The sequence below is a fragment of the Kitasatospora aureofaciens genome (assembly GCF_001188955.3).
Lineage (GTDB): Bacteria > Actinomycetota > Actinomycetes > Streptomycetales > Streptomycetaceae > Kitasatospora > Kitasatospora aureofaciens.
Genome location: NZ_JPRF03000002.1, coordinates 1 through 57,671, shown reverse-complemented (window position 1 = coordinate 57,671; position 57,671 = coordinate 1). Strand labels below are relative to the sequence as shown.

General features: G+C 70.6%; 48 protein-coding genes, 1 pseudogene and 1 CRISPR repeat array (1 of these 50 running past the window's edge). Of the genes and pseudogenes, 29 read left to right on the top strand and 20 right to left on the bottom strand.

Annotated features, from left to right (window positions below):
- A CRISPR array of direct repeats spans positions 1 to 1,661; the repeat unit is 29 nt; unit sequence GTCCTCCCCGCGCGAGCGGGGGTCAGCCG; it reaches 1,176 nt to the left of the window's first position.
- Between the two features lie 563 nt (positions 1,662 to 2,224).
- Both HS99_RS04010 and HS99_RS04005 read left to right on the top strand, forming a co-directional pair.
- Positions 2,225 to 2,590: a hypothetical protein gene (locus HS99_RS04010; RefSeq protein ID WP_141763652.1), complete on the top strand. Its 366-nt coding sequence runs from the start codon at positions 2,225 to 2,227 to the stop codon at positions 2,588 to 2,590.
- A 117-nt stretch (positions 2,591 to 2,707) separates the two neighbouring features.
- Positions 2,708 to 3,571 (top strand): hypothetical protein, encoded by an 864-nt coding sequence (locus HS99_RS04005; RefSeq protein ID WP_050366221.1) that lies wholly within the window; start codon positions 2,708 to 2,710, stop codon positions 3,569 to 3,571.
- A 380-nt stretch (positions 3,572 to 3,951) separates the two neighbouring features.
- Here HS99_RS04005 and HS99_RS44575 read toward each other — a convergent pair whose 3' ends face one another.
- From HS99_RS44575 to HS99_RS03980, 5 genes are all read right to left on the bottom strand, one after another.
- Positions 3,952 to 4,305, bottom strand: coding sequence for a hypothetical protein (locus tag HS99_RS44575; RefSeq protein ID WP_030557328.1), 354 nt, complete (start codon positions 4,303 to 4,305; stop codon positions 3,952 to 3,954).
- Between the two features lie 44 nt (positions 4,306 to 4,349).
- A complete protein-coding gene (locus HS99_RS03995; RefSeq protein ID WP_030557327.1) occupies positions 4,350 to 4,628 on the bottom strand; it encodes a hypothetical protein in 279 nt (92 codons plus the stop codon).
- Positions 4,629 to 5,086: 458 nt separating this feature from the next.
- Complete coding sequence (locus tag HS99_RS03990; protein WP_046385786.1) at positions 5,087 to 5,344, bottom strand: hypothetical protein; 258 nt, start codon at positions 5,342 to 5,344, stop codon at positions 5,087 to 5,089.
- 5 nt (positions 5,345 to 5,349) lie between these two features.
- Entirely contained in the window at positions 5,350 to 5,733 is a 384-nt protein-coding gene (locus HS99_RS03985) for a hypothetical protein (protein WP_030557325.1), read from the bottom strand.
- A 103-nt stretch (positions 5,734 to 5,836) separates the two neighbouring features.
- Positions 5,837 to 6,349, bottom strand: a complete 513-nt coding sequence (locus HS99_RS03980; RefSeq protein ID WP_030557324.1) for a hypothetical protein — start codon at positions 6,347 to 6,349, stop codon at positions 5,837 to 5,839.
- Positions 6,350 to 6,990: 641 nt separating this feature from the next.
- On the opposite strand from HS99_RS03980, the gene HS99_RS03975 reads away from it, so the two are divergent.
- Complete coding sequence (locus HS99_RS03975) at positions 6,991 to 8,187, top strand: hypothetical protein (protein WP_141763651.1); 1,197 nt, start codon at positions 6,991 to 6,993, stop codon at positions 8,185 to 8,187.
- Between the two features lie 115 nt (positions 8,188 to 8,302).
- Here the strand turns inward: HS99_RS03975 and HS99_RS03970 are convergent, their stop codons facing one another.
- Positions 8,303 to 8,731 (bottom strand): hypothetical protein, encoded by a 429-nt coding sequence (locus HS99_RS03970; RefSeq protein ID WP_050366111.1) that lies wholly within the window; start codon positions 8,729 to 8,731, stop codon positions 8,303 to 8,305.
- A 530-nt stretch (positions 8,732 to 9,261) separates the two neighbouring features.
- Here HS99_RS03970 and HS99_RS45740 point away from each other — a divergent pair.
- From HS99_RS45740 to HS99_RS03950, 4 genes are all read left to right on the top strand, one after another.
- Positions 9,262 to 10,488 (top strand): hypothetical protein, encoded by a 1,227-nt coding sequence (locus tag HS99_RS45740; protein WP_050366110.1) that lies wholly within the window; start codon positions 9,262 to 9,264, stop codon positions 10,486 to 10,488.
- A gap of 371 nt (positions 10,489 to 10,859) precedes the next feature.
- On the top strand, positions 10,860 to 11,066 hold the full coding sequence (locus tag HS99_RS43915) for a hypothetical protein (protein ID WP_141763650.1): 207 nt from the start codon (positions 10,860 to 10,862) through the stop codon (positions 11,064 to 11,066).
- Positions 11,063 to 11,740, top strand: a complete 678-nt coding sequence (locus HS99_RS03955) for a ribonuclease FAU-1 family protein (RefSeq protein ID WP_050366109.1) — start codon at positions 11,063 to 11,065, stop codon at positions 11,738 to 11,740. Before HS99_RS43915 ends, HS99_RS03955 begins: the two co-directional genes overlap by 4 nt.
- Positions 11,741 to 11,801: 61 nt before the next feature.
- Positions 11,802 to 13,178, top strand: a complete 1,377-nt coding sequence (locus HS99_RS03950; protein WP_050366113.1) for an AbiJ-related protein — start codon at positions 11,802 to 11,804, stop codon at positions 13,176 to 13,178.
- 297 nt (positions 13,179 to 13,475) lie between these two features.
- Here the strand turns inward: HS99_RS03950 and HS99_RS03945 are convergent, their stop codons facing one another.
- Both HS99_RS03945 and HS99_RS03940 read right to left on the bottom strand, forming a co-directional pair.
- Entirely contained in the window at positions 13,476 to 14,339 is an 864-nt protein-coding gene (locus HS99_RS03945; RefSeq protein WP_030557314.1) for a replication-relaxation family protein, read from the bottom strand.
- A 1,407-nt stretch (positions 14,340 to 15,746) separates the two neighbouring features.
- Positions 15,747 to 16,751, bottom strand: coding sequence for a DUF5937 family protein (locus HS99_RS03940; protein ID WP_050366108.1), 1,005 nt, complete (start codon positions 16,749 to 16,751; stop codon positions 15,747 to 15,749).
- A gap of 121 nt (positions 16,752 to 16,872) precedes the next feature.
- Between HS99_RS03940 and HS99_RS03935 the strand changes: the two genes are divergently transcribed.
- From HS99_RS03935 to HS99_RS03900, 8 genes are all read left to right on the top strand, one after another.
- On the top strand, positions 16,873 to 18,090 hold the full coding sequence (locus HS99_RS03935) for an MFS transporter (RefSeq protein ID WP_030557311.1): 1,218 nt from the start codon (positions 16,873 to 16,875) through the stop codon (positions 18,088 to 18,090).
- On the top strand, positions 18,087 to 18,371 hold the full coding sequence (locus HS99_RS43910; protein WP_030557309.1) for a hypothetical protein: 285 nt from the start codon (positions 18,087 to 18,089) through the stop codon (positions 18,369 to 18,371). Before HS99_RS03935 ends, HS99_RS43910 begins: the two co-directional genes overlap by 4 nt.
- 550 nt (positions 18,372 to 18,921) lie before the next feature.
- Positions 18,922 to 20,262, top strand: coding sequence for a hypothetical protein (locus HS99_RS03930; protein WP_211295893.1), 1,341 nt, complete (start codon positions 18,922 to 18,924; stop codon positions 20,260 to 20,262).
- 86 nt (positions 20,263 to 20,348) lie between these two features.
- Positions 20,349 to 21,635, top strand: coding sequence for a NucA/NucB deoxyribonuclease domain-containing protein (locus tag HS99_RS03925; protein ID WP_030557306.1), 1,287 nt, complete (start codon positions 20,349 to 20,351; stop codon positions 21,633 to 21,635).
- A gap of 30 nt (positions 21,636 to 21,665) precedes the next feature.
- Positions 21,666 to 22,205 carry a hypothetical protein gene (locus tag HS99_RS03920; protein WP_050366105.1) on the top strand — a complete coding sequence of 180 codons (540 nt, stop codon included), beginning with the start codon at positions 21,666 to 21,668 and terminating at the stop codon, positions 22,203 to 22,205.
- 335 nt (positions 22,206 to 22,540) lie between these two features.
- Positions 22,541 to 23,368 (top strand): helicase associated domain-containing protein, encoded by an 828-nt coding sequence (locus HS99_RS03910; RefSeq protein WP_030557303.1) that lies wholly within the window; start codon positions 22,541 to 22,543, stop codon positions 23,366 to 23,368.
- 150 nt (positions 23,369 to 23,518) lie between these two features.
- Complete coding sequence (locus HS99_RS46220) at positions 23,519 to 25,114, top strand: restriction endonuclease fold toxin-2 domain-containing protein (protein WP_232543259.1); 1,596 nt, start codon at positions 23,519 to 23,521, stop codon at positions 25,112 to 25,114.
- 20 nt (positions 25,115 to 25,134) lie between these two features.
- On the top strand, positions 25,135 to 25,593 hold the full coding sequence (locus tag HS99_RS03900) for a hypothetical protein (RefSeq protein WP_030557300.1): 459 nt from the start codon (positions 25,135 to 25,137) through the stop codon (positions 25,591 to 25,593).
- A gap of 512 nt (positions 25,594 to 26,105) precedes the next feature.
- Here HS99_RS03900 and HS99_RS03895 read toward each other — a convergent pair.
- Complete coding sequence (locus HS99_RS03895) at positions 26,106 to 27,017, bottom strand: IS3 family transposase (protein WP_240520922.1); 912 nt, start codon at positions 27,015 to 27,017, stop codon at positions 26,106 to 26,108.
- A 5-nt stretch (positions 27,018 to 27,022) separates the two neighbouring features.
- Entirely contained in the window at positions 27,023 to 27,334 is a 312-nt protein-coding gene (locus HS99_RS03890) for a transposase (protein ID WP_030558521.1), read from the bottom strand.
- A gap of 419 nt (positions 27,335 to 27,753) precedes the next feature.
- Between HS99_RS03890 and HS99_RS42215 the strand changes: the two genes are divergently transcribed.
- The 8 genes and pseudogenes from HS99_RS42215 (at position 27,754) to HS99_RS03855 (ending at position 37,723) form a co-directional block, all read left to right on the top strand.
- The gene (locus HS99_RS42215; RefSeq protein WP_141763649.1) at positions 27,754 to 29,625 is read left to right on the top strand and encodes a hypothetical protein; all 1,872 of its coding nucleotides are present in this window, start codon (positions 27,754 to 27,756) and stop codon (positions 29,623 to 29,625) included.
- 1,004 nt (positions 29,626 to 30,629) lie between these two features.
- Complete coding sequence (locus tag HS99_RS03880; protein ID WP_046386644.1) at positions 30,630 to 30,851, top strand: hypothetical protein; 222 nt, start codon at positions 30,630 to 30,632, stop codon at positions 30,849 to 30,851.
- Positions 30,852 to 30,857: 6 nt separating this feature from the next.
- A pseudogene (locus HS99_RS48335) lies at positions 30,858 to 31,082 on the top strand (helix-turn-helix domain-containing protein); the annotation flags it as partial.
- A 102-nt stretch (positions 31,083 to 31,184) separates the two neighbouring features.
- Positions 31,185 to 33,851: a tetratricopeptide repeat protein gene (locus HS99_RS03875; protein ID WP_232543335.1), complete on the top strand. Its 2,667-nt coding sequence runs from the start codon at positions 31,185 to 31,187 to the stop codon at positions 33,849 to 33,851.
- Positions 33,852 to 34,358: 507 nt separating this feature from the next.
- On the top strand, positions 34,359 to 34,919 hold the full coding sequence (locus tag HS99_RS03870) for a Uma2 family endonuclease (protein ID WP_030558240.1): 561 nt from the start codon (positions 34,359 to 34,361) through the stop codon (positions 34,917 to 34,919).
- 1,197 nt (positions 34,920 to 36,116) lie between these two features.
- The gene (locus HS99_RS03865) at positions 36,117 to 36,719 is read left to right on the top strand and encodes a replication/maintenance protein RepL (RefSeq protein WP_030558242.1); all 603 of its coding nucleotides are present in this window, start codon (positions 36,117 to 36,119) and stop codon (positions 36,717 to 36,719) included.
- Entirely contained in the window at positions 36,713 to 37,093 is a 381-nt protein-coding gene (locus tag HS99_RS03860) for a MarR family transcriptional regulator (protein ID WP_050366277.1), read from the top strand. The genes HS99_RS03865 and HS99_RS03860 overlap by 7 nt, the downstream gene beginning before the upstream one ends.
- A 414-nt stretch (positions 37,094 to 37,507) precedes the next feature.
- Positions 37,508 to 37,723 (top strand): hypothetical protein, encoded by a 216-nt coding sequence (locus tag HS99_RS03855; RefSeq protein WP_030558244.1) that lies wholly within the window; start codon positions 37,508 to 37,510, stop codon positions 37,721 to 37,723.
- Positions 37,724 to 37,975: 252 nt separating this feature from the next.
- Here HS99_RS03855 and HS99_RS44570 read toward each other — a convergent pair whose 3' ends face one another.
- Positions 37,976 to 38,392, bottom strand: a complete 417-nt coding sequence (locus tag HS99_RS44570; RefSeq protein ID WP_157881863.1) for a hypothetical protein — start codon at positions 38,390 to 38,392, stop codon at positions 37,976 to 37,978.
- Here HS99_RS44570 and HS99_RS03845 point away from each other — a divergent pair.
- A complete protein-coding gene (locus HS99_RS03845) occupies positions 38,383 to 38,937 on the top strand; it encodes a tetratricopeptide repeat protein (RefSeq protein WP_030558247.1) in 555 nt (184 codons plus the stop codon). The genes HS99_RS44570 and HS99_RS03845 overlap by 10 nt on opposite strands.
- A gap of 195 nt (positions 38,938 to 39,132) precedes the next feature.
- Here the strand turns inward: HS99_RS03845 and HS99_RS03840 are convergent, their stop codons facing one another.
- The 3 genes from HS99_RS03840 to HS99_RS03835 all read right to left on the bottom strand — a co-directional run bounded on the left by HS99_RS03840 (position 39,133) and on the right by HS99_RS03835 (position 40,351).
- A complete protein-coding gene (locus HS99_RS03840) occupies positions 39,133 to 39,390 on the bottom strand; it encodes a hypothetical protein (protein WP_030558248.1) in 258 nt (85 codons plus the stop codon).
- Between the two features lie 34 nt (positions 39,391 to 39,424).
- Entirely contained in the window at positions 39,425 to 39,574 is a 150-nt protein-coding gene (locus tag HS99_RS44565; protein WP_157881862.1) for a hypothetical protein, read from the bottom strand.
- Positions 39,575 to 39,826: 252 nt separating this feature from the next.
- Complete coding sequence (locus tag HS99_RS03835; protein ID WP_030558250.1) at positions 39,827 to 40,351, bottom strand: hypothetical protein; 525 nt, start codon at positions 40,349 to 40,351, stop codon at positions 39,827 to 39,829.
- A gap of 377 nt (positions 40,352 to 40,728) precedes the next feature.
- Here HS99_RS03835 and HS99_RS03830 point away from each other — a divergent pair, with 377 nt between their 5' ends.
- The 3 genes from HS99_RS03830 (at position 40,729) to HS99_RS44560 (ending at position 43,513) form a co-directional block, all read left to right on the top strand.
- On the top strand, positions 40,729 to 41,124 hold the full coding sequence (locus HS99_RS03830; protein ID WP_141763647.1) for a hypothetical protein: 396 nt from the start codon (positions 40,729 to 40,731) through the stop codon (positions 41,122 to 41,124).
- A 749-nt stretch (positions 41,125 to 41,873) separates the two neighbouring features.
- Complete coding sequence (locus tag HS99_RS03825) at positions 41,874 to 43,313, top strand: hypothetical protein (RefSeq protein WP_141763646.1); 1,440 nt, start codon at positions 41,874 to 41,876, stop codon at positions 43,311 to 43,313.
- Positions 43,314 to 43,339: 26 nt separating this feature from the next.
- Positions 43,340 to 43,513, top strand: coding sequence for a hypothetical protein (locus HS99_RS44560; RefSeq protein WP_157881861.1), 174 nt, complete (start codon positions 43,340 to 43,342; stop codon positions 43,511 to 43,513).
- A gap of 45 nt (positions 43,514 to 43,558) precedes the next feature.
- Here the strand turns inward: HS99_RS44560 and HS99_RS03820 are convergent, their stop codons facing one another.
- The 3 genes from HS99_RS03820 to HS99_RS44555 all read right to left on the bottom strand — a co-directional run bounded on the left by HS99_RS03820 (position 43,559) and on the right by HS99_RS44555 (position 48,188).
- Positions 43,559 to 45,409, bottom strand: coding sequence for a hypothetical protein (locus HS99_RS03820; protein ID WP_030558254.1), 1,851 nt, complete (start codon positions 45,407 to 45,409; stop codon positions 43,559 to 43,561).
- 425 nt (positions 45,410 to 45,834) lie between these two features.
- Positions 45,835 to 47,961 carry a P-loop NTPase fold protein gene (locus tag HS99_RS03815; RefSeq protein ID WP_046386643.1) on the bottom strand — a complete coding sequence of 709 codons (2,127 nt, stop codon included), beginning with the start codon at positions 47,959 to 47,961 and terminating at the stop codon, positions 45,835 to 45,837.
- 56 nt (positions 47,962 to 48,017) lie between these two features.
- The gene (locus HS99_RS44555; RefSeq protein WP_157881860.1) at positions 48,018 to 48,188 is read right to left on the bottom strand and encodes a hypothetical protein; all 171 of its coding nucleotides are present in this window, start codon (positions 48,186 to 48,188) and stop codon (positions 48,018 to 48,020) included.
- A gap of 2,654 nt (positions 48,189 to 50,842) precedes the next feature.
- On the opposite strand from HS99_RS44555, the gene HS99_RS03810 reads away from it, so the two are divergent.
- Positions 50,843 to 52,402 carry a hypothetical protein gene (locus tag HS99_RS03810; RefSeq protein WP_030558258.1) on the top strand — a complete coding sequence of 520 codons (1,560 nt, stop codon included), beginning with the start codon at positions 50,843 to 50,845 and terminating at the stop codon, positions 52,400 to 52,402.
- A 392-nt stretch (positions 52,403 to 52,794) separates the two neighbouring features.
- Here the strand turns inward: HS99_RS03810 and HS99_RS03805 are convergent, their stop codons facing one another.
- Positions 52,795 to 53,085, bottom strand: a complete 291-nt coding sequence (locus HS99_RS03805) for a hypothetical protein (protein WP_030558260.1) — start codon at positions 53,083 to 53,085, stop codon at positions 52,795 to 52,797.
- A 529-nt stretch (positions 53,086 to 53,614) separates the two neighbouring features.
- Here HS99_RS03805 and HS99_RS03800 point away from each other — a divergent pair.
- Positions 53,615 to 54,415 (top strand): IS5 family transposase, encoded by an 801-nt coding sequence (locus tag HS99_RS03800; protein WP_232543336.1) that lies wholly within the window; start codon positions 53,615 to 53,617, stop codon positions 54,413 to 54,415.
- 22 nt (positions 54,416 to 54,437) lie between these two features.
- Here the strand turns inward: HS99_RS03800 and HS99_RS03795 are convergent, their stop codons facing one another.
- Positions 54,438 to 54,842, bottom strand: a complete 405-nt coding sequence (locus HS99_RS03795; RefSeq protein WP_030558261.1) for a hypothetical protein — start codon at positions 54,840 to 54,842, stop codon at positions 54,438 to 54,440.
- A 564-nt stretch (positions 54,843 to 55,406) separates the two neighbouring features.
- Positions 55,407 to 56,291 (bottom strand): aminoglycoside phosphotransferase family protein, encoded by an 885-nt coding sequence (locus HS99_RS03790; RefSeq protein WP_094777527.1) that lies wholly within the window; start codon positions 56,289 to 56,291, stop codon positions 55,407 to 55,409.
- Positions 56,292 to 57,671 lie beyond the last annotated feature (1,380 nt).

Genomic DNA, 57,671 nt, shown 5'->3' with positions numbered 1-57,671 from the left:
AGCGGGGGTCAGCCGGTGATAACACCACTAGTGCTGGGCATAAAGAGGTCCTCCCCGCGCGAGCGGGGGTCAGCCGTCTCGAACTTCACGAACTGGGTGGACAAGAAGGTCCTCCCCGCGCGAGCGGGGGTCAGCCGCCCGGTACAGCGCAGCAGATTGCCGGCGGCGCGTCCTCCCCGCGCGAGCGGGGGTCAGCCGCGGCTTTACGCCACCTTCCCGCTCTCCAAATCGTCCTCCCCGCGCGAGCGGGGGTCAGCCGTCGGCTTTGGCGGGCGACTCCACCGACGCCCGGTCCTCCCCGCGCGAGCGGGGGTCAGCCGGTAGGCCATAAATGACTCATGCGCTACCCCCTGTCCTCCCCGCGCGAGCGGGGGTCAGCCGGCGACGGCAGCGCCCTGACCGAGCAGGAACTTGTCCTCCCCGCGCGAGCGGGGGTCAGCCGAACGCGTTCGCCGGTGACTCCTCGGATGCCCGGTCCTCCCCGCGCGAGCGGGGGTCAGCCGTCGGCGGAGGCGGTGCCCATGAGGACGGTGCCGTCCTCCCCGCGCGAGCGGGGGTCAGCCGTGGGCCACCAGCGTCCAGACCCGAGACCGCGCGTCCTCCCCGCGCGAGCGGGGGTCAGCCGCGATCTTGCGGAGGTGACATATGGCCATGTCGGTCCTCCCCGCGCGAGCGGGGGTCAGCCGTCGCAATCCGGTGCACCATGCACCCACTTTTCGTCCTCCCCGCGCGAGCGGGGGTCAGCCGCCCGGCGCCTTGGGGGACGGGTCGCGAGGATGTCCTCCCCGCGCGAGCGGGGGTCAGCCGGTGGAGTAGACGACGCCCTCGTCTTCCCAGCGGTCCTCCCCGCGCGAGCGGGGGTCAGCCGCCCCCCGGACTGATCCCCAGGAGTTCCCGCTCGTCCTCCCCGCGCGAGCGGGGGTCAGCCGGCTGGGACACCTGCCCGCGCCTGCACGTGTTCGTCCTCCCCGCGCGAGCGGGGGTCAGCCGGCCGCGTGGGCGGCCTCCGGGTCCGAGGGGGCGTCCTCCCCGCGCGAGTGGGGGTCAGCCGGATCAGCATGGACCGCGAGTTGAACATCATCTGTCCTCCCCGCGCGAGCGGGGGTCAGCCGCTGATGACGTCGAGCAGGAGTTCGCGAATGGGGTCCTCCCCGCGCGAGCGGGGGTCAGCCGCCGGAGAGCCTGGCCCGGGAGATGCGCAAGCAGTCCTCCCCGCGCGAGCGGGGGTCAGCCGCCAGATATCCGAATCCGAGGCACGTCCCGGTGGTCCTCCCCGCGCGAGCGGGGGTCAGCCGCCGAGCAGGAGGCCGGTGTCGCCGGAGGCCGGGTCCTCCCCGCGCGAGCGGGGGTCAGCCGGCCTGACGTGCTGCGGCCCCGCCCTTAAAGAAGTCCTCCCCGCGCGAGCGGGGGTCAGCCGTTCGACGAGTACACCCCCGACGCCTGGCACGAGTCCTCCCCGCGCGAGCGGGGGTCAGCCGCCTTCCCCGCTCAGCAGCATCTGCACCACGCGGTCCTCCCCGCGCGAGCGGGGGTCAGCCGATCATCGGGTCGCTGGTCGACGCCATCAAGTCGTCCTCCCCGCGCGAGCGGGGGTCAGCCGGCCAGGGTCAATAGTTCGTTGACCGCCGCCAGGTCCTCCCCGCGCGAGCTGGGGTCAGCCGCTCCGAGTCCGCGCAGAAAACGCGCGGAGGGAGTCCTCCCCGCGCGAGGGGGCCTGCCTGCTCCACAAGGCCAGGATGCGGGTGCGCGACGACCTGACCACGATGCTCTGCAAGCGGGTGGCCAGCAAGGTGCGCCGGGCCCGCGACGAGCTGGAGGAGATCCGCCGCCAACAGCAGGGAATCGTCGAGGTGCTGGTCGGCAACTACCGCACCCTGCTGCGGCAGGTGGACACCGACGGGCCCGCGCAGACGGCGAGGGCGAAGGCTGGCGCGCTGACGAAGGAGACCCTGGACGCCCTGGAGGGGCTGGACGAGGAAGCGCTGCCCGGCGAGGTGTCGCGCCGGCTGAACCGGAAGGTGTCGGCGGCGTTCCTGAAGCTCTCCGAGGGCCTGATGATGCAGTCCAACGGCGCCGGTCGAGCAGGGCGCCGACTTCCGCCAGCCGCCCGGCGGGACCGTTGCCGTCCCCGTCCCGGCCCGCCGCCGCCTCTCGCCCGGTGGCCTGACCTTCTCCGACCCGGACCGCCAGATCTGACCGGTGCGGCCCGGCCCGCCGGATGGGGATGGCGTCGGCGACCGTCTATCTGGCGGATGTGCAGGAGGATGAGCTGGTGCCGCTGCCCCGCCCGGGCGGGGGTGATGGCGGTGGCGGTGGGGCGCTGGCGATCGAGGGCACGGTGGCCGGGTGGGCGTACCGGACGATGTCGCTGCGACTGTCGCGCCGCCGGCCGCTGTCGGCGTGGCTGCCGCTGGTCGACGGCATCGCGCGGATCGGCGTGCTGCAGGTTGTCGCCGAGCAGGTCACGCCTGCGGTGCTGGACGGCGCCGTGCGGCTGGCGGCGGTGACCGCGTTGACTGTCGTGTCCAAGAGCGGGTTCAGCGACCTGTGCAGCCGAACCGCCCGTCGGCGTCCGATGACCACCGCTTGACCAGCACAAACGCCATGTGTGTCACAGATCACACCACCTAGGGCGAGATTTGTTGCCGGAAGAGGCCCGTGCCGCTCCCAAGAGGTAGAAACCCTTTCTCCACTGGGAGGTCTCACGTTGTATGACCACCGCGTCCACGCTGGCATTACGGACGTACAGCTGTCGGAGTCGATGGAGTACGGCTCGGATGGCAAGCCGTTCGTCCGCTTGGCGATGACCTACGAGGTGGCCGTCTGCAGCGCCGATGAGACGCCGCCCTATGGCCTTGAAGCTCTCGCTGAAGCTCGGCTCGCTCCTTCCGAAGTCCTCGACGCGCTTGGGCGAGCCCCGGAATGGGCCGGGAGTACGGAGGCCACCGTTCTCGCCGCGCTGCTGGCCCGCCAAGTGTTCCTGGAAGGCGACGACACTCTTGCGCCTGCACTTGGCGCACAGTTTCTCGGGCTCGGGGAGGACGAGCAGTGGCGGGAGGCGGTGTCTACCGCGTTGCTCGGCGAGTGGACCGGATCTCTGATCCACAACGAAGGTGTCAGCGCTCCGGCGGCCGTACACCTGCTGCGGTCGGAAGCCCGGGTCGTTCACTCCCAGCTGGCCCCGCTCTGGCGGCGGACCCATCGTGGCCGTCGGATTGCATTGCTGGAGACCCCGGTCTACGAGGGCGCGACCCTGCGGGACCTGCTGGCAGACCGCACCCTGCCGGACGACCGGGTACTCGACCAGATCCCTGGTGACCGCCGCCTTGTCGGTCTCCTGGACCGTCTCGCGCCGACTGAGCAGGCCGTCGTCCTCGCCCTGGGCCAGCCCGGCGTGGCCAGTTGGACCGAGGCCGCAGAGTTGACCGGCAGCACTCACCCGGATAAGGACGGAGAGAAGGTCCGCCGCAAGGTCCGCCGCGCAGTCCAGGAACTGCGACGACAAGACGGCCAGCGCGCGGATGGACCGACCGGCTTGTGGACCCCGGCCCTGAACGGTGCTGCCCAGTGACAGAGTTCCTGCTGTCGGCCGGCTCCGAGTGCGCCGGATCCCTGGCCGCCACCGCGCTGGTCGCCCTAAGCATCCAGGCAGTCAAAGCCTTTCGACGGAAAGCGGCGTCAGGGATGAACACCCCGGGCACCGATCCCATCGGGCCCCCTGCCCACCCCGAACACTCATGTAGCTCAGACAAAGATCACGCTGAGTGAATGAGGAGAGAGGAAGGCAGGCCCGCGCCGATCGTGGTGCGGGCCTGCGGGCAGCCGAGAGGAGTGATGGTGGCGGCCTCAGAGCGGACAAACGGACAGGATGAACGACCTCCATAACATGACAGACCGCCGCAGGCTCTCCCTGCGCTTCTCCGAGTCCGCCGTCGACGCCCCCGTGCCCGCTCAGTCCAGCGGGCGCCGGCTGCTGCCGGTCGAGCAGGGCGCCGACTTCCGCCAGCCGCTCAGCGAGAGCGCGGCCGCGCCCGCACCGGCCCGGCGTCCGCTTGCGGCCGGCGGCCTGACCTTCTCCGACCCGGACCGGCAGATCTGACCGGCCCGGACGTCCCCGGACATCGCGTAGCGGCGGCAGGCAAGGATCTCCTCGGTGGTGATGCCGATGTCGTTCGCGAGGCGGGCGAGACCACTGTCCTCGGCCTGGCGGTCGGAGAGGTAGGCCGGTACGACCTCGAGGGCGAGCGCACCAATACCGGGCTGGGCGGCGCGCTGCTGGGTGATCGCGTCGCGGCCGACGCTCACGTGGCGGCGCCACGCGGTCGGCCTGGGGAACGCGTCGGCCGGGGCTACAGGAACGGCCGGGCGAGGATGCGCAGCTGCTGCTCGGCGATCGCGCCCATGGGACCGGCGGTGCCGAGGTGGGCCACGATGGTGGTCTCGAACAGCTCCAGCATCGACTGGGCCTCGTGCACGGACTGAAGGGTGATGTCGGCGTGTTTGCGGCGGTCGCCGTCGAAGGCGGGGATGCGGCCGGTGATCACCGCGTTGTGGATGCTTTCGCGGGTCTCGATGTGGTGGCGGTAGTTGTCGCGCAGGAAGTCGACGATCGCCTGGGTGTCGTCCATCGCGTCATCGTGGCGCACCGGCCGCCGGAGCACACCCCCTTTGACGTACTCGGTGCACTGGTGGAGCCATGCTCTGCGGATGGCATGTTCGCGGCCGAAAAATCCCAGGTCAGAACACTTCTCACCCCGGCGTCCGAGGCCTAACATTCCCGGCACGGCGGCCCCGCCACAGCATCACCGGGCGCCGAGCAGAGCAGCTGCGCCCCGGCCCCCCGGCGCTGCTGACCTCCCACCGGCCGGTCCCGGGGAACACCCCCCTGCTTCCCCGGGACCGGCCGGGCTGCACCTCGCACCGCACGACTCCGGGAATGGGACAGGCTGCCCCAACCCTTTTCTCCCGTGTCTCAGGGTTTCCGTTTCGGGCGTTTTGCTGGGACGGATCTGGGACTGTCCCACCCTGTTCTGCCTGGTGGGAGCGCTGGGCGAAGGCGCTGGGACAGGGCTGGGACCGTGGCCGGCTACCGGCCGGGTTCGGCGTCCTCGATGGCGGCGAGCAGGCGGGCGTGGACGGCGACTGCGGCTTCGCGGGTGGCAGGGTCCGGGTCTTCCAGCTGCGCGGCGATCAGCGCGGCGGCCGCGGCGAGGACCGGCACTGGGACGGTCGCCGATCGCAGGTGGAGGAGCTGGGCGGCCGCGAGTTCGCCGGGTGTCGCCTGGGCGTGGGCGTTCGGGATCAGGGCGCTGATGCCGCGGGGCAGGGGCTGGGTGCTGGTCACCCGGCTCATTCTCCCGCGCGGCGGGCACCGGTGATCACCACGGCCGGTCGTCCGGCGGGAAGGGTGCCGTGGTGGTGGCGGGCGATGGCCTCCAGTAGCGCCTGGCGGGCCCGGCGCCAGCGGACGTCCTCGGTGCGGCCGGCGTCGGCGGCCCACTCGGGCAGCGGCCTCTCCTGCGCGGCCGCGGTGAGCGCGCGCCCGACCTCGCCGATGGCCTGCTGCCAGTGGTCGAGCTGACCGAGCAGGGCGCGCACCAGCTCATCGACGGCGGCGGCCGGGTCGGCACCGAAGGAGCGCGCCTCGGCGGCGGTCTCGGCGAGGACATCTTCGTCCAGGTCCTCGAAGGCCTCCCGCCACGGCTCGGCGGTCTGCTCGAACTCCTCCAGCACGGTGTGCAGGGCGGTGTCGACGGCGGCGGAGTGCGGGGTGCCCGGACGGTGTCGGTCAGCACCCGGGCGGCGCCGGGCCCGAGCGCCCGGCGCCTGGTCGTGCTCACCCGGCGGAACCGGTGGCCGTGGTGGCGGCGCGGCCGGCGGTGGTGGCGGCGTCCAGTTCGTCGGCGAGCAGGGTGAGCTCGCGCGGCAGGTCGCCGAGCACGCAGGACGGCATGGCGGCCGCGAGCGCGCACACGGCGACCAGCGGGATCCGCTCGCCCGGCGCGAGGTCGGGCAGAGTGGCGGTGTGGGTGGCGCCGAGCAGCACGTCTGCGGCGAGCGAGTAACGCAGCTCCTCGGTCAGCTCGCCGTCGCCGCCGGGGATCACTTCCTGGTGGCTGGCCCGTTCGATCGCCTCGGCCGCACGCTCCAGGACCAGGGCGTGGGGCTCGTTTGCCTGGCGGCTGGCGAGAGAGCGCACCCATGCGGCCGCTGCCTCCCCGGTGTCGCGTGCCCGGTGGAGCGCGGCCAGCTGGTCGGCATCGAGCGCCTGGTCGTCGTGCTCGGCAGCCTGGTGCTCGGCCTCGGCCGGGAAGGGGCTCGGCAGCCGGGACAGCGGAGAGGTCGTCATGCCCGTGCAACCGCCCCGCTGCACTGTCGGTCACGGGCAGCACCGGGTGCAGCAGCCAGCCGCCTCCACCGCCGCTGCACGGAGCAGCAGCGAGGTAGCAAGGCAGCCCTTGCTACCTCGCTGCTCGGCCCGCGGCATGGGGCAGCAGGGTGCAGCAAGGTCACCCTTGCTGCACGCCGGGGCTGTGACTGCGACGGCCCGCGCGGGTGAACGGAGTGCGACTGCGACCGGCCGCTGGCTGCGCAAGCGACCGGCCTGCGACGGTGCGACCGGCGTCGCAGCCGCCCGGCCCCGGGCGCGCAAGGACCGGTGAGTTCGCCGCCCATTGGGTGCGACGCAAACTCCCCACCGCAGGTCACCACAGGTGCGAACGGGATCGCACCCGCCCCGTCGCAGGCCTCGGGCATGGCCCGGCGGCCCTGCCGCCGACGCCGCCGGCAGGGCCGGTTGTTGCAACAACGATCGGGCCCGCTGCGCATGCGCAACGGCCGGTTGCAGCATCGGATGCGCTTGCGAAAGGACGGTTGCGCAGCGCTGCGCAACCGGTGATGCGCTGCTGCGACGGGCTGCTGCTGCCCGCCGGGGCGTGGCGTTTCACCCCGGGGCGAAAGGCGGCGCAGCGCCGGACTAGCATCCCGATCATGAGTTTCTCCCCGGGGCAGAAGTCGATGGCCGAGTCGATGCTGTTCGGCGCGCCGACCTGCACGGTGTGCGGCAAGGAGATGGAGCCGAGCGCCACGGGCCGCCCGAGGAAGTACTGCTCGAAGGCGTGCTCGTCGAAGGCGGACCGCGCCCGGGAGAAGGAGAAGCGGGAGCAGGTGCTCACCGCGGCCCCCGAAAACCCCCGGGGCGAAACTCCGCCCCTCGCCGACCTGCCCGCCGACGGCCCGGCCGCCGAGCTGCTGGAACTCGGCGAGGAGCTGCGCCGCCACGGCGAGCGCTTCCTCCTCCAGCTGGAGCGCGCGGAGCGCGAGGGTGACGGAGCCCTTGCCCGCCAAGCCCTGGAGGAGGTCCTCCGTGCCGCCGACGGCCTGACCGCGCGGCACCGCGAGCTCGCCGAGCGGATTCTGAGCGCCCACCCCACCCAGACCTCCACCTCCGGCGAGAGCGGACCGGAGCCCATCGTTTCACCTCGGGGCGAAACCGCGGCCTTGTCCGACACCCCCGCGAGCACGGGCGTACCGGCGTCGGCGAGGCCTGCGGCCACCCCCAGACCGGCGCCGGCGACCGGCGGCCCCGGCCCTGCGGACCGGCCCGCGCCGGTCGCGCCCCGGGGCGAAACTCCCTCGCCCACCGACCCCGTCCCGGCCCGGCCGCAGGCCTCCTCGGCGCCGGTTCCTCCTCGGGGGGAAACACGGCCGGTCGCGCAGCCGGCCACCGCGGCGCCCGTTGCTCCCCGGGGCGAAACCCTGCCCGACGGCGAGCGGCTGCGCGGGCTCGTCGACCAGCGCCTCGCCCAGCAGCAGACCGCACCCCGGCCCACACCCGCTCAGCCCACCCCGGCCACGCCGCAGCAGCCCACCGAGGTCCCCGTCCCGGCCGACCCGATGCACCGCCGCCTGCCCCCAAGCGACGTGCGCGTCGCCCTCGATGCGGGGCGGTTCGGCGACTGGTGGGCGCTGGCTGGCTGGACGGTCAATCCGGATGTCTACCTCGTGACGGGCGAGGGCCACCAGATCGGCTGGGTGGAGCGCGGCCTGACCGGCATCGGCGACCGCTGGGTGGCGGTGTACGAGGGCTACTTCATCGGCGACGTCCACACCCAGGAAGCGATGCTCCACGACACCCCCGAGCAGGCCGCGTTCACCGTCCACACCGCGTACCTGCAGAACCTCTGACCCGCGCCGCCCTACCGGCGCCTCACCCCGACCCCCGGCGACGGCGGCGACCAGCCCGCCGACAACCTGCCGGCACGGCGTGGACCGCGCGCCGCACCGCGCTGGCCGAGCGCTCCTATCGGCCGTCGGCAATCGCCCGGAGTTCGTCGTAGGCGTCGAGAAGCTCTTCATCCTGCGGTCGCCACAGCCGCGCGCGCGGCTCGGGATCGCCGAACTGCTGGTGCCAACTGGGGTCGCGGGTGACCCACACGGCCTGCCTCGGCGCGTCGTCGAACTGGTCGGCAGTGATGTCCAGGATCAAGCCATCCTGCTCCAGCCAGGCGTGGCTCTGCGGTAGCGCCGGTCTGAAGGGGCGCTCCCCCGCCACGCACTCCCACGTCCCCAGACCGCAGTCCTCCAGGTACTCGGCAAGCAGCAGCGAGGCGTCCAGGCAGGCACCGTGCGGGAACTCACGCAGCCCGATCAGCCGGGTCTCCTCGCTCGACGTCTCCAGGGCTCTTCGGAACCGGGTCGCCGCTTCAGCGGCATGCCGCTCAATCGTCATGACGTCAGGATCGCAGCGGGCTCGCGACCTATCGCCTTACGGTGATCCGGATCACGGACATTCCGGGAGGACAAGGGGCCTGACCGGGGCGAATCGGGCAGGACAACGTGCTGGTCAAGGGGTCGGACAAGAGGTGCGGTCAGACCGCGGTCAAGGGGGCGGTGTGCAGTGTCGGCGGCACCCGGGCGGCCAGCCCGGGTGCCGGGCCAGCCACCGCGCCGGTTCCGGCTTCCTGCTGACGGAAGGCCAACCCGATGACCACCACCTCGCTCGCTGCGCCCGATCCGGACGACGCCGACCCGGCCGCCGGCCACCTGCCGGGTGAACCGGCGAAGGCCTCGACCGGCCGGGCCAAGGGCCCGCACGGCACCTCCACCGGCACCTCCACCGCCCCGTCGAACGGGGGGCCCGTTTCGGCAGGCCAGCAGCTGCGGACAAGGGGTCGCCGGCGTGGCGACAACCCTTCTACCGCTGCTCCTGGAAGCCGCAGGCGCAGGCAGCGTGCGACGGTTGCGGCCAGGAGGAACGTCATGGTGGCGCTCGTCCTGTTCCAGCGCGCCACCGGCCGTGAGCTCCGAAATTTGGCGCTGCCCGGCCAGGCCTGCGACAAGGCGACGCGCGACGCGCTGCTCGACCTTCAGGACGCGGGCAAGGCGCGCCCGGACGGCTGGGCCCGCGGCCGTAAGCTCTGGTGCCTTACCAAGGCCGGCCACAAGGAAGCCGCCGGATTCCTGCCCCGCGGGACGAAGCTGTCCACCGTCCGCGAGCAGGAGAGGGCCGGCTACGACGAGCACGCCCTGGACGTCGTCGCCACCGCCGGGCACCTGGCCCGGGCCGGCCATGGATCGCCGCTGACCCTCACCACCGAGGTCCGCCACGCGGTGCCCGGCCGCCCGGCCCGCTATGCCGACCTCGTGCTGCGCGACCCCGGCGCGAAGGTGCCGGTGCTCCTGGTCGAGGTCGACCGGGACAACGAGACGGTCGGCCAACTGGTGGAGAAGCTCGCCTCCTACACCGCCTGGTGCGAGCTGCTCGCCAAGGGCGCCGACAAGGCGCGAGCGAAGGCCGCCCGGCACGATGGGGCCGCCGTCCACGCCCACCGGCACTGGCGCACCGTCTACCCGCCCACCCGTCACGAGGGCTACCCGCCCGTCGCCCTGGTCCTCACCCCCGGCCGCAAACGCGACCGCCCCGGCACCAAGCCCCTCACCCCCGAGCAGAAGGCCGCCAAGGCCGAACGCGACCACCAGCGGCTGCTGCGCCGCCTCGACGCGGTGGAGGCCGGCTCCGCCGCCTACTGGAGCCCGCGCCCGTACCCGTTCGCGGGGGTGTCGGCCGGCAACTACCACCAGGCGCTGCCGGTGGTCGCCACCACGCTGCAGCTGCTCGACGCCCACGGCGCCGACGCGCTGGTGTGGCGGCGCTTCGGCCGGGCCGGCTGGCACACCCTCACCGCCGCGCTGGACAACCCGGACGGCGACCGGCTCCTCGCCATCGAGCGCCAGGCCGCGGCCGCCGCCCGCCGCGCCCGCGACCAGGCCGAGCGGGAGGCGAGCCGACCGGCCTGCACCCGCTGCGAGGCGAAGCTCACCGACGCGGAGTGGGACCGGGCACGCTGGGGCGAGACGGTGTGCGCGTCCTGCCAGCGGGAGGAGTCCGACCGGAAACGGGCCCAGCTCGCCGCCGAAGCGGCTGCAGTCGCGGCCGCCCAAGCGGCCAGGGCGAAGAACACCGGCTCCTGGTGGCGCCGCTCCTGACCCCCCGGCAGTTCGGCCAGCACTGCAACGCGAGGGTGCAACACGACTGCAACGCGCCGGATCGCCCGGCCGCCGTGTTGCACCCCTGACCTGCGAAAACACCCGCTGTGCTGATCCGGGCCCATGGGCAGCGCGTGTTGCACTTCGCGCGCGTTGCACCCGGCCTGGCAGCTGTGACCTGCACTGGGGAGTTTCGCCCCGGGCTGGTGAGTTTCGCCCCGGGGCCGCCGGTGAGTTTGCCCGCCCTGGGCCCGGGCATCCCGGGACGGAAACGTCCATCGCAGGTCAGGGGCGGTGAGTTTCGCCCTGGCGTGGTCCGTTCGGGTGGCGGCCGGGTTCGGCGCGGCGGCGCGCTGGGCAGAGCCTTCGGCATGACGACTCCCACCCGGCCCCGCCGCCGTCGCCGCCGTCCGGCCGTGCCCGCTGCTGCTCCGGTCTGTGCCGCGCGGCCGCCAGCCCCGCCCCGGACCGGCGGCGGGTGCTGCCAGACCTGGTCCACCGAGCACATCTCCCCGGGCGGCATGGTCGTGCGCACCACCTGGCACGAGCCCGCCTGCACGACCTGGGGCCAGCCGTGACCCCCGCCGCCCGGGGCACCGACGTACCGTTCGTCCCCGGTGTGACGGTGGTGCGCCGCGACATCCACCTCGGCAGGGTGTGGTCCGCCCAGCCCCACCGGGCGATCTCCGACACCGGCACCCTGCTTGAGATCGGCTACTGGCCCGGGATCAGCGCCCTCGCCCCGACCACCTGGACCACGGCGCTGCGCACCGGCGACGACACCTCCCGCAAGGACGGCCTGGCCAACCTCGCGGCCGGCACCTGGGAGCTGGAGCCGTGGGCCTGGCGGCACACCGTCCTGCGCTCCCGCTTCGACACGACCGGCGAGTGGTTCTCCCTGCACCACTTCCAGACCCCGGCCGGCGAGCCGCTGCGCCTGTACGTGAACTTCGAGAAGCCGGCGGTCCGGACGCGGATCGGGATCGACACCCTCGATCTGCTCGTCGACCTGGTGGTGGAGCCCGATCTGTCCTCGGCGACGTGGAAGGACGAGGACGAGTACGCGCACGGCCGCCGCCTGGGCTTCATCACCGACGCCGACCACCGAGCGGTCGAGCAGGCCCGCGAGCGTGCCCTCGGCCTCCTCCAGGACCGGGCCGGCCCGTTCGCCGAGCCATGGCCCGTCTGGAAGCCGGACCCTGCGTGGCCGCTGCCCGTCCTGCCAAACGGAGCTGGCCAGTTTGTCCGGTAGACGGCGCCGGATGCTGGCCTTCTCCGGCTTGGGTGTCGGTGGTGTCTGTCAGACTCACGCTGTGACGGTGGATCTGGTGGGGCTGCGTCAGCTTGTGGAGAAAGTTGTCCAGGGACTCGGTTCCCACACTCACCGGGAGCTTGACGAGTTGTGCCCGCAGCTCGGACTACCGCCGCTGCCCGCAGAGGGGTCGAAGAGCAAGCGGTTGGACGCGTGCCTGGCAGACCTCCAGGAAGAGAGTCTCGCCGGGGTTACGCAGCGACTCCTCGGCTCAGATCGTGTGTTCCTCGGCCGGGCGGACCGGGTCGCTCTCGAAGACGCGCTGTGGGCGGCAAGGCCGGTGGTGGAGATACCCGGGCGGGTACGTCGTGACCTTGCTCGCTCGGTCGACATCCTCACGTTGGTCTATCGGCCGGACCGCTTCATGCGGCTGCTGGAGCAGTGGTGGGTTCTGGAGGAGCCGTTCGAGGCGTTCATGGGGCCGTCGCCGAACGGCCTGCGAGCCCTGATCGACCAACATGTCTTCCGCAACCCCGGCGACTGGTCCACCGAGGAACTGTTTGAGCAGCTGGGCGCGTTCGAGGCCGGGCACGCGCGGTTCGGCCGCTTCCTCGAGGGCCTGGTCGCCCCGGCCACCGTCCCGGATGTGCCGACGCAGGACCGAATCGTTGAGGCGATCAACGCTCTGCTGGGACAGGCTGGCGCCCGCCTGGTGCAGACCGATCTTAGGGATGGTTACCCGTACTTCCAGCTCGTCCACACGGGCTCGGGACTCGGACGCAGCCCGAAGAACCTGATCTTCGCCTCGTCCACCAAGCCCGACATCCGCTTCCGCAGCGCCGTCGACAACGACATCGAGGTCCTCCAGGGTCTTGACCAGGTCCTCTACTACGACCGGCCGATCGGCCCGGAGGGCGTCCGCTGGTGCGACCTGCAGCAGTGGTGGCAGGACGCCACCGGCACCACCGATGTAGAGGCCGCCAAGATGGCCCTCTACAACCGCCTGCTGGCGTGCCTGCCGGACGAGAAGGACTCCCCGCAGGTCCACCTCTTCCGCCTCTACCACCACATCCACGGCCCCCACGTCCGGCACCTGCCCGCCCTGCTCCCGGAAGTCTGGCTGCACTGGGACCACAAGACCGTCAAGAAGCGCGGTGTCGAGGCGCTACTGCGCCACCGGATGGACTTCCTCATGCTCCTGCCGGGCGGCCGGCGCCTGGTTCTCGAGGTGGACGGCCGCCACCACTACGCGGACGGCAAAGCGTACGCGGACACCGTGAGCGGAGACCGCGATTTGAAACTCAGGGGCTATGAAGTCTTCCGCTTCGGCTCCACCGAGCTGAGCGATCCCGACCGGGCCCGCCCGCTCCTGCAGGGCTTCTTCGCGGACCTCTTCGACCGCTACGACGTGGACATCCCATCCGCCCCGCAAACCTGACCACTGCGCCCGACCCGCCTGGTGCAGCCCGCCTGGGCTGCCTGCTTGGACCTTGATGACTGTTCCAGCGTGGCGGGGCGATCCCTTGATGGCCTCCCCATGGCTCGGCCGCCCACCTTGATGGTCCTCCCGGGGTGCGGATCCATACCTTGATGGGCCACCAAGGTATGGATTGGATACCTTGGCGGCCTGGTCACGGCTGGATAACGTCCCAGGTCAAAGCATTGGTGATGGTGGGTCGAATACCTTGATGCCCCACCGGAGCGTTCGCGGGGGCATCAAGGTATCCGACGCTGATCAGGGCTGCAGCTGGGTCCAGCCGCACGGGCGCTGGCCTTCGGTGCCGAGCGGGTGCCACACCGGGGCGGCGGGTCCGTGCTGGACCAGGTCCTCGAGGCGGGCCGCGCCGGTGGGGACGGCGGCGAGCAGCTCGGCGACGGCCGGCCGTTCCTCGGCCGCCAGGCGCAGGTCCGCCACCGCCGCATCGATGGCGGCGGCCGGGGTGCCGGCCAGGACCACCAGCACGCTCGGGAACGCCCTCCACCGCCGCTCCCACGCCCGGCCCGAACCTCCGGCGCCCGGCTGCTCCCACAGCGAGGCGCAGGCCGCCAGCTGCTCCACGGTGTGCTCGGTGCCCCCGCCGGGGCGGTGGAGCTCGACGAACGCCCGTAGCCGCCGCCGGCCGCCGGTGGTGGTCGCGGTGTAGGCGATCTCGGCGGCGGGCCGGTACACCTCTCCGGTCGGACCGGCGGGGTGCTCGGGGGCGGGGATGAGGTCGAGCGGTCCGCAGCCCTCGCCGCGGGCGCGGGCGTCGGCGACGAACGCGGTGTGCACCCGGCCGAGGTCGAGCAGGTGGCCGCGCCCGTAGCGCAGGGCGGCCTGCTCGGCGGGCGCAGCCTGGTGGCCCGGGCGGCGGGCCTCGGGGAAGGTCGCGGCGGTGGCCGCCCCTTGGCCGGTGAGGTGCCAGGCCTTCGCGCGGCCGGCCTGCGGCAGGGTGACGAACTCGGCCAGGCCCTCCTCGTGCAGGCGGGCCATGCGCTTCTGGGTCTGCTTGAGGCCGGCCTGCCCGCCGTGCAGCTGGTGGAGCTGCTCGGCGGTGGCCAGCGTGAAGCGGGCGAGCGTCACCAGGACGTCGTGGTCGGTCTCCAGATCCCCGTTCACGAAAGTGCTCCTCGCGGGTTTTGTGCACGGGGCCGTCCCGTGCTCGGGGAATGAAACACCGCGTTTCTCACCGGATTTCTTGGCGAAAGAGCAACTTTTTATAACGATTGCATAACTCCCGCTACCAAGGTATCCCGCGTTCTAACCGGTCTTCTCACCGGTCCGGTAACGGGTCCGTTATCCGGTCCTTTCCAACCTTGGTGGCCAGCCTTGGAGGCGCGCCCCTGACCTGCGGTGATGACCATCAAGGTGCCGGTGAGTTTCCTTGATGGACCATCAAGGAAACTCACCGATACCTTGGTGAGCCCGGTGAGTTTGACCGGCGCGCTTCCGTAGCCCCTGCCGTTTCCCCCTCCGAACCCCCTACCGGCCCTTGCGCGCCGGAATCGGGAAAACCGGCAGCTCAGGGCCCGGATCAGCCCCCGGACGGGATTCCGACAACCCTCTTCTCCCGTCATTCTGCTTTCCCTGTTGTTGCTGTTGTAGTTGTCGGTTGGTCGGTTCGGGTTTTGCGCCTGCGGCGGGCTTTCTCTTTCTCGTATCCGGCTGGTGCCGGCCGCTCGCGGATAGGGCGGATCGGCGACGGCGCGCGGGCCCGGGAGGGCCTGGTGGTGGGTGAGGAGGAAACGGGGCTGACGGCTGTCAGGGGAGCGGGATATCCCGAAGAGGCAACCAGTGACCACCACCCTTGGGAGAAGCCTGTGAACACCCCTCAGCGCCCCGCCGAGCCGCACGACAACAACGACGGCCAGGGCGACGCTGTCGAACCGGCCCCGCCGTCCCGGCCGGGCCGCACCGCGTACCGGCGCGGCGCCGCCAATCCCAACGGCTCGACCACCGCGCTGCGCGCCGACGTCCTCGCTGCGCTCGGCGTCCTCAAGGTCGCCACCGCCGACCAGCTCCAGCGACTGCTGCGCCCCGGGGAGGCGTCGAACACCGTGATCCGGCAGGCGTTGCGCGATCTCGCGCTGCACGGCCTGGTCGCCTCCGACGGCAACACCCGGGACCGGGACGTGGCGGCTGGAGGGCGCGGCCGGGCTGGACGCGGCCGCGGCCGTGCTCGGGATGGTCCGCTCGGAGACGGGCGGCACCGCCCGGGGCGCCGGCTGCTCCCGTGCCCGGCACGCGATGGCGGTCAACGAGACGATCGCCGCGTTCGTCCTGGGCGGCAGCGCGCCCGGGGCGGCGGGCGAGGTCGGCACGGTGCGGTCCTGGTCGACCGAGACCGAGTTCGGTCTGCCGGGCGGCAGGCGCAAGGTGCGCCCGGACGGGGTGTGGCAGGCCCCTCAGATCGGGGTGCCGGTGCTGATGGTCGAGGTCGACCGCTCCACCATGGCCCCGGCCGACGTCGCCGCGAATCGACGCACGCATATCTTCGGCGTATCGGCGGCCAATCCCTTGGCTATCTCAGCCCGTGGAGGGCCCCGCGATCAACGCGTCGCCCAGCCCGGTGCGCCGGTAGACGACGGCGCGGCCCGTCCGGGTGCCCTCGACCAGACCGGACTTCCGGAGCACGGACAGGTGGTCGCCGACTGCGCCGAGGCTCATGCGCAGGGCGCGGGTGAGCTGCGTGGTGGTGACCGGCCCGTCCATGGTGGCGAGGATCAGAGCCCTGGACCGGCCGATCAGCGGGACCAGGTGATCAGCGGCCGGATGGTGCGAGGCGGCCACCGGCCACAGGGCGGCGGCCCCACCAGCCGGGTAGACCACGGCGTTGCGCCAGGGTTCGTCCAGACATACCCACAGGGCGTCGAAAAGGTTGGGCAGGTACAGGACGCCGCCCCGGCGCAGGACCCGTTCCTCGTCCGGCATGCCGGAGACCTCGATGACGGCACCGGAGGCATGGGTGCGCCACCGGACCGTGGGGGCCAGCTCGCCGAGCACGCCGTCCCAGCCCTCGGCGATCAGCCGGTCGGCGCGGTGGGCGAGGTCACGCTGCAAGATGGCGCGCATCCGGTCCCAGTCCGGGGCCACGAACTCCTCCCAGGCCAGGCCGAGGACACGCGTGAAGCGGCCCACGGGGTCGGGCGAGTCGAAGATGCGGGCCACCCCGTCGGGCAGCTCGCGCCCTTCGAAGACCCGCATCACCTCCTGATGGGCCCGCGCGGCCGGCGTCTCCCGTACCGCGGCCAGGTCCTGAATGAACGTCGAGGCGCTGCCCCGGGGAGGCGGTGCGATGAAGTCCGGGTTGTAGCCGCGGACACGCAGGACGGACACCAAGGCCCCCAGGTCCGGCTCGGCATCACACATCGCCCGCAGACGCCCCCGGTTGCGCTCCACCCACGGACGCGCCGTCCACGAGGAGATCCGGCCGGACAGGACCAGCAGGGCCGCCACGACCTGGGTGATCGGGGATATCGCGAAACGACTGGCCCCGAGGTCCCCGGCCCCCACCTCGATGCGCAGCGTCACGACACGACCTTTCGCCTGTGGACGAAACCCTAGTGGGCGCCGTCCGCGCCTGGCCATCGTGCTGTCTCCCGGCCGTCGGAGAACCGCCGCCGAGCCGTCCCCCCGCCCCAGGAGAAACACCATGCTCGTCAGCGACGACACCCGGCCCCCGGGATACCGGGAGGTGTTCCGGGAACGGGACTTCCGCGTGCTGTGGGCGGCCCACGCGCTGCTCAACCTGGGCGAGGTCATGAAGGCCCTCGCCCTGTCCGCGCTCGTCTACAACCGCAGCGGCTCCCCCCTGCTGTCCGGCATCGCCTACGTGGCGGGACTGCTGCCGCAGGTGTTCGGCAGCGCCGCCCTGCTCTCCTTGGCAGACCGGCTCCCGCCCCGGCTGACCATGGCCGCCTGGGACGCGGCCCGAGCAGCCGGAGCGGCCGTGCTGGCCCTCGACGTGCTGCCGGTGCCCGGAGTCCTGGCCCTGAGCACGCTGTACGGCCTGTTCGACCCCGTGCCCGCCGCCATGAAGACAGCCCTGCTCCCGGAACTCATGGGCGAGCGCCGGTTCGTGCTGGCCCAGTCCCTGATGAACGTCACGGTCGGCGCCGCGCAGATCTGCGGCTTCGCCGTGGGCGGCGCCCTGCTCGCACTGCTCGGGCCGGTCGTCACACTCTGGGTGGTCTGCGGCGGCGCCCTGCTGTCCGCCGCGGTGCTCCGCCTGGGCCTGCGGACCCGCCCGCCGCGAGGGGCGGGCGGATCCGCCATCACCCCGGCACGGGCCCTCTCCACGACCTGGACGGTCAACCGGGCGCTGTGGGCGGACGTCCGGGTGCGCCGCCTGCTGCTGGCACTGTGCCTGCCCGCGTGCTGGATCGTCGGCGCGGAAGCGACCATGATCTCGTACGCGGACGAGATCGGCAGCCCCCGGGCCGTCGGCGCGCTGCTCACCGCCGCGGCGCTGGGCATGCTGATCGGTGACACCCTCGTCGGCCGTTTCGCCACCCGGCGCCGGCGCAACCGCTGGGCACTGCCGCTGTCCGTGCTGCTGGGCGCCCCGTACCTGCTCTTCGCCGCCCAGCCGGGCATCGCCGCGGCCGCCGGGCTGGCGGCGCTGGCCAGTATCGGCTTCGGCTACAGCCTGTGCCTCCAGGAATCGTTCGTCGACGTCGTCCCCGTCGAGTCACGCGGTCAGGCTTTCGGGCTGGCGGCCTCCGGCCTGATGTCCTGCCAGGGCATCGCCGCTGGCCTGACCGGCGCCGTCGCCGAGCTGGCCCGGCCGTCGGCGGGTATTGCTGTGGCGGCGGCGGCCTCCCTGCTCTGCACGGCGCTGCTGGTGCGGGTACTCAGACCGACGCCGTGACAAGGGCGTCCGCGCGGTCCACCTCCTCCTGGTCGCCTCGGACGGCAACACCCGGGACCGGGACGTGGCGGCTGGAGGGCGGGGCCGGGCTGGACGCGGCCGCCGCCGTGCTCGGGATGGTCCGCTCGGAGATGGGCTCCACGGCGCGGGGTGCAGGCCGCTCCGGTGCGCAGCACGCGATGGCCGTCAACGAGACCGCGCTCGCCTTTATCCTCGGCGGCAGCGCGCCCGGCTGGGTGCTCCCCGCACTGCAGGATGATCCGGCTTCGGCGGGGAGCTGATTGATGAACTCGGCCTCCTCTAGGACTGCTCCGGCCAGTTCGCCACCACCCCGTGGTCCGCCTGGGCGCCAGACCCGGCCTCGACCAAGCCGTCCAGCCCGGTCCTGCCGTAGGTGCCCCGGTGCCGCTCCCGGCGATTGCCGCGCGCGCGAGGCCGCCCACCAGGCCCGCCGGACCCCCGAGGCTGTCCGGCCGCGTAAGACATGGCCCATGTTGTGTGCGTTGCAATCAGGCCAGTTCGGACCAGCGTGGAATCGATGAGGACTGTGGTGACAGCCGGCCGACGGCGCCGGAAGCCTCGGCGGCTTCTGCTAATGGACCGGTTGCTTGGGGGCGCATGCGATACGTCCAGACTGCGGATTCACGGAGTGTATGTGCTTGCCGTGCTGCTGCGTGGGGGTGTCCAGCAGTGATGTGCCTCGTCTCCGGACTCTGGCCGGAAATCCGTCATCGCGACTGATATACGCAAAGTTGACCGTGACATGACTGTTAGTGTCCGTTCCACTGTCCGAGGACTTGGAGGGGACCCGTGACACGAACCAGGCGTGCCTTGACGGCAGCCGGAGTATGGACCAGCGCCGTCGCGGCGGTGCTGTCAGCAGCACCCGCCGCATCAGCGAAGGCGCCGACGCAGGACTGCACCGGGATGTACAGCGCGAGGATCACCCAGTGGGCGATGCTCTGCGCCAACGCAGGCCAGCCGATCAAAGGCGCGTTCGCTACCTGGCGGAACCTGCCGATCACCTTCGATTCCAGCAACGACCCCAACATCATGGTCGCGGCGGCCAACTATCTGACCGTCACTCCGGACATCTCGTCGTTCGCCACAGTGCGAATAGGCCTCTACGCGCAGAAGACCGGCTCCCAGAGCGCCAGTTACGCACCACACTGGGAGGAAGTGCCAAGCCAGGGCGGCGGTCGGGAGACGGCCATCAATATTGGTGTCGGCCCGGACCAGGCGGATGGCAGGAACCACAGCTACCTCCTCCAGCGCCAGGACAACGGCGACCAGTGGGATGTGTTCTACGACTTCAACTCGGTCGGCACGACAACCGGGCAAAAACCCGTGCCCCGAGCCTCAGAGGGAAACCGGATCGATGTCGGCTTGGAGGTCAACCACCCCGAGCACGTCGACGTGCCGGTCTTCGAGGACCGAGCACTGTGGATGGACGAGAACAAGGTCTGGGGCCGGTTCGCTCCCGCCAACACCGCCACCCAGCTCGGCCTTGGTAAGTGTGGCGACCCCAGCCCCAGCGGCACCCCTCACACCGCGCCGTACTGCTTCACCGCCCAGCAAGAGCCCAATACACAGCCGTTGCCGTCCCCGCCCGGGACGGTCTCCTGGAATGTCGGCAAACCACTGGCCGCACCTGCTCCCATCGCGCCGATCACGTCACGCATCCTGATGGCTCCCGCAATCGAACAGCCGACCATGCTCAACGGCGTTGACCAGAAAAAGCTCCACGCCTGCCTGAAGAACAACCCCGACGCCTGCCTGACCACGGTGCCCGGTCTCGCCGACTGCCTGCGCAACGCCAAACAGTGCAACGCCGACCAGCCCCCCACACCACCGCGGCGCAAGGGCGACCACATGTCCACCATCCAGACCGCCGACGTGAACGTCGACGACCTCAAGCTGCGCACCGCTGCCGAGTTCGGTGTCCCACTGGACTCGCTGCGAGTGAGTGCGGGGACCGTCGGCGACGACGACAGTGGGCGCCGTAAGGCCGCACGCTGGGACGCCGACACTCCCGTGTGGGTGATCACATCCGATGCGCCGAACCACGGCCGCCAGCAGACCGGCCCCCGAGTTGCAGGCCTCGCCGCGACCTACACCCAGGGGACGGGCGACATCGTCGACGCCTGCTGGGGCTCGGCATGCTCGCGGTGACGGCCAAGCGCCCTATGCCAAGACACCTTGCGACACCTACGGTCTCGACCGATCACCCATCACACCCCTCGCCAAGGAGTTCCACCGTGAACGCCCGAGCCATTCACCGGCTCCTGCGAGCCGCGAGCGCCACTGCCTGCGCCGCCCTGCTCGCCGCCGGCACCCTCACCGCCAGTCCGGCCGTCGCCGCACAGGGACCCAATGCCTCAGGCTTCGTGCCTACTTCATCCGTGCCGGCGGACCAACTGGCACGATTCAGCTCGATTGCCCGCTCCCCCGAGAACGGCGCTGAGACGCGGGCCGGAACAGCCCACGCCGCGCCCACACCGGCAGTCGCTGACGCGCTGGCCGACGACCCGGGGCTCGAAGAGGAGTGCGCAAAGCACCCAGAGGCGGACTCGCCCACGGGCTGGATCAAGAACCGCTTCGAAATGTGTGTGCATCGCCACTACGACCTGGTGCTGGCGACCCCGGACCGGTCCGTGACGCTCGGAAGGCTGAGGTTCGACGCCTGGGTCCTCGGCTTCGCCTACGACGGGCAGCGCAAGGTGGACTACGTCGTCAGCGTCAAGGACATCATCGACGAACCTGTCCCGGGCGAGGACTCCTCGAAGTGGTCCATCAGCCAGGACGTGAACTTCAGCGGCCAGGGTTCCGGCAGCGTGACCAAGCCCGACAAGCAGAGCCGCGTCGAGCTCATCGGTTCCTGGAAGCAGCAGCCTCTGTGGACCCTCACCTACACGGCCCCGGACAAGGGCCCACTGTACGACCAGGGCGACCAGCAGATCGTCAAGGCTGACCTGACGCTCTCGATGCGCGTCACATCGCCCAATACACGGACCAGTCCCTGGTCGGAATTTGGCGCTGCCAAGTCCAACGTCCGCTTCGACTACGCCGGCCCCGTCGCGGGCAAGTACAAGGGAACCGTCTTCACCGACGGCCGGGCCGAACTCGTCATGAAGCTCTCCGACCCGGCCGTGCGGGAGAGCGCGCTGCACATCAAGGACGCGCAGAACAACCCCGAACGGACCTTCCCGTCCTTCAACGGCAAGAGCATCCCCGGAGCAAAGCAGCCCCTGCACCGCCTCATCGACCGTGCCAAGCAGGACGAGAACCGCAGGGTCGCGATAGCCACCTGCAACGAGGTCTGGGGCGACTACTCCGGCTCCGGACTGCAATGCGACGAGTACCCGTTCTCGTCCACGTACGAAGGCGCGAACCAGAAAGACAGCGCAGGCAACCTTGTAAACCGATACTCCGCCCGCCTGATAGACGGCAAGGACAACGGAGACGGAGGCAACATGATCAAGGACGTCTTCACCATCAACCGGATCTTGGACAACGACCCTTTCTACGTCACGATCGTCCCGTAAGCCGTACTCGCCAAGGCCGGAGGACAACCAGTGCCGATCCTGTTCGAGTTCCGCACCGAAGCCAGGCCCGACAACGGCCTCATCGAGGTGTACGACTCCGACGCCTACCTCACCAACTCCGAGGCCGTCAGGCAGAGCTGGGACACGGTGGTAGCGGGCACCGGTACCCAGATCTATCTCCGCAGCCTCCAGAGCATCGCACCTGCCGAGATCCTGGTACGGGTGTGGGACGGCCCTGCGCCGGCCGACAGCACCTGGATCGCCGAGGGCGAGCGCTCGACAGTGCTCGACAGCCCCACCGGCGAAGTGGTCATCCGCGCCTTTGCCCCGGACATCGCTGGTCACTTCCAACTGCCCCGCTCGGGCGTCTACGAAGGCCGCGTGTCCTGGAAGGGGCGACATGAGGCCGCCGCGCAGGAGGCGGGCCTCCACGCCGAACTCAGCACGGCGGAACAGCAGTCACCGGCTGACACCGATACGATCTGGGCAGCCCACCGGGAGGTCCTGGAGACCTACCGGATCGACCTGTGGTGGACCTCCGAGTCCGAGGACGACGAAGACGAAGAGTAGGACCAGGAACCACGGGTGTGGCACCGACCTGACGGCGGTGCCACACCCCGTTGGAACAGAACAACTTCCGCTCGCCAGGCGGCGTTCGCTCAGTTCAAGGCCCACGCTGGCCGGCGCCGCGCCAGTCCTACCGCCAGGGCAGGGTCTTCCTGGGTGATCATCCCCGTCTACCTGCCGACGCCGTTGATCGGGGACGAGACGGCAGTCGCCGACCCGGTCGAGATCCACGACGCCGGGGCCGCGGTCAAGGCCGAGGCCGAACCCAGATCGAGGCCTCCAGCTTCCGCACGATCTGGCGCGTCCTGCGCGCCCTGGCCGCCCACGACGCCCCGGTCGTGGACCGCATCACCGAGCTGCGCGCCCACCGCGCCCAGCCCCAGCACGCCACCGCGGCCACCGAGGGCGAGGCCGCCGAGGCCGCCGGGGTGGGAGCGGGCGAGCAGCAGCCGGCCGCGGTGGAGTCGCCGATCGACTGGCTGCGGATCGACGCGAAGCGGCACGCGGCGCGGATCCTCCAGACGGTGAAGCTGCGCGCGTTCAACCCGCGCGCGACCGAGTGGCAGCGCATGCACGCCGTCGCCGCCGTGTTCCACCTCGAGCACGGCCACCTCGACCCCACCGACAAGACCCGCCACGGGGAGCTGATCTCCTGGCTCGACCGGCAGCGCTACCTGAACGGCCGAGGCCTGCTCGATGCCGCGCGCGTCTCGGAGCTGGACGCGCTCGGCATGATCTGGTCCAAGCACGCCAACGCCTGGGAACGCGGCTACGCCTACGCCCGTGCCTGGGCCGCCCACCACGGCCACCTCGCCGTCCCGGCCACCGAGAAGCTGGACGGCTACGCGGTCGGCGCGTGGATGCGCCGCCAGCGCAAGGCCGACAACCTCACCCCCGACCAGGCCGCCAAGCTCGACGCCTTGGACGAGCTGTGGCGCCTGGAACCGGACTGGAACCGCTCCTACCCCCGCCTGCTCACCTACCTGGCCGCCGACGGCACCCTGGACGGCCCTGCCAACCGCACCGGCCTGGGTGACGACCCGGCGTTTAGGCCCGGCGCCTGGCTGCGCAAGCAGGCGACGGCTCGCACCGACGGGAAACTGACCGAGCAGCAGACGGCGCTCCTGGACGCCCTGCACCGGCACGCCGAGACCGTCACCGGCTGACCCGCGGCCGCCTCGGCCACGCCGCCCCGGACTGCCCCGTCGTGGCGGCCACTGCCTGGAGGAGACGAGTGAGCGCACCCGAGCTTGTCCTGGGCTGTCGGTGCGGCTCTCGTACCATGGGTGGCCTTGCTTGGAGTGTGGGGGTGGGGGTTGGACGGCGGCTACAAGGTCGACGTGAAGGCGCTGGTCGAGGGGTCGTGGCAGCTGCATCAGGTCTCGGAGGATCTGCTCCAGACCGTGACGTTGCTCGCCGGTGAGCTGTCGGAGACGGGCGGCATGATCGGAGACGATGAGGCGGGGGAGATCTTCGCGAAGGTCTACAAACCGACGGCGAAGACAGCGCTCAACCAGATGGCCAACGCCTGCCACTTCATGGGCAAGGGCGCGGAGACCCTGCTCATGAATGCCAACGCCTATCTGGCTGCCGAGGATGCGACGGCGAAGCACCTGTTGGAGGCGAGCACGGACTCCAGCGTGGACCTGTCTCAGCCGTGGGCGGCGCCGGAGAAGTGCGCGCCCGACCCGCGCGGTGTCGGCGAGAGCCTGCCCGAGGCGGTTGGCCAGACAAGCGGTGTCGACAAGTGGGTGTGGGGCGACAAGTACCGTGGGGACGCGGGCAAGCTGAGGAAGGCGGCGCAGACCTGGCAGGCCGCGCACCGGCTCACCGCCCAGGTCCTCTCCGACGCGCAGGACGCGTGGAGTGCCGTCGCCGAGATCCATGAGGGCGAGACGGCGAAGGCGATCGCCCTGTTCTTCGGCGCCTTCGTCGGCCGGCAGGGGTATCCGGCGAAGCCGGAGGACGACCACACCCTGTTGGCGAACCTGTCCTCGGCCTGTAAGCAGCTCGGCGACGCCTGCGAGAACTACGCCAAGCACATCGACGACGCCGCAAGCATTTTCAACGGCTGGTTCGACGCGCCCTGGGACAACCCGATCTTCGGAGGCAACGGCGACGACGGCGGCCTGAAGTCGAAGGTCCTCGGCGATACCCAGATCCTGTCGCTCGCGGACACGCCGCATGTCCTCGACGACACCCAGAAGCGCATACCCGTCCCCCAGGGACAACCCGCCCCGCCGAAGCCGTCCAGCCCGTTCCCCTGGATCCTGCCTTTCCCCGCGCCGCTCCCTGTGCCCGGGCCCTTGCCGCTGGTCCCCGCCGTCTACACCCCGGTCAACCCGTCCGTGCAGCTCAGGAACCCGGTCCCTCCCCCTGTTCCGCCGATGCCGGGCTACCCTCCGCTGACGCCGACCGAGCTCGCCGCGTTCAGGCAGTGGAAGTCGGGACTGGTCACCGGCGGCTTCTCCGGAGGCAACGAAGCCGACAAGCGCTACCAGTGGGACGTCGCCGGCTACCCCGAATACCGCCTGCCCATCGTGCCACTGAAGCCTAACCAGGAGCCGGCCATGATGGCCGACGGCCTGCGGGAGACCGACGGCATGATCATCGAGGCCAAGTACGTCCGGGACCCGGCCAAGTGCTTCCGCACTCTCGCGGAATACGAGAAGTCCAAGAACGGGGAGAAGGGCGCCAAGCCCAAGTTCCTGTTCAAGGACGACGAAGAAGAGATGCAGAAGTACGCAGCCGCCATGAACGACCCTCGCAACGCTCAGATCCGCGGCATGGAGATCGTCACCAACGACCCCAACACCGTGCCCTACTGGCGCACCATGATGGCGCTCAACGGAGCCAAGGGCTACGCCCGCTACGTCCCGCCGGGCCCCCTCACCGCACCCACCATCTCCTAGAGACGAAGGCGGACAACTCGATGACCTCCGACGCGCCGTTCCCCTTCGGGGAAACCAGCACCCTCTTCATCTTCACCCCCACGCACGGCACGACCTGGAACCTGACCCTCGACGGCTTCACCCAGGCCCTGCGCCGAAAGGAAGGCGACAAGGCGTTCGTTCACACGAAGGCAGACGGCGGAGCCTACGGACCGAGCAGCGAGCACGACTGGTGGTTCGACATCACCGCCGCCGGCACCTCCTACGAGGGCATCGGATCCAGTGCATCCGGTGACGAGGGACTCTGCCTGCGGAACGCGACCGCCGGCGCCGCCGCGGAGTTCGCGGCCTGGATGCTCCAGGAGATCGTGCCGCCAGGCGCCGGCGTGGAGTTCAACACGCGGATCGGCATGGAATCCGGGCTGGACGACGAAGTTCTGGCCGTACGTACGGTAACCGAGCTCGAGGCTGTGTTCCGCGAGCATCTGGAAGACCTGTAGTCCTCGGACAGCTGATCGCAATGCCGTTGCGCTCGGTGCCGGGGACGGACGGACAGCAGGCACGGACGGGGCGCGGGACCACGGGAGAACGCCGGAAGGCTGCCACCGCACGGGTGGCAGCCTTCCGACGCTTTCTTCAGGCCGCAGCCGATCACGGGCCCTGTCGGTGTTGAGTGGTCAGTTGTGGTGGAACAGCGGTGTGGTCCAGCTCCACAGGCGGCGCCACCAGGGGCGACGCTTGGGGTGGGTAGCGGACGTTGTCGGCCCGGTGGATGCGGTGGTGGTCGGCTGGATCACGGTGCCGGGAACGACCGTGACGACCGCCTGGGCGGGCTGAGGGTCCGTGTCGAAGGGCAGGACGAGCTGGCTGGGGCGCTGGTCGGTGGTGATGACGAGCGGATTCCGGTGTCGCGGGGTCAGGACCGGGCTGCTCGGGCCAACGTGTGGCTGGCGGGCAGGGCTGCGGCGCTGGGTCCTGGCGTGAGCTTCCCCCGCTGCACGGGAGGCGTTGATTACCTGGTCAGGACGGGTGTGGGTGGTTCGACGGTCACCGGTTCGGCCGTCGCCTGGTCGGCGTAGAACTTCGCCTCGTACTCGTCGGGGCTGAGCCAGCCCAGGCGCTTCTGGATGCGGCGGGTGTTGTACCAGCCGTCGATGTAGGCGAACAGGGCCAGGTCGGCGTCAGTGCGGGTCTCGAAGGTCGTGCGACGCACGCACTCGGTCTTCAGCACGCTCCAGAAGTTCTCGGCGAGGGCGTTGTCGAACGAGTCCCCCACGCTTCCCATGCTCGGCTCGATTCCCGCCTTCAGCAGTCGAGTTGTGAGCTTGATGGACGTGTATTGACACCCATGGTCGCTGTGATGGACCAGTTGGCCGGGTTCGACGGGGCGGCCGTGCAGGGCGTACTCCAGCGCGGTGAGCACGAGGTCGGCGTCCGCCCGCTCGGAGGTGTGCCAGCCCACGATCCGGCGGGAGAAGGCGTCGCGGATCGTGGCCAGCCACCACGGTCCCTCGCCGGTGGGGATCAGCGAGATGTCGGCGACCCACAGCCGGTTCGGCGCGACGGCGGTGAAGTCGCGCTGGACCAGGTCCGGGGCGAGATCCGCCGCCGGGTCGCGGCGGGTGAAGGAGCGGGGCCGGCGCGGGCTGACGCCCTGGATGCCGGCCTGGCGCATGAGGCGTTCGACCCGCTTTCGGCCGACCCGGGTGCCCTCGCGCCGCAGGACGGCGTGGACGCGCGGGGAGCCGTACGTCTCGTCGGAGTCGGCGTGGATGCGGCGGATGTGCTCGGTGAGCTCGGCGTCGTGGCGCTTGCGCTCGCACGGCTCCGCCACGTCGCGGCGCCAGCGGTAGTAGGTGGAGGCGGGGATGTGCAGTTCCCGGAGGACGGGCTCGGCCCCGAAGCGGTCCTGGTGCTCGTCGATGAGCTTCAGTACCGTCGCCGGGTCGGGTCGAGCTCCTGGGCGAAAAAAGCCGAGGCGGCCTTGAGGATCTCGCAGGACCGGCGGAGCTCGGCGTTCTCCTTCCGCAGAGCGGCCAGCTCCTCCTTCTCCGCGGTGGTCAGCCGGTCGTCCCGCTCGCCCCGGTCCGCCTCGTCCTGGCGGATCCAGTTGCGCAGCGCTTCGTGGTGCACGCCCAGGTCGCGGGCCATCTTGCGGATCACGGGCTTCGGGTCGGCGGTGCGGTACATCTCCACCGCACGCCGTCGCAACTCGGGCGGGTACTTCATCGGTGCGGCCATGGCAGAGGCTCCCTTCTCATGGCCAATCAGGCCATCTCCGGCAACCTTCCGCACGTCGGGGGAACCTCAGCTCGCGGGGGTTGCTCCTCGGCGGGACGCTGGCCGTCGCTGCTCGCGTCGTCGGCCCCGCGCTCGCGGGGATTGCTCCGTGGCCTGATACCAGCGGAGGGTGCCGTGATTGTTGGCCCCGGCGCTCGCGGGGTTGCTCCGAGCACGCACTTCCGGGCGCGCTGCCCGTTGGAGGAGGGCCCGGCGCGCGGCTGTAAAGCCGTCCACCAGCGGAGCGACGGCACCGCCAGATCACTCCGGTGTCAGCCTGACGTCGACTCCGTCCCCGGCGCGGCCGGCCCGCGCATCGATTTGTGCTGTTTTCCAGCGGCCACCTGGTCCCGGTGGCACTATGAGCTGACCTGGGTCGGATGAAGTTGGGGGTTCCATTGCCAGGTGATCGGCGGCGCATCCAGACGGCAGTGCTGGGGAGCGCGGATTCGGACGATCCGCTAGTCCTGCCGATTGAGGCGATCGAGCTGGATGCCTTCCGCCGCCGTCACGCTGAGGACACGTTCTGGTGTGGGCTTCTGCTCGGCGGTTGCGGTGCCCAGCTCACGACCAAGCTTTACCGGGATCGTGCCTGCCACTTTGCCCATCATCCCGACCCGGACGGGTCGGCGCCGGTTTGTCGGCGGTCGGCCCGGGGAGTGGAGTCGGCTGATCATCTGTACCTGAAGAGGGATTTGTCAGGGTGGCTGGGTGGGCAGGGGATGCCGGTGGTGGCGTCGTTCCCCCACGAGCACGGGGTGGATCCCGGTTCAGTGGTGGAGCTCGCGCTTGGAACCGGTGGCAGGCTGAGGGCTTACCTGAAGGGTGTGTCACCGGACTGGACGGAGCCGGGTCATATTCTGCTTGGGCCGGAGGTAGAGGCGGACTTCGTGGCGGTGGCGCCGTGCAGGTACGTCAACCGGTTCAAGTACGTGAGCGAGGGCGTGGATCGCCGCATCGCGGTTGGAACGCAAACCATGGCCAACGGCACCCAGTGGTTCGGTCTCGACGAATGCCGGATGACCCCAGACGGACTATTGACCCCGCTGGTGGACCAGCTACTGGCCGAACGGACCGTGCTACTTCGACAAGCCGCAGCAATCACCGTCACACGGCCTGTGGCAGCTGAAGTCTCTGGCACAGCCAGGGCAGGGCTGCGAGACACGAGGGAAGGCGAGGAGTTCACGCGAAGGCTCGCCGCCGGGATGCGGGCGGGAGAGATACGCCTCGTGCAGGCGCTGGTCGAGAAGGCACCAAGACTGCTGGAACGTCTTGCCGAGGAACAGGGCTTACGTGTACGGGAGAGCCTTGCGGAGGCGGCGACATGGCTGAAGACCCGCCGTTCGCAGCGCAGCACAGCATTCGCCGAGCTCAGCTCCGTGCTGAACACAGGTGATTTCACACTGCTGGCGTCGGCGTTGCGGAAGGCTTCGGCCTACGCCGTGGTAGAGCTCGGACCAGCGGAGACTCGGTTGCTGGCACGTGCGAGGGCGGTGCGCGCGCAGTTGGCCTCGCAGCCGCATCGTGAGGGGCCGGGTAGGCCTCGTCACCAGCAGCGCAGCAGGGCGGCCCGGCAGCGTGCGGCAGCGGAGGAAGTGCATCAGATCCTGCGTCGGCTTGCTGCGGACGGCTCTCGCATGCGACCGGTGAGGCTGAGGGCTGCGGTCACGCGCTTGGCGGCGGCTGCGGCCTTGGCGGAGCAGGCGTTGGAGCCCGTCGCCAGGCGTGAGGTCCAGGACTGGCTTTCCCACAGCCGACGATCCGCAGCGGAGTCCGTTCCACGACAACGGAGTCGTCGTCCTGTTTCGGTTACAGGCCGGTCCGGCAGTGCTGCTGCGGAGTCGGCTGCCGTCATGGGGCCAGCGGCGGGTGAAGGATTGGCCTTGTCTGGTCCGGCCCGGCTTGGGGATGAGGCGCTGGGGCTCGTTGCGGCTGCAGTGCGTGGTGCGCTGAAGAAGGCCGCGCGTGAGCGGTGCTCCACGTCGTGGGGACGACTTCATCGTCAGCTCGATCGCGCGCTACCTGTCCTGCACCCGGACGACAGGGTGGAGGTGCTGGTGCGGGTTGAGGCCGGGACAGCGGCCGACGAACCGTTGCTGTCATCGCTTCTCGCGGTCGGGGACAGTTCATCCGCGCTCTACCGCCGCCTGGCGCGTCGTCTGGGCCGGACGTTTCCCGCAGACTCGGGCGCGGCGCGCACACACTGGCAGTCCGAGGTCTTGCGTCTGCATCAGCTCTTTCGGTACCGCTGACCGTTTTAGCAGTCGCCCTGGCCGCCGGCTTCGGGCCTCTCCAATCGGCGGTCCGCTGTGTACCCCCGGCGGCGAGGCCTCTGCTTGGCTCCATGGGGTTGTGTGTGCGACCAACTCGCCGACCGCTGAGCCGCTGTTCGTCTTCCTCTCCGAGACCGCCGGTGGCACCATTCGCCCCTGTCGGTGCGATCGAGGTCGGCGGCTGCAGGTGCTCGCCATCGCATGGGATCAAGGCGACCGCTCGATCACACCGTGGTGAGCGGGACGCCGGCCTAGTCTGTCCCGTCACACTCGACGCGGACGGCCAGCCCTCCCGCGCCGCACATCGCCGCAGCGGGGACGGGCTCCAGGACGACGGACCTGCCTGCCGTGGCGGTCGGCCCGCTGCGCAGTCGGCTGACGGACGGCAGGGGGCTGGGCGGAGGCGCTGCTGTTGAGGGAGCGGTTGGTGTTCGGGGACGCCGGGGTGGGCGTCCCCGAACACGGTCGGCCTTGCGGCCGGGCCGGCTCCGCTGCAATCGGTGCGCGGCCGTGTTCCCGGAGGTGGTGTTGGGCTGCAACCGGGAGGGCGGGTACCAATCTGCCGTGTCGTGCGTGGTGGGTGTGCTTGTCGCGATGGCTATGGAGCGGACGTGGCGCGGAGTCAGCCACTTGGTGATGGCCACTTTGGTGCTTTGACCAGCGTGGATGTGGTGGTTGGTGGCGCTCTTTCTTGCACTAGGAGTCGGACAATCATGAAACATTCAAGGATGGCGTAATTTCGGGAAGGAAACCGGACAAGCGTCAACTCTCCATCACCGGTCCGAATGTCGGCCATGCGCTTTGAGCTGTGGAAACGCAGGCCGGCTGGACCTGGTTGTTTCAACGACCGGTGATGAGGCCCTTCCGCATTGCGTTTCCGGGGCCGGGCGTGTTGAAGACTGGCCGCACGGTGCGGATGAGGACTGCAACCTCTTCCGTGCCTTTCTTGTCGGTTGGGCTGCAGGGTGGGGAAGGACCTCGAGATGAGCGTTCTGCGGAAGCGCCGCAGGGCCAAGACCAGTGACCAGCCGGTGCCGGCCGCCGCGGTGGTACTTGCGGTGGCGGTGCTGGCGGTGTTCGTCGTGCTGACGGCGATGGGCCTGTCGGTCGAGACGGTCATCGCGCTGTCGAGCGCGGCGGTGGTAACCGCGGCGGAGCTGGTGAGACGGATCGTGGCCGCCGCCGCAGGACGCAGGCGCGGGTGAGTCGACGTGGTGGGGAGGCCGAAGAAGGCGGTCGCTGAAGGGGCGGTCGCCCGGGAGCTGGCTGAGTATCTGGAGGGGCTGCGGGCGCGCTGTGGGAAGACGTACGCCCAGATGTCCGAGGAGTCCTCGCCGCGGGTGTCCGTGGCGACGTTCTCCCGGGCGTCGTCAGGGAAACGCCGACCGCAGCTGGGCGTCGTTCGGGCGTTCGTGCGCGCGTGCGGTGCGACGCCGGCGGAGCTGCGGAAGGCGGAGCGGCTGTGGCGCGGGACGCCGACCCGCGCCGCCGGACAGCGAGAGCACCAGCCCGTCGTCAGGTGGCGCGAGCCTGAGTCGTTGGGCGAGCCGCAGCACCTTGCCGAAATTATGCGCACAGCAAGGAAGTTGAGCGGCAGTCCGTCCTTGAGAGTGATGGAGGAGCGGGCGGCGGATCTGGGTCTGAGACTGTCGAAGAGCACGCTGGGGGAGGCGCTGGGAGCGGGGGCGGCGGTTCCGACCGAGCGGGTGTTCTGCGGCTTCATGCAGATGATCTCGGGCTTCGCCGGGTCGCCCGCGTCCTGGTACGGCGCCGCGGTGTGGGGGGAGCTGTGGAAGCGGGCTGCGGCCCGACGGCGTCCGCGGACCGTCGCGAGTCCGTCTGCGGCCGCCCCGGCGTGGGCTTCGCCAGCGGCCGCATCGGCTGCTGAGGGAAACGGGAGGTCTTCTGCCGTACGCCGGGGCCGGGGCGGACCGCCACAGGTCTGGGTACGGCCAGGGCCGCTGCGGGAACTGCGGGACTGGCTGCATGAGCTTCTGCTCAAGGCGGGAACGCCTTCACTGGCGGAGGTCGCCGAGGCGGTGCGGCTGGACGACTCCCTGGAGTCGGCTCCCGGCAAGGACGTGGTGCGCCGGCTGCTGCGCTCCTCCGCTCCTGGGGCACTGGGCGACACGGTGGCGGTGGCGGTGGTCCTGGCTCGGATGGCGGGGGAGAACCCGGTGGCAGTGAGTGAGAAGACCGGGGGCTTGTGGGTGCGGGCGAAGGCGGAGGCTCCGTACGGGATCGCGCTGAGCGAGGTAGGGGATCCTCTGGCCCTGGGCGTACGCAAGGCGTTCTCGGTCCCGGCCGCGGACGGTCCGTTGCCGGTCCTGCCGCCCTATGTCCGGCGAGAGCACGACCATGCGATCGGTGAGGCCGTGCGCAGGACCGTCGACGGGCAAAGCGCGATGGTCCTCGCTCGGGGGCACCGGGCCACCGGCACGACGCGCACGTGCTGGGAGGCACTGAGTGAGGTTCCCGGCACTTGGCGCTTCTGGTCGCCTGCCGATCCGTCCCGGCCCGAGCTGGTGGTGAAGGCGCTCTCGCAGGCCGGCCCGAACTCCGTGGTCTGGCTCGACCGCATCGAGCGGTTCCTGGATCCCGTTCAGTGTCACCTGGCCGGGGATGTCCATGCCGAGCTCCGGGAGCTGCTGCACGACGCCGGCCGGGCACCGGTGCTGGTCATCGGCACCATCTCGGCTGACGCCGGCGTCCTGACTCGCGCCAACGGCCAGACGCCGGGCGCGGACACGGCAGTACGCACCCTGATTGAAGACTCTGCGGTCGACGTTCCGAACCGCTTCACCGCAGGCGAGCTGGCGTTGCTGGCGGATACCGCGGGGCGGGACCCTCGCCTTGCCTTGGCCAGCGCCGAGGCGCTTGGTGCCGTGGCGCGCTTCCTGTCCGCCGACCGGAACCCGAGCCCGCTGATCGAGCCCCAGAACTTCCTCACCGCGGTGGACCAGGGGGACACCCACACCTTGCTGATGGGAGGAGCGCTCCTGCAGCAGTCCGGACGCCTGGGGGAGGCCGCCATCTGGTACCAGCGCGCCGCGGAGGCGGGCGACGCCCAGGCACTCGAGCCCGCAGCCGAGATGCTGACCGAGAACGGCACGTCCTACGAGGCAGTCCGATGGCTGCGCATGCTAGCGGAGGCTGGCGATGCGGATGCCGCCGTCACCGCCGCCCGACGGCTTCTGCGGGAGGGACGGGACGACGAGGCGGTCGAGCACTACCGGCTGGCGGCGGTGATCGACGGCACGAGCCGCACCCTGCGGCCGGCGGCCGCGCTGATGCGCCGCACCGGGCAGGTAGATCAGGCGGTGCGCTGGCTGCGAGATCTGGCCGCGAAGGGCAATCCCGTGGCTCTGCGTGAGGCAGCGCACCTTCTGTGGGAGGAGGGGGACACCACCAGGTCCCTGCGTTTCTATGCGGAGGCCGGGGCGGCCGGTGACGTGGAGGCGTGGAGGGACGCCGCAGAGCATCTACAGGGCTTGGGCCGGGACGATGAGGCGATCGTCATGTACCAGACGGCGGTCAACAACGGTGACGAGCTCAGCGTGCTGCCGCTCGCTGACCTCTTGGCCACGGTGGGGCTGCAGGACAAGGCCCTGGAGATCTACATCGGAGCCGCGGAGAAGAAGGTCAAGGCCACGGAAGACAAGACGGAGGTGAAGCCGAACATGGCAGCGATCCGCCGGGCAGCCGCACTGTACCGGCTGACCGAGCGCCCCGACGAGGCACTGCACTGGTTCCGTAAGGCGACCGAATACGGCGATATGACCGCATTCATGCAGATCGGGCTGATCCTGCGGGGAAAGTGCGACATCGCAGGGGAAGCCGCTGATCCCGAAGTCGTGGACTGTGCCGTCACCGCGTTCACGAAGGCCGCCGGCGTGGGGGAGCAGCACGCCCACCGGGAGGCTGCGTGGATCCTCTTGAAGTACCGCGGCTGGGCCGCGGCTGCGACCTGGCTCCAATCCCGCGTAGCGGCGGGCGACCGCCGGGCTCTGCGGGAGATGGCGGACTTCCTCCGGGAAACCGGCCGGACCGAACAGGCCCTCGAGTGGTACGCGAAGGCGGCTGAGCAGGGAAGCCGCTCATCGGCCAGTCATGTCTTGCGCATCCGAGCGCAGGGTGCGCTCGAATGCGCCACTGCCGACCGTTTCCCAGGTGAGGATGACCCTCGCAGCAACCGAAGCGACTGAACCCGGACCAGCAGCGGAGAGCCCGTCACGGCGGATCAGCACAACACGGGGGAGATGGCCGGGCCCCTCACGCTCGTCGATGTGAGAGGCCCGGCCATCAGCGCACGCCCGCAACTTCCCGCCCTCGTCGGCCAGGACCAATACGAACCAGAGCCCACCGTGAACACCACGACCACCGACACCGTCGACCTCCCCAACCGCGAAGGGCCGCACGCTGCGCCTGGCGGCCGCGCTCCGCGCCGAGATCGAGGGCGGCCGGTGGCAGCATGGCCAGCCGCTGCCCGGGGGCAGCGAGCTCGCCACCGCGTGCGGCGCCCGCCACGAAGCGCTCCGCGCTGGCGCCGTCCCGCTGCGCCCGGCCCGGCCGCCGATGACCGTCAGCGGCGCCTTCGTAATCCCCTGATCGTGGTCGGCCTCCGGGGCCGGTCCGCCGTACGAATCCGTGAGCCGGTACCGTCCGAGGTCCCCGCCGGGGACAATGGGGGCGCCGAGGAGGTGAAGGAGACCGTGAGCGTTGCAGTCACCGAGCACAGCGGGCCGTGGACGGTCGAGGATGTCCTGGCCCTGCCCGAGGACACCCACCACCGGATCGAGCTCGTCGGGGGAGCGCTGCTGATGAGCCCGAACCCCGGCGTTCCGCACCAGCGGGCCAGCTCCCGGCTCTGGGCGCTCCTGGACGCCGCCATCACCGCAGCCAGCGCGCCGTTCGAGGTGCTGGAGGCTGTCAACGTCATCGTGCCCGACGGCCTGCTCATCCCCGACCTGGTCGTTGCCGATGCCGTCGCGGCCGCCGAGGCTGGCACCACCCTGAGCGCGCACGACATCGTCGTGGCCATCGAGATCGCCTCGCCGTCCACCCGCGTCGCCGACAAGAAGATGAAGCCCAGCCTGTACGCCGCAGCCGGGATCCCGCACTACTGGCGTCTCGAACTCGAACCCGCCCCTCGCCTCTACCTCGGGCACCTGGAGCGCGGCCTCTACGTCGACCGCCTCATCCAGGTTGGCGAGACCACCGCGCTCACCGACCCGTTCCCCCTCAACATCGACCCGGCGAGGCTGCGCCGGTAGTCCCGCACGTCACCGCGATGGCCGGACACCTCGGACGAGGTGTCCGGCCATCCGCGTTGGGGCAACTGTGCGGTTTTCCCCTGCCCCAGGCGGGTACATCCGCGTAGCGTGACCGACGGCCCGCACACACAGCGGCCGCTAACGGAAGGGGAGTACGGGCCACCCCGACCCCGCCGCTGGCCGACCGGGCCCCGAGCGAACCGAGCTCGCCCCGTTGTGCTGCTCCCCACCTCTTCGTTCTTCCCCACTCAGCAACGCGCGCCACCTGTCCTGCAGACCAGCCCGGGGACGGGCGGCAACTGCACACCGATGCGGACCGCGGCCGTGTGGGTGGCTGGGCGCGGCGTGCTCCGCCCCCGCACCCGTGGCCAGCGCCAAGGGCTGCGCTGGACCAGCCCCTGCCGCCTGCCCTGCGCCGCCGGATCCGCCGTCAGGGCCGTGGCCGGCCCAGCCGTCGGCCCCGTCGCCGCACCGGCCGGACCGTGGACGGTCCGGCCTGGGCAGTTGGCCCCCGAGAAGCGGCTGGCGTCCTTGCTGGGAGGCGGGCGTCGACCCGGCCTGTGCCAAGCATGGGCGACCTGCCGACGAACAAGGTGGGTGTGGACGTCGCCACCTGCCTCGAATGCCGCTTTCAGCCATTACCTTCTGGGACCAGGTGGAGGACCCCCATCCGTGGTCCGCCCCAGCCAGGTCACGGGCAATGTCGGTGTCGGCTCACGATCGCAGGGCAAGGGTGCGTAGTTGCTCCTGCGGTTAAGGGGGTCGGTGTGTTGGTTCGGGTGTTCGAGTCCGTTCCGGTTGTGGGTCCGGGGTTCCCGGGACGCCTAGGTGAGCATGGTTGTTGGGGGATTCGGGAGGGCAGGTGGTGGCCCTTTTTTGTAAGAGCGCAGTCGAGCGATCATGCCTCTGACCTGCGAACTTGGAAAATCAAAGGTACGGCTGCGCCGACACTAGGTGCCCGCTGGTGTCACGGGAGGCCGACTTTCGGACCCAATGTTTCGCACGATTGCGAAACATTGGCATCGGGCTGCGGCGACGTTGCGGACCCCCGAGTGATCATCGGACCTGGCCAGACGGAGGAACCCACGAAGCCCGGATGCCGCTCGCGACACGTGTTTCGCACTCACGCGCAGAATGCTTCGCAGCATTGCGAAGAACATGTAGTCTGCTGCCGACACGAGGAAAAGGATCACGGCCTTGGCACAGGCAGAGCGCGGCAGCACCCGAAGGCAGACGCCCGAGCGGCCCCGCCAACCGAGACTCGAGCCCGCCGGCCCCCAGCACCAGCGCGACCTCGCCGCCGAGATCGTCCGGGGCTACGCCGGCCACCTCCCCAACGGCATCTACGAAGCCCGCACGAAGTTCTACCGGCGCGCACCCCACGAAGTCCTCGGCTCCGACGGCTACGCCCTCCTCAGCCGCTACTTCGCCCGCTATGTCCTGCCCCAGGCCCTCATGTCCGGCGAGATGACGAAGCTCCAGTGCGCCGTGCTGTCCAACATCGTCGGCCGGGCCGAGCGCGGCGTCTGCCACGCCATCCAGCGTGAGATCGCCGACGAAGTCGGCACCAGCCGCTCCAGCGTCAGCCCCGCCCTCAAGCACCTCGCCGCCCGGAACTACATCCGCAGCATCGGCCGGGGAATTTGGCAGCTCAACCCCCTCATCGCCTACAAGGGCAACGGCGACGAGCAACAGACCTTCCTCGCCGAACTCAGGGCACTCGCCCTGGAAAACGGATTTCCTGACATCATCGGACTGGAAGCCCTCCGGAACGGGGACAAGGAGTCACCAGCATGCTGATGGTCACCGACCTGTTCGGGATGCTCCGGCGCCTCGAACTCACCCCCACCGCCACCAACGTCCTCTCCGTCATGGTCGAGCGGCAAAACCCCGGCGGCGTCGTCCCCATCACCCAGCAGGACATCGCCGAAGAACTGCAGATCCTCCCCTCCGTCGTCAGCCGCGGAATGACCCTCCTCGTCGAGCGCGGCCTCGTCCTACGCAAGGGCTACCGCTACCGCCTCCACCCCGCCATCGCCGGCTACAGCTCCGAACTCGAGATGCAGGCAGCCATGGCCCGCGCCGCCCGCGAAGGCGTCCCGCCCATCCTGATCCCTGACTACCAGGCCGCCCCTCCCAAGGCCGGCCGGTCCCGGCTGCGCGCGGTCAGCTGACTCACAGGGCTTTGTCACAGCTCTGAGCTACGGTGCACGACAGCTCCAAGTGGGGTCGCCCGTGGCGCTGCTGCTAGCCGCGACATTTCCCGGCGGGCCGAGGCTGGAGCGACACCTCCACAAGGAGTTCGACGGCTACCGGACTCGTGGGGAATGGTTCGACTTCGGCGATCAGGACCCAATCGCCGAGGTCGCTGCCGCAGTAGAGGCGTACGAGCCCGAGCCAGGGCATGAGGACCGCGCAGGGCGATACCGAGACGCTGGGCCTCCCCTTACACGCTGGCACTTTAACCGCTCTGTTCTGGGGATCTGAAATAACGGACCGGTCTGGCCCTGGTGGCCAGGGCCAGACCCCTACCACCGGTGATAGCGGTCTGGCCCCCCGCACCCGCCCAGGCTGCGACACTGGTGATCATGACCGACCGACGCAGCCTCTCGCTGCCCGCCTTCTCCGACCCTGCCGCCGACGCGCCCCTTCCCGCCCAGTCCGGCGGGCGCCGGCTGCTGCCGGTCGAGCAAGGCGCCGACTTCCGCCAGCCGCCCGGTGAGACCGCGGCCGTACCCGCCCCGGCCCGTCGCCGCCTCTCGCCCGGCGGCCTGACCTTCTCCGACCCGGACCGCCAGATCTGACGCTTCGGGCCGCCGCGCCGCAGGCTTCTGACCTGCGGAGGGTTCAAAGATCGGCCCTCAAATGAGGGCCCACAAGTAGGACCGCGCCACCTGCCCATGCCCGCCGCAGTGGTCGGGCCCTATGCTCGTCGTCGTTTGCCCTGGGAGAGGAAACAATCGGTGGGTTGGTGGGAGCGTCGGCGGCTGAACCGCCGGCTGGAGGCGGCTGAGTACCTGTACAAGCAGTTGCGCTGGGTGGACGCCGAGCGGGAGCTACGCGCTGTCCTGGAGGTCGCTACGGACGGGGCGGGCTCTCTGGTCTGCTCTGCACGCACCCTTCTGGCGCAGGCGCTCCGCATGCAGGGCCGTCTGCAGGAAGCGGAGAGCGAGGCCAGGTCCGCAATCGCCGCCCAGCCGGTTCCGGGCGATGGTCGCGACGGACAAGACGTACTGGCCTTGGTCCTCGGTGACATGGGCCGCCACCAGGAGGCAGCCGACCTCCTGGCCGCCACCGCCGCAGCACGCGCCCGCATCACCTCCTCCGGTCACCGGCTCGTCCTCAAGAGCCGCAGCGACCGCCTCCAGCACCTGGCCTACCTCGGCCTGCACGAGGAAGTCGTCGCGGAAGCAGACGCCGTGAAGACCGCCGCCAGCGGCACTGACGACATTCACCGGATCCAGTGCTGCCACTGGCCGCCACCAACGGCCTGGCCTTCAGCCTCTCACTCCACGGCCACCACGAGCAGGCCGAACAGGTGCTGCTCCCGGTGCTCGAGGAGGCAAGCCAGCAAGGCCTGGGCAGATTCCTGATGGTGTTGCACCTCGGCGCGGCCCGGGCGCTGACCGGTCAGGGCCGGGCCCAGGAGGCGCTTGCCGCCGTCGACCAGGCGCAGGACACCTTCGACCGGACTCCGGGCGCCGGCGCACTGACGCAGGATCTGAGCGCGCTACTTCTGGCCAGGAGCGCGGCGCTGCTCGCATCGAGCCGGCCCGCTGACGCCGAACACGAGGCCCGGCGGTGCCTCAGCCAGTGTGAGCGCCGCCTCGGCCCCGCTCACCATCGCGCGCTGGAGGCCGCCACCGTGCTCGGAACCGCCCTGGCGGATCTGCACCGCAACGATGAAGCAGTCGAACTCCTGCACGCCACCCACGACGCCTGGCGCACTCACTTCGGCCATGACCACCACGGCACTATCCGAGCCCGCCAACTCTTGGCCGCCCTCACCGACAATTAGTCAGTTTCGCCCTGTGTCATCTGTGTCCGGCCTGCCGACGACTGGTTCGCCGGGTTGGGACGGTGGCGTCCCAGGCCTGTCTCAGGGTGTCCGGTTCGGGTGTTTTGCTGGGACGGTCCTACGACCGTCCCACCCTGTTCTGCCTGGTGGAGGCGTTGCGCGTCGCTGCTGGGACAGGGATGGGACCGTGGCCGGCTACCGGCCGGGCGGGGCATCCTCGATGGCGGCAAGCAGGTGGGTGCGGACGGCGTCGGCGGCTTCGCGGGTGGCCGGGTCCGGGTCCTCCAGCTGCGGGGCGATCAGCGCGGCGGCCGCGGCGAGGACCGGCACTGGGACGGTCGCCGATCGCAGGTGCAGGAGCTGGGCGGCCGCGAGCTCGCCGGGCGTCGCCTGGGCGTGGGCGTTCGGGATCAGGGCGCTGATGCCGCGGGGCAGGGGCTGGGTGCTGGTCACCCGGCTCATTCTCCCGCGCGGCGGGCACCGGTGATCACCACGGCCGGGCGTCCGGCGCCCCGGCGGGAAGGGTGCCGTGGTGGTGGCGGGCGACGGCCTCCAGCAGCGCTTGGCGGCCCCCGCGCCAGCGGACGTCCTCACCGCGGCCGCGCGGGACCGGCCGCTGCCCGAGCAGACCGCGCACCAGGTCGTCGACGGCGCGGCAGATCGGTGCCGAAGACGCGGGCCTCGGCGGCGGTCTCGGCGAGGACGTCCTCGTCTAGGTCCTCGAAGGCCGCTCCCGCCACGGCTCGGCGGTCCGCTCGAACTCCTCCAGCACGGCGTGAGAGCGCCTTCGCCGGCGGCCGGTGACCACGGCGGTGGAGTGCGGGTGCCCGGACGGTGTCGGTCAGCATCCGGGCGGCGCCGGGCCCGAGCGCCCGGCGCCTGGTCGTGCTCACCCGGCGCAGCCGGTGGCCGTGGTGGTGGCGCGGCCAGCGGCGGTGGCGGCGTCCAGTTGGTCGGAGAGCAGGGTGAGCTCGCGCGGCAGGTCGCCGAGCACGCAGGACGGCATGGCGGCCGCGAGCGCGCACACCGCGACCAGCGGCATCCGCTCGCCCGGCGCGAGGTCGGGCATGGTGCCGGTGTGGGTGGCGCCGAGCAGCACGTCCGCGGCGAGCGCGTAGCGCAGCTCCTCGGCCAGCTGGCCGTCGCCGCCGGGGATCACCTCCTGGTGGCTGGCGCGCTCGATCCCTGCGGCCGCGTGCTCCAGGGCCAGGGCGTGGCGCTCGTCGTTCTGGCGGCCGGCCAGCTCGCGCACCCACGCGGCCGCGGCTTCCCCGGCGTCGCGGCCCCGGTGGAGCGCGGCGAGCTGGACGGGGTCGAGCGCCTGGTCGTCGGACTCGGAGGCGGGCTCGTCCTCGGCCCGTTCGGCCGGGGAGAGCAGAGGCAGCGGCAGCCAGGACAGCGGAGGGGTCGTCATGCCGGTGCAACCGCCCGCCGGACCGGACGGTCACGGGTGCAGCAAGGCGACCCTTGCTACACGACAGCGCAGCGCAGCAGTGGGCCGTTGCGCATGCGCAGCGGGGGGACAACCGGCTGTGACTTCGATCGATAGATTGCGATTCCGAGCTCTAGTTTGCGAGCGGCGGCCCGGGGGTCGGTCAAGTCACGGAAATCAGCGACCACATCCGTTCGATTGGCGCCGCCTGGAGTCCGCCGAACAAGGGGACCGATACGAGCAGCCTGACAAGCGGCCAGCTCGGCTACGGTGACGCACTGCAAATGAACCGTTGACGTTCCGCCTGCCATCCGATGAGATGTCCACGGACAAGCAGGTCACCATCAACGGGGGTACGAATGAACAACCTCCTCAGGCGCGCCGCTATGACCGCTGTCGCCGCCGCGGCAGCCGTCGGCCTCGCCGCAGAGCCAGCTCTGGCCGCCACCAACCCGACCTGGATCGGACTCTCGACGAGCCACGGTGTCGGCGTTTACAGCAACTACTACGCCAGCTCCAGCAAAATCGCCCCCGACCTGTTCCCCGCGAACGGTGCCTCCGTCGAGGCAGACTGTTGGGTCGCAGGTGGCTACGTCGGCAACGACGGCGACGTCTGGTACCACGTCACCTGGATCTACCTGGGCACCCCCAGCCAAACCGGTTTCCCTCAGCCTGCGAACGGATGGGTCTTCGGCCCCTACGTGGATGGAGCAGCAGCCTTCCACAACGGCACGCTGCCCAACTGCAACGCGTGAGCTGAGGGCGGCCTCCGGAACGGACTGCTTGACCCCCGCGCTGCGTGTGAGCGGCGCATGCGGGACACTGAACACGGCGATCCGCCCAGCCCCGAATCCCGTGGGGCCGGGCGGATCTGTTAGATCTCCGCAGTGATTGCCGCCGTGACGACGCGCTCGCGATCTCGATCTGCCACCAGGCGCCTGGACCTACTTGCCCTGCCTCTCGAGCACCGTGTCGGCAACGTGCGTCAGCAGGACCACCCCGAGGCATGAACCGGCCCCGCCGGCGCATAGCCGGCGGGGCCGTGGTGCGAGCGGCAGGCGCTGGCCCGGCCGCTACTGAGCCCGGGATCGGCCTACATGATGTAGCCCCAATCGGAGACCGGCGTCGCATAGGACAGACCACCGCCCCAAGTCGGGCCAGTCTCGTGCACGTGCTGCACCGCAGCCGGACAGCTCCTCGCAAACTTACGCTCGGAACGGCGCGCAAACTACGAGTCGAAACCCCAGCTCAAAGACGACGGACTCGCAAACTACCCATCCGAGTCACACCGGCTGCGCAACGGGGACAAGCTGGCTGCGCACGGTGCGGTGTGGGGGCAACCCCCGGCGGGCGGGGTGCGCGGTGCGGGACAAACGTGCGGGCAGGTGGACAGTGCGGTTTTTCGGGGCGCGGTGCGAAATCGTGGCACTGACCTGTGAGGCGACACCCGTGGAAAGTCGCCCCGGTCCGAAACTTTGTCGCCGCACCTGACTACGATCACGCCATGCAAAGCGAACCGGGGCGAAATAGTGGCGAGGTGGCGCTGTTCGATCTGGACGGCGGCCAGGCCGAGGGCGCGCGGTGCGAGGGGCCGGGTTGTGAGAACACGCTGCCGCCGCGCACCGGCCGGGGCCGGCGCCCGGTCTACTGCTCGCAGGCCTGCAAGAGCCGCGCCGACCGGGCGCGGGTCAAGGCCCGGGCCGCGGCCGTGCCGCCCGGCCCGGTTGCGCCGGACAGTGCCGAGGCGGCGTCGGGGGAGAGGACCGGGGGCAAGCGGCCCGCGAGCGGCCTGTCGGTCGAGCGGCAGCGGGTGCTCGGCGCCGCCGACGCGATCCGCGACCGCGCCGAGGCCTTCCTGGCCGCCGTGGACGACGACCCGCTCGCCGCCCACGCGGAGCTAGCCCGCAGAGTCCACGGCCTCGCCTCGCTGCTGATCACCAGCGCCCGGGAGGTGCGGGACCAGGTCCGCTGGCCCGGCCTGGACGCCGACGCGCGCACCGCGGCGCGCATCCGGGAGGAATGGAACCTGCCCGACCCCGACCCGAATACGGACCGGGGCGATTTCCTGGTCCCGTCCAGCCCGCTCCCCGGAACCGGTGAAGCGCACCGGGGCGAAAAAGACTCCGGCGCGGTGCCGAATCCGCCGGCCCCGAAAACGCCCCGGGACGAAACCGGCGCCGCCGCGGACGAGCACGCACCGTTGCGCAGCGCGGTCGCCGACCCGCTCAGCCGCTTCGGCCGGCCGGACCGGCACCACGACCTCAGCATCACCTTCGGCCAGGGCTGGCAGCTGGCCACCTGGGACAGCCCGCAGGCGGGCGGTGCGCGGCTGCTAGTGCGCGCCGGCGTCCCGATCGGCTGGACCACGCTGCTGCCGCAGGGCCCGTGGGGGCTCGGCGGCTGGATCGCCGTCGAGCACCAGGGCCCCGGCAAGCCCGGCCGGGTCGTCGTGGGCACCCTGGGCCGACCGCAGACCTTCGCCACCGCCGACCTCGCCCTGGACGTGTTCCACCAGTCCAGCCGACACCTGGCCGACGCCGTCCCACCCCGCACCCCGGCCACCGCCGTGCGCACGCCCGCGGCACCGATGCCCAACCTCACCCTGGGCCAGACCACCAGCCGAACCGCGCCCACCGAACGAGCCCTGGGCCAAGCACACCGCGACTACGCCCTCGACGACGGCCTGGTCCACCTCACCTGGCCCACCGCCCCGCACATCCAGGCCCTCGAACGCCGCGGCCGCCTCCTCGGCTGGACCGAGGTCTACGACGACAACACCTCCTGGATCACCCTCATCAACGGCCACCCCATCGCCGACGCCGCCGACAACCTCCCCCTGCTCTCCACCAACCCCACCGACGCCCTCACCCTCCTACGCCTGGCCGTCGAGCGCGGCCTCAGCGGCATCGCGCCCGGCTGGGTGCTCCCCCGCACCGCAGAGTGATCCCAGTCTGGGCGAAGCTGGCCGCAATGCGCCCTGACGACGGAACCTTCGCCGACGTCTCGGCCTTCCTGGACAGCCCGGTCAATGCCACCGACCGCGAGGAACTCGAGCGAGCGGTCCAGGAACTGCGCAAGCGCCTGGACGCCCCGCAGCGGCCGAACGCCTGGGCGGCCGGCCGCTACGGCTTTCCCAAGTCCTGACCTGGTCTGACGGGCCCTCCCCGTGCCGGTCTTCGCGGGTTTTTGCTACGCGTCCGGCGCCTCGCCGGGCCGGGCGGTGTCCTTCGGCAGGGGGCGGCTGGCTGCTGCGGGGTTCTCGCCGAGCGCGCTCGCCAGGCGGGCGGCGATCTGAGCCAGCGCCTCACGGGAGTGCTCGGTGTCGGCGATGTCCGGCAAGGCTCCGAGCAGCGGGGTGTGGGCGGCGGCCATCTCGGCTTCCACGGCTCGCAGCCATTCCGGGGCGGGTGTGCTGGAGGTCAGCAGGACCAGACCGGTGGTGGCGACGGTCAGGGAACCGGCGGCCGGCCGCATGTAGCGGTCGCGCAGGACGGCCGCAGCGGCGGCGGGGGCTAGCGGCTGGGTCTCGGCGTCGTTTGAGCGCGGGCCGTCGGCGAACGGTGTCCACGATGCCGCTGCCGCAGCCCACTGCCCGCCCCACAGCCGCAGGCCGGCGTCCGCGAGTCCGGCAACGAACGCTGCGCCGGCCTCGTGCGCGGTCCGGGGCCTGGCCGTCTCCTGTCGGGCGTAGTGGCGGTCCAGCCAGGCGTGAACGTGGTGCTCGGCGCTGGCCCAGGGGCCGGCGTGGACGGGCTCCGTCAGCGGCAGCCGGCCGACACGCGCCACGACGAGGTGGGTGTCCGCCCGGCCGTGCATCTGGTAGGCGCCGCTGCCGTCGATGTCGTCGTTGTGGAGCAGGACGACGTCGAACTCACGACGTGCCCGCCCGAGCAGGGCGTCCAGCCCATCGGGGCCCGCGCCCACCGCGGAAGCGGCGACGAAGCCCGGGCGCTGAGGCGCAGCAGGCCAGGCCGGAGTGTCCGGCGGCGCCTGCTGCAGACCGTGGGAGATGTCCATCGCCAGGACCCGCAGGTTCCGTGCGGCCAGCGCTTCCCCGAGGCCACGAGCCACTGCCTCGATGCTGCAGTGCTGAACGGGAAGCATGCCGATCACGGCCCCGCCCCGGCGCTGCGGGGCTGGCCGGACGGCCATTCGCGTGCTGGCTGTCGGAGCGATCTCGTTCTTCAGCAGGGCGTGGAGGGCGCGGGCGGTGCTGCGCATGGCGACGGCCTGGGCGCTGGCGGGAGCGTCGAGGACGAACAGCGTGGCTGGGGTGCCGGGGCGCCGCAGGCCGATTGGTACGTCGCCGATGACCGGGGTGCCGAACTCCTCCAGCTCACGGCCGACGTCGCAGCGAAACTGGGCCGGGAACGGGTCGGTGTAGGGGTGCGCGGTGAGGATGAGCGCAGAAGGGGGCTGCGGGCTGCAGCCGAACAGGACTGCCTTGCTTCGGCACATCAGGGCAACCGACTTGGCCGCGGTGAGCGGGACGTCGACCTGGAGGGGCTTGCCGTCCTGGATCGTCACTCTCAGCTGTGACACCGGCAGGAGGTCCTGTTCGACGACGCCGACCAGCGTGTCCGGTTCATCCAGGATTTCAAGGGGTACGACGCCCGACTCGGCGAGGATGTAGTCGAACTCGGGCCGGGTCGTGGTCACCAGCTCCTTGACATGGTTGGTGCGTCCGGTCTCGACCGTCACCTCGTGGAGCTCACCCGGGCCGGGGAGCGGCCGGCGCTCGATGGTGGAGACTGCGGGTGCGGGCTGATCCGGGCGGTGGGGCCGGACGAACACCCTGCTGGGCCGGGCAGCGTGGATGGCCAGGACCCGGTGCCCTTCGAGAGCGAGTGCGGCGGCGAGGTTCGCCGACACCACATGGCTGTCGCGGCCGTCGAACTGGACTACGGTGGCGCGGCGCTGCGGCGCGGCGCTTCCTGCACGGCGGGCGTCCCGCAGGCGCAGGGCCGCGGTGTAGGGGAGCGCGGGGCTGGCGGCTGAGCGGGCGCGGGACTTGCGGGAGTTGGAACCGGTTTTCGTCATGGCAGGGTCGTTTCACGGGCGGGGCCCCACGCTTCCCGCCCGGTTCGTGTCCATGGCGAGGTTCCTCGGTGCGGGCCCGTTTGCCGGCTGCTGCCGGTGGAGCCTTGGTCGGCGGTGCCACCCTGGCGGCGTGGGCACCCAAGGTGGCGGCGACGAGCGGCTTGCGCATCCTGCCGGGACGGACAATACCGGTGAAACGCGTCCTCGCGTGGTGCCGGGCCTGGGGATTCGCCCGGTCGGAGGCGGACTCATGGCAAGTGTTGACGTGCGGTCAGGGGCGGGCGCCGAACCGTCGGGCGGTGCTGCCGGGTGGGCGCCTGCCCCCGCTTCCGCGGCCGGGTTCTCCTCGGCGGCCAAACGTAGGGCTGCCACCGCCGAGCGCACGTGGGCGTGCGGCCGACGCCGTCCACGTTCGCTGTCCGTCGTCAGGTTGTGTTACTGACGGGGTGGCCGGTCTGTGGTGCGTCGGCTGTCCGGGTGCGGCCGATGGCGCGGAGGAGTTGCGCTGGGGCGGACTCGTCGTCCTCGGGGATCTCAGTCCGGTCGCACAGGGCGTACACCTCGGTGCGGTCGACGAGGTTGTCGAGCGCTTCCAGGTTGTCGGTGTCGATGGTGGCCCAGGGCACGCGAGGCGGGGGAAGGAGCTTGTTGAGCAGCGTCAGTAGGTCCCAGGTGCCGTCGTCCAGGCGTTGGCGGACCCACCGACGGGCGCCGGCGGCATCGAGGCTGTTCCATCGCCACAGGAGAGAGGTGTCTAGATCTTCGAGCTCGTCGGCGGGTTGCCCGCCGGCCGGTGTGAGGTGTTGCTCCAGGCGGGTCAGTACCGCGGTGCGGGCTGTTGCGAACCACTCGTCGCTTTCCTGTGCGAAGGCGGGTTCGGTGTCGGAGGGCTGGGTGGTGTTGCGCAGGACCACGCCGGCCAGGGCGGCGCCGGCGGGGGAGGCGGCCATCAGGTCAAGGACCTCCACACGCTCGCTGGCTGCAAGGGTGCGGAACAGGTTCTGCGCGAGGAAGATCGCTGTGAACTCGGGGCTGACAATCAGCTCTTTTCCCGCGGTTAGCGATGCGAACCGCTCGGCCATCTGGATCAGCAGCTGCCGGGAAGGCAGCCGCCCGTCGGTCTGCAGCCGCTGCTGGATGCGTCTGGCGATGCGATGGGTGTCGTCCTGGAACCTAAGCCACAGCTCGTCGGCCTCTACACCGGGGGTCGCGGCTTCCACCTGGGCGAGAGCGGCGGTGAGCACGGCCTCCGGCAGATCGTCGTCTGGCACGCCGAAGACGACGTACCGGTCGAAGTAGTCGCCGCTGCCGATCCCCCGGCGTGCCTGCGGCGGTTCACCGCTGAGACCACCGCCCAGCTGGTTCGCGAGTCTCGGGAAGAGACTCGCCAGCAGGCCGAGAACGCCATCAACGTGGTCGGGGGCGACGCCGGCCTTCTCCAGCCGGGTGCGCCACAGCTCGGCCAGCTCGTCGCGTTGCCGGCGCTGGTGCGCGAAGAGGGAGGTGCCGCTGCCGGTAAATTCGGCCCGGTAGCGACCAAGGAGCCGGTAGACCCCGGGCTCGCTTGTCCGTATGAATGTGACGAGCAGGAAGTCGACGAGGTCGACCTCGCCCGCCAAAGTCCCGAGCGACGCCGCCGCCTGCCCGAAGAGACGCTTGATCGCCCGTGGCGTGAGCAGCCGGTCCTGCAGGTATCGGACGTACGCCAGACCGAATCGTTGCACCTCCGCCTTGGTCAGCGACAGCCGGTGGGTCTCAAGCAGCGTGTCGAGACAGCCATCAAGAAGCCTAATGGCGTCGCGTTCGCGGAAGGCCGGCAGGTCCAGCCGGACCTGCACGATCTTCTCCAGGAACTCGCTGGCCCGATGCTCTGACCCGCCCACCAGGTCGCTTCGGCTGAGAACGTCGAGAAGTGTCCGCTCGTCGAAGCTGATGAGGTAGTAGACGTTGGGCAGGTTGCCGACTAGACGCACCAGCTTGAAGACCAGCAGCAACTCGTCAGGCGTCAGACGGTCCAGGTCGTCCATCACGACCAACACGGCACGATCCGCCTCGCGCAGTGCTGCGGCGGCCGACTCCTTGGCCGCCGAGGCACTTGTGTCCCCGCCGATTCGGTCGGCGACGTCTTTGACCACCTCGCTGACATCGAGTCCGAACAGGCCGCCGACTTTTCCCAGCGGACTGATGGAGATACCAAAGTCCCTGACTTTCTCCCGGGCCACCGACCACCGGTCGCCCTTGGGCAGTGCGGCGCGGATCTCGCTGAACAACGCCGCGGTCAGACTGTCGAGGTCGGAATAGAGCCACGGGTTGAGTTCCGCCACCGACCACGACACCGGCTCCGCCCTCCCGAGCCGGTGGAGCACCATCTTGAGCACCGAGGACTTGCCTGAGCCCCAAGGGCCGATCAGGGCGAGAACCCCAGACTCACTCTGCTCCCTGACGTCCTCCAGAAGCCGGACGGCATGGCCGGCATACCTCTCGTACCCGAGGAGATCGGGAAGGTCCGCGCTGCCGTCGACCGGGTCGTCATTGAAAAATCTGTAGGCCATCCGCTCATCCTGCTGGGGTCGATCGACTTCGGAAAGGTCTTGAACGGGCCTGCGTTCTACAGCTCGGTCCACCCGCATGCCCGCCCGCTGCTGCTGAGCGGGTGCCAGATGGGGGCGGCGGGGCCGCGCTGGATGAGGTCCTCGATCCGGGCGGCGCCGGCCGGGACGGCGGCCAGCATCTCGGCGACGGTCGGGCTCTTTTCGGCGGCCAGCCGCAGATCCGCCACCGCATCGGGCGCACCCCGAAGGCCGTCGTGCCGACCAGGACGACCAGCAGCCGCCGGAAGGAGCGCCAGCGCCGCTCCCACGCCGACCCGCCCCCTCCTCGCCCGCTTGCTCCCCCACCCGGGAGCAGGCCGCCAGCTGCGCTGCGGTCTGCTCGTTTCCGGCGCCGAGGTGGTGACGTTCGATGAGCGCCCGCAGGCGGTGTCGGCGGTGTAGGGAGCTCGGCGGCGGGCCGGTATACACCCCGGCCTCGCCGACGGGCAGCTCGAGAGCGGGGAGGAAGTCGAGCGGGCCGTAGGCTTCGCTGCGGGCGCGGGTCTGCTTGATCTCGGCTGCGCCGCCATGGAGCTGGTGCAGCTGTTCGGCGGTCGCCAGGGTGAAGCGGTGGAGCGTCGCCAGGACCTCGTGGTCGGTCTCCAGAGCCCGCTCATATGCGGGCTGGGGTAGTGGTCGGGGCGGGGCGGCGCGCCGGGCGGCAACGGGCTTGGCGGCTGTCAGGAACGGCCGGATATCCCGTGAAGGCAACACCCGACCACGAGCACCGGGAGACGTCGGTGAGCACCCGTCAGAGCCTCGCCGGGCCCGCCAACGAGGACCAGGCCGACGCCGTCGATCCAGCCGCAGCCGCAGCCGTCCGGGACGGACCGAGTACCGGCGCGGCGCCGCCAACCCCAATGGGTCGACCATCGCACTGCGCGCCGACGTCCTCGGCGCGCTCGGCATCCTCAAGGCCGCCACCGCCGACCAGCTCCAGCGACTGCTGCGCCCCCCGGGCGGCGGCGAACAGGGCGGTCCGGCAGGCGCTCGGCGATCCGCCCTGCCCAGCCGGTGTCCTGGGCTGTCGGTGCGGCTCTTCTTCCGGGTGGTCTTGTAGGCGCACGGTGATCCTGCCCGGCATGGCATCACCGCATGTCGGGGACTGTTTTGGGTGGGCCGGAAATGCCGACAACCCTTCTCCTGTCCTTTGTCTTGGTGGAGGTAGGTCGGTTCGGTTCGGGGTTCGCGCCTGCGGCGGGCCGGTGGTTCCTGTGCGCGTCCGGCGAAGCCGTCCGCACCGACCGGCCGACCCACGGCGGTCCCCCCGGTACCGCGCGGATTCCACGTAGACACCACCGCAGGTACCACCGTAGGCGGCACCGACGGCACCACCGCAGGTACCACCGTACGTACCCCGCCGCTTTCAGCGGGCTCCGAACGTTTCCGCAGCTCAGCGGCCACTTTTGGACGGGCGGAAAGTGCGACGACCCCTTCTGTCCGTTCCTTTTCCCGGCTTGCTGGTAGGTGGTGGGGCGGTGGTGGGTGACGGTCCGGTCGGCAGGGGTCTGACCCTGCGGGGCCGTGATGGTTGGTGAGCGCCCGGCGAACGCCGGACGCCCCCGGGGCCCAGTCGGGCCGGAGCGGCGGCGATCCTCCGCCAGGCCCTCCCCCGGCCCGGCTGGACTGTCGACGCCGACCGGATCCGGCACCGCACCCCTGGCCCGACCGATGCCCCACGGGCGGCCCCTGGGCGGCGACCGTGGGGTCCTGACGCACCGTCCGGCAGGGGTGCGGTCCGGCCTCCACACGGCCCGGGAACGGCCCTTCCCGGGCCTCCCGATGCAGCTCCTGATGTAGCTCCCGATGTGGCTCCTGCTGTGGCTCCTGCTGTGGCTCCTGATGTAGCTCCTGATGCCGGCGCCCCCGCCCCGGGCGCGGGGTGGCATCCGTGCAGCTCACAGGGCCCACCAAGGTGGCCGGAAAATCCGACATCCCTCTCTGCGCGCCCCTGTTCTCCTGGTGGTGGGGGGGTGCGCCGTCGGGTCGTGGTGGCCTGCGGCGCCTGCTGGCGGGCCCTGCGGGCGGCCCGGCCTGACCGGCCGCCGATTCCGGGGGCCGGGACCCCCCGCCTTTCCTGGCCTTCGGCGTGGGCGAGGCGGTCAGCCGCTTCCGGGTTCGGACGGCGTCGGTTGTGGTCTGTCTGTACCCCTGGTTCCTCTGTTCAGCCGTGGGACCTGGTGCGGCGGGAGGGGCGGTGCGGGGCCGGGCCGGTCGGGGTGGTCGAGGGTGTCGGGAGTTGCTGGGGTCGGGCCGGCCGTTGCGGGTGGGATCGACGCGGGCGGGTCTGCCGGGGTTGTGCGGATGCTTGTGTCCAGTCGGCGATGAGCTGTGCGAGTTGGATGGTGCGGCGGTGCCCGGTGGCGCTGAACGACATCACTAGGAGCGCGGGGAGGTTGACCGCGATGAGTGGGAGCAGGAGTGCGGCTCCGAATACCGTGGCGACGGTGGCGGTTCCAGCTGCGCGGAAAAGCGCGGGAAGGTGCATGGCGGATTCTCCGTTCTTGTTCGACCGCCCGTTTTTTTGCCGGGCTTGACGGAAATCCTGTCTCGTCGTGTACCGGTTGCGGAAGTGAAACCTATTCCAGGGTTTTTCGGGCGGGGGTTGCCGGGATGGTTGCGGGTGCGCGCTTCCCGCTCCGCCTGGAGGGGGTCAGTGGAACGGGCGCGGTTGCGGGGGCCCGCAACCGCGCCGGCGGGCCGGTGCTTCATGGCGGGTTGCGCGGCCGCAACGCGCGGAACTGCGGCGCTTCACCGGGTGCGACGAGTGGGTCTAGGGTCGCGTGACGGGCACAACGGGGGCGTAGGAGTCGGTGCCGGACGAGGGGTGGGGACCGCACGGATGGGCAACGAGGTCGAGCCGATCGACAATAGCGTCGTCGACGGGGCACAGGGGAGCGCCAGGGGAGGGCCTGAGCGGACGAATTTCTCGAAGCAGGTTGCGGCTCTGATGGCAAGCAGTGGCATCAGAGACGTTGATATCGCTCATCGGATGAACGTCAACAAGGCCACGGTCGGCAGGTGGAGGAAAGGGGAGCATCTCCCCCCAGCGGATTTCGTTGAAATCATTCTCAATATGGCGGAGGAGCGGACCGGGAAAACCCTCGCGGTGGGGTTTCGCGATGACACGCACCGTTTATACAGCGCGGCGGCGTACGCCGACCGCTACCACCGCGACGTACAGCCCAGACTCCAGCAGGCGGCCCGGGAACAGGCCCTGCTCCAGGACAAGGACTCCCTCAGGACGCAACTGGCGTTCCTGAGCGATGTGCTCCTCAAGAGCCTTACAGGGTTCCTCGATCTGTACGCCCAGCGCGGACACCTGACCGCCGAGCTCTCCCAGTGCCACTACGAGATCGAGGGCCTGCGACGGCAGGTGACGCTACTGCGGCGGGGTGGGCAGCCGACGTTCGAACTCGACGAGCGGCTGCGGCGGCAGCAGGCCCGGGCCGAGGCACTTCGCGCCGACCGGCAGGCGGTCGCGATCAGCGCCGATCAGGCCGAGCACATCTTCCTGTCGATGGTCACCCCCTCGCCCGAGGAGGAGACCCCCGAGCACCGGATGGTACGCGCCCGGCTGCGCGCGGCGGCCGACAGCCCCCGGCAGCAGTGGTGGCCGCAGCCGCCCGTCGTCGCCACCGGACCGGCACCCGTCGGCGTCGCTGTTGAAGTACCGCCCTTCCTGCCGCCGGCACCATCCCCGTCGTCGGGACGGCTGCTGCGGGGCAGCGTGGCCGTCCTGGCCGTCGCCGTCGCTGTCCTGGCGGTCGCGGTCGTCGTCATTCTCGTCCGCACGAGCGCAACCAGCACCGTGACTGCGGGCGCCGCGGCCCCGACCGTCACTATCGACGCGCACCCCAGCATCGCGGCCACACCATCCGGCACCTCGCCCGCGCAGGCCGCCGCTCCGACTGGCGCCACCGTCGCTCCGACCGCCGCCACCGCGGCGCCGCCCGACTCAGGGCGGTGGACGGCTCAGTATCGTGACACGGCCATCAACGTGCCGTCGGCAGCGAGGACGTGCGGCCGGGCCATCATGGACCTCGATCCGGCCCGCGGGGCCGTGTTGGACCCGGATGACTTCATGAATATCGTGAACCCTCCGGCGGACCTGACGATCCAGCAGCCCTGCTCCAGCCTCAATTCGGTCACCATGGTCTACCCGCACCTCAAGGCCTGGGGAACGTCCTCGGCGCAGGAGCCCGGTCCGGACCAGTGCCGCGACGATGCCATGCGCCAGACAATGCCCAACCCCGCGCCGTTCAGCAAAATGACCGTCGGCTCCGCCTACTGCGTGATTACCGCGAAGGACTCGGTGGCCTGGTTCAAAGTCACTGCCAAGCCCGGCAGCGACCAGCAGGGGATGACCGTTACCGCCACCCTGTGGACTGCGAGCGGCTGATCCGTTCCACCAAGAGCGGTACTTGCCGACGGGCCGTGAACGGACGCCGCCTTCGCCGCCGCCCGATCCCCTCGACTGGTTGCCCGCGCACAAGACCCAGGCTGTTCGGCCGGGGGTTCGGCTCGTGGTTCGCCACGGGGGCCGGTTTCGGGTTCGGTCCGCGGTGCGGTTCGGCCACCGGCCTTTGTCTCCGCTTGCCGCCTGTTTGTGCTGCTCATCGGGGGTGACGGGTCGAACTCACTACTCCGACTTACCTTCCTGGGCCCCTTGCTGGTGGTTGTGGTGGGTGGGTTGGGGCGTTGGTCGGTGTGGCCGGGCGCTGCGCTGTGCTCTTGTTCTCGCGTCCGGCTGGTGCCGGCCGCTCGTGTGGGTGGGGCGGGCGGCGGTGGCGGTCAGGCGGTCTTGGGGGGTGGTGGCCACAGGAGGCGGACTTGGCCGTAACGGGCGCGGGCGGCGTCCGCGCTGAGTCCGAGCGCCTCGCCGATCGTGGCCCAGGTCGCGCCGGCCTCGCGGTCGGCGATCACCGCGCACCGGACCAGCTCGCGGGTCAGCTGCTGGAAGTCGGCCGCCGTGGTGCGGTGGGCGCCGGGCAGCCCTTGCTGCGCGTGCAGCGCCCCGGCGATCAGCTCGTCCAGGGCCAGCGCGTGCGCCTGGAGTTCCTGGCTGATCTGGAGCAGGACCACGCGCGCGCGGATCGCGGCCTCGGCGCGCCTGCGGGCCCGGTAGGCGGCCTGTCGGCAGGGACGCGGGCACGGGCAGTACCCCGCCCGCTCGGCAGGACATCCCCGCACCAACCGCATCTGTCGCCCATATTCGGAGGATATGACCGTTTCCGGGCGACATGAGGCGCCCGCCTGGCCACCCGTCTGCCCCTCCGCTGCTTCCGGGGTGTGACCTGTTGGCGGGTGGGTCGGTGTTTTTGGCATTGTTTGGGCGTTTTGGCCAGGTGCTGGTTAGACCAGTGTCGGGCTGGTCCCATGGTGGCTGCGCCCCTGTTTTGGTCGGGGCGGTGAGGCTGGTTTCGGTTGCTGTGTGTGTTCGCCGTGAGCATGCCATACGGAGAGGCGCGGGGGTCGGGGGCGGGTAATTTTCGGGTGTTCCTGAGACCGCGTTTGAGATCTATCGTGTCCCGTTGCTGAGGTGTTCGTTGAGCCCTCTGTGAGCGGTGCTGGGGGTGGGTACCCGTCGGACCTGACGGATGAGTAGTGGGCGCTGGTGGAGCCGTTGCTCCCGCCGGCACGGACGGGGCCGAAGGGTGGTCGGCGGGAGAAGCATCCGCGGCGGCGGATCGTTGACGCGATCTTCTACGTGGTGCGGACCGGATGTTCCTGGCGGCAGTTGCCGAAGGACTTCGCTCCGTGGCCGACGGTGTACTGGTACTTCACGTGGTGGCACGACGACGGCACCGTCGAGCGCATCCACGACGCTCTGCGCGGCAAGGTCCGTGAAGCTAACGGCCGTGACGCGGAGCCGAGCGCCGGGCTGATCGACTCGCAGTCCGTCCGCACCGCCGACACGGTCCCCGCTGCGACCCGGGGCTTCGACGCGGGCAAGAAAGTGAAAGGCCGCAAGCGATTCATCGTCACCGACACCCTCGGCCTGCTCCTGGCCGTCCACGTCGTCGCGGCGAGTATCCAGGACCGCGACGGCGCGAAACGACCCTTGCTGTGGACCAGGATCGACCACCCCGGTGTCCGGAAGGTCTGGGCCGACCAGGGCTTTGCCGGTCGCCTGGTCGAATGGGCCGCACAGATCCTCGGCCGCGACCTGGAAATCGTCCGCAAGGACCCTGCCCAGCGCGGCTTCCAGGTCCAGCCCAAGCGGTGGGCGGTAGAGCGCACCTTCTCGTGGCTCACCGCCCACCGGCGCCTGGTGCGCGATTACGAGACCAGCCCCGCCCGCTCCGAGACGATGATCCGCTGGGCGGTGATCGGCATCATGGTCCGCCGCCTGACCCGGGTGGGGCCGGCTTCCCGAGCGGGGCAACGTCCGTTGACCCGAACTTCGGCCTGACAGCGAGGCGTGGGCGGCAACATCAGTCCGGCTCGTTTTCGTCTCCGATGAGCAACGTCACCATCGTTTCGAGGTGCTCGTCGCTGATCTGCGGAATGCTCCAGTTGTTGCTGCGCGCGTGCTCGATGAACGCTGGGTCGAGCTCCACGTGGTAGCGCCCCACGTAGTGGGCCAGGTCCGAGTACCACAGCCAGTGTCCATCCGTGAGCAGGTGCAGCCCTCCGATGAAGGCGCCACTCTCGCTCAGCACGTCAGGCACAGCCGAAGGTGTGGCAACCAAGGTCGTGCCAGCGCGTAGGTACCGAACCAGATCGCCTTCATGCTCCGGCGCAGCCGTCCGTACAGCAGCCCGAATCGAAGGCCCGTCCGGACTGCCGTACTCCAACTCCCTGAAGCTGCCGACGATGGGAAAGCTGTCGAAGATCACCTGGCCGAGGTTAGAGCACCCGCCGACAGGCTGCCGACCCAGATCTCAAACGCGGTCTGAGGGTTTTCCTTCGGTTTCCGGGCGTGTTTTAGCGGCGTGTTTTCTGTCAGCTTTCCGGCGGATCTTTTCGGGAGTCGGATGGTGCGCGTCACGGGCAATGGTTTGTGACGCGCACCGGTTTGTCATCCTGTCAGACCGGACGTCGGCGGCTGCCGTGAGGGTCGTCGTCGGTGGGCGGCTCGCTGCGGGTGCTCGATTTGAGTACTCGTCTCACAGGGGCCCACGGTGTCCGCGGGCCGCTTGTCGGCGTTCTTCTCGGTGCTGTTGGCCTGCTCGCCGCCGTCCGGGCTGCCGGCGCGAGGCCGCCTGGCTGCTCGTCGGCGTCCGCCAGGCCCTGGTCCTGCTCGGTGCCGCCGTCCTCGCCATCGGCCTGGTCGCCGTCGCGCTGCGCTCTGGCTGGGTTCCGCCGGCCGTGGTGTGGGCTGCTGCCCCGGCCGTCCGGTCGCTTGGGTCGCTTGGGCGGAATCGCGTGGACCCGGTGGGTCCACGCGCCCCTACGACCGCTCAGCCTCGATCGGTGAGGATTGCTGAGAGCACGCGTCGCGTGTCACGGGCGTCAGCGCCGTCCTCGCTCAGGCTGTTGGCGTACGAGACGAGCGTCTTCCACAGGGCCCAGCCGCGTCCGCGTGCCCAGGTCGCATCGTCGACGCCCAGCCGTTTCCGGAACACGTCGCGGCCGTCGGCCGAGAGCAGGGTCCACGCGATCGCGAGGTCGCAAGCGGGGTCCCCCACGCCACATGTACCGAAGTCGATGACGGCGACGAGCTGCCCGTCCTCAAGGAGCAGGTTTCCCTTGGCAAGGTCGCCGTGGAACCAGACGTCGGTCCCGTCCCACTGCGCCTCAAGCGCCTGAGTCCACACCTCATATGCCGGCGCGACGTCGATGTGGCCGCGCAGCTCGTCCAGCGCACCGAGCGCCTGCACCTCGTAGGTCCGCAGCGTCGCTCCACGGAACCAGTTGTGCTTACCAGGCTGTGGCCCTTGTGAGGCATCGATGCTCCGCAACGCGGCGACGAAGTCGGCCAGGCCCTCGGCGAAGCGGATCGGATCGACGACCGACTCGAACGTCGCGGGCGTGCCGTCGATCCACCCGTAGACCGACCACGCGAACGGGTAGGCCGCACCAGGACGCCCCATCGCCAGCGGCACCGGGATCGGCAGCGGGAGAGCGCGTGCCAGCTCGGGCAGCCAACGGTGCTCCTTCTCCACCGCCAAGGCGTACTCCTGCGCGCTGGGCAGGCGCAGCACCATGGTGTCGCCCAAGCGGAAGGTCCGGTTGTCCCAGCCGCCGCTCTCCACAGCCGTCACAGGTAGCGAGGCCCACTGCGGGAACTGTTCAGCCACGAGCCGCCCCGCCTGTTCGGCACTGACGGTCACCCGCTGCGGCATGGGCCCAAGATCTGGAACATCGTTCAACAGGCACCCCCTTGTCCAGGCTCTAGTGTGAGCAGACAGACACTGCTCCACGCGAGTAAAACCCACCCGATGCTGCCTCCGAGAACCCTCGGCGGTCAGGCTGCGCCTGGCCCTGTGCTGGGCGTCTTGGCGTGCCCGCGCCGCAGGTGCGGCCGGCGTTCCTGGGTGGCGCCGTAGGCGCTGCCGGCACACCTCGGCCGAGGGCCGTCAGGCCCCTTGCCCGGCCCCTCTCAACCCCCTCCCGGACCGTTTGCGCCGCCCTGTTTCTGGTGGCGCCGTAGGCGACACCCCCTAGCCCTTTCGAGGGGCCGTCAAGCCCCGGCAATCGTCGAAGGCCTGCGTTGTTTTCCGGTGCCTGTTTCGGTTGTTCTCGTCGCGTTGGGCTTTGGAGTTCGAGGGGGTGTCCGGCTGGTCGTTGTGTGGTTGTTGAGAGATTAAGGGGCGGGACTCCAGGTGTCTGGCAGTGGGGGTTTACGACCGGAATTCTAGGATGTACTTCCGGCCTCTTTCCCGCGCGTCTGCCCGGTGACGTCCGAGACAGGTTCACGGTGACATCCCCGTGCGTTTCAGGGGGCCCGTGCCGCGCCCCGCGCTGCGCCCCCTGCTGCGCCCTTTCCAGGGCTTTTTGATGGGGTGGGGTGTGACGGTTCGAGGGGAGTCCCCTGGCCGGATTCCCGGGTGGTGCGGGGTCGGGTCAGTGACAGCTCTTGCATCTTCGACGGCCCCGCCCCCTGCCTCGCCCCGGCACGGGGCGGCAGGCCTGGGGAGGGCTGCCCTGGGGGCCCGGCACGGGGCCGCTGGACGGGTGGGTGGTGGAGGCCCCGGCAGAGGCCCCCGACCCCCGGGTGAGACGTTGCACCGGGGATTTACGCCATATCGTCAACGGGTGCTCGGCCGGGTACCCCCTCCCCGTCGGGGGAGGCCTTTTACCGGAAATTCGCGTCACATCGTCAACGCCGCCCGACCGTAGGGAGGGGGAGGGGGTGCTACCGGGATTTTGCGTCACATCGTCAACGGCGGGGACGGCCCAGGGGGAGGGGCCTTGTACCCGAAATATGCGTCACATCGTCAACGCGCCCGAGGGGCCGGGCCGTAGGCCCCATCAGTTGCCGCCCCGTCAGGGGCCAAAGCCTGCCCGCGAATTCGCCGCAGGCGAATGGCCCAAGCCACCCCGCCCGGCGCAGCCGGGCCCCGAGGCGCAGCCTCGGGAACGCCACGCACGGTGACGCCGCCAGGCGTCACCCCCCGCACCTGGCGGTGCGTCAGCACCGCCGCCCCGCCGCCAGGCGGGGCTAAAGCCGCAGGCTTCCGCCCCCTGCTCCCAGGGCAGGTTCCAGTCCCCCAGCCCGTTCG

What these genes read in the sequence shown, in the direction of transcription:
- HS99_RS03880 (WP_046386644.1), top strand. Translation starts at nt 30,630, where the DNA reads ATGAGCGTTCTGCGGAAGCGCCGCAGGGCCAAGACCAGTGACCAGCCG.
- HS99_RS03855 (WP_030558244.1), top strand. Translation starts at nt 37,508, where the DNA reads ATGACCGACCGACGCAGCCTCTCGCTGCCCGCCTTCTCCGACCCTGCC.
- HS99_RS03820 (WP_030558254.1), bottom strand. Translation starts at nt 45,409, where the DNA reads ATGACGAAAACCGGTTCCAACTCCCGCAAGTCCCGCGCCCGCTCAGCC.
- HS99_RS03935 (WP_030557311.1), top strand. Translation starts at nt 16,873, where the DNA reads ATGCTCGTCAGCGACGACACCCGGCCCCCGGGATACCGGGAGGTGTTC.
- HS99_RS42215 (WP_141763649.1), top strand. Translation starts at nt 27,754, where the DNA reads ATGAAGTTGGGGGTTCCATTGCCAGGTGATCGGCGGCGCATCCAGACG.
- HS99_RS03995 (WP_030557327.1), bottom strand. Translation starts at nt 4,628, where the DNA reads ATGGACGACACCCAGGCGATCGTCGACTTCCTGCGCGACAACTACCGC.
- HS99_RS03790 (WP_094777527.1), bottom strand. Translation starts at nt 56,291, where the DNA reads ATGCCGCAGCGGGTGACCGTCAGTGCCGAACAGGCGGGGCGGCTCGTG.
- HS99_RS03825 (WP_141763646.1), top strand. Translation starts at nt 41,874, where the DNA reads ATGCAAAGCGAACCGGGGCGAAATAGTGGCGAGGTGGCGCTGTTCGAT.
- HS99_RS43915 (WP_141763650.1), top strand. Translation starts at nt 10,860, where the DNA reads ATGACGACTCCCACCCGGCCCCGCCGCCGTCGCCGCCGTCCGGCCGTG.
- HS99_RS03975 (WP_141763651.1), top strand. Translation starts at nt 6,991, where the DNA reads ATGAGTTTCTCCCCGGGGCAGAAGTCGATGGCCGAGTCGATGCTGTTC.
- HS99_RS03860 (WP_050366277.1), top strand. Translation starts at nt 36,713, where the DNA reads ATGCTGATGGTCACCGACCTGTTCGGGATGCTCCGGCGCCTCGAACTC.
- HS99_RS44560 (WP_157881861.1), top strand. Translation starts at nt 43,340, where the DNA reads ATGCGCCCTGACGACGGAACCTTCGCCGACGTCTCGGCCTTCCTGGAC.
- HS99_RS03970 (WP_050366111.1), bottom strand. Translation starts at nt 8,731, where the DNA reads ATGACGATTGAGCGGCATGCCGCTGAAGCGGCGACCCGGTTCCGAAGA.
- HS99_RS03890 (WP_030558521.1), bottom strand. Translation starts at nt 27,334, where the DNA reads ATGGCCGCACCGATGAAGTACCCGCCCGAGTTGCGACGGCGTGCGGTG.
- HS99_RS03815 (WP_046386643.1), bottom strand. Translation starts at nt 47,961, where the DNA reads ATGGCCTACAGATTTTTCAATGACGACCCGGTCGACGGCAGCGCGGAC.
- HS99_RS03900 (WP_030557300.1), top strand. Translation starts at nt 25,135, where the DNA reads ATGACCTCCGACGCGCCGTTCCCCTTCGGGGAAACCAGCACCCTCTTC.
- HS99_RS04010 (WP_141763652.1), top strand. Translation starts at nt 2,225, where the DNA reads ATGGCGTCGGCGACCGTCTATCTGGCGGATGTGCAGGAGGATGAGCTG.
- HS99_RS03830 (WP_141763647.1), top strand. Translation starts at nt 40,729, where the DNA reads ATGAACAACCTCCTCAGGCGCGCCGCTATGACCGCTGTCGCCGCCGCG.
- HS99_RS45740 (WP_050366110.1), top strand. Translation starts at nt 9,262, where the DNA reads ATGGTGGCGCTCGTCCTGTTCCAGCGCGCCACCGGCCGTGAGCTCCGA.
- HS99_RS03980 (WP_030557324.1), bottom strand. Translation starts at nt 6,349, where the DNA reads ATGACGACCTCTCCGCTGTCCCGGCTGCCGAGCCCCTTCCCGGCCGAG.
- HS99_RS03835 (WP_030558250.1), bottom strand. Translation starts at nt 40,351, where the DNA reads ATGACGACCCCTCCGCTGTCCTGGCTGCCGCTGCCTCTGCTCTCCCCG.
- HS99_RS03810 (WP_030558258.1), top strand. Translation starts at nt 50,843, where the DNA reads ATGGGCAACGAGGTCGAGCCGATCGACAATAGCGTCGTCGACGGGGCA.